Consider the following 57,671-nt stretch of genomic DNA (forward strand, 5'->3'; position numbering starts at 1 on the left):
TATTTGGAATGGCTACAGAACCTGTTGTAGTGGATACATTAGATGCTAGTGCCTTAACAGCCGATTATTATGCAGATAAGGATGTAGCCATTCATGTGTTATTGGATGGTAAGGCGCCATTTAGAACTATCAAAGATGCATATTTATATAATGGCACTGATGTGGTGCACGTATCTGGAACTGATGAGGCGGGACTTTCACAAGTACTAGTCACATTGCAACAGGCTAAACATGTCATAACCACACAGGCTAAGGAATTATTAGAGGTGTTTGGTCAATCTGCACCAGCAGATATCGCTATCCTCGGTGATGATGAGGCGCCTCGCGTATACGATGTGTCCTTGATGGCCTATTTGCTAGATCCTACGCGCACAAATTATGGGTATGTGTATCTCTGTGAACGTTTTGAAGTACCTATGATTAGTCCAGCCGGTAATGAACAAGAATACATTTCCATGGCTCAAGCATTATACGCTATGTACCCTAATACATTGGCTGCTATAGAGGAAAACCAATTAGGATCCTTGTATCAAACAATTGAATTACCATTGATTCATACATTATTGGTGATGGAGAAACATGGTATTTACATTGATACTGAAAAATTGCAATATACCACAATTCGATTCAAAGCGGAACTCGCTGAAGTACAAGCTGATATCTATGAATTAGCAGGTGAAACATTTAATATTAATTCTCCAAAACAATTGGGCGTCATTTTATTCGAAAAAATGAATTTACCGGTTATCAAGAAAACGAAAACTGGTTACTCTACGGATGCAGAAGTACTAGATATGCTCCGCAATGAAAGCCCTATTATAGAGAAAATTTTGTCCTACCGCACGATTGCTAAGCTGGTATCTACGTATTTAGAAGGTTTGGCGGTTTTAATTAATCCCACAACAAAACGCATTCATACCACATTTAACCAAATGGTAACCGCCACAGGACGTTTGAGCAGTTCGGAACCGAATTTACAAAATATTCCTGTTCGCACTGAAAAAGGTCGTGAAATTCGCGCACTATTCTATCCAGGCGAAGGTTTCGACTCTTTGGTAAGTGCCGATTACTCTCAAATCGAATTGCGTATTTTAGCACATCTATCCGGTGACGAGGCGTTGGTGAAAGCCTTCCAAGAAGGTCAAGATATTCATAGATTTACCGCTGCTGAGGTGCTAGGTAAAGCGCAAGACGACGTAACGAGTGAAGAACGTTCTCATGCAAAAGCTATTAACTTCGGTATCATCTACGGTATCAGTGACTTTGGATTGTCTCGCGATTTAGGCATTACGAGAGCAGATGCAAAAAATTACATTAATCTCTATTTTAGCCGTTATCCAAAGGTAAAAGCCTACATGGATGCCATGGTACAAGAGGCGCATGAAACTGGTAAGGTTCGCACTATGTTTGGACGTATTCGTGAGCTGCCAGATATTAACAGTCGTAACTTTAATCGTCGTTCCTTTGCTGAACGCACGGCTATGAATACGCCAATTCAAGGTTCTGCCGCGGATATCATCAAGCTTGCCATGAATAAAGTAGAACAAAAATTAGAAGCAGATAAATTTACATCTCGTTTATTGCTACAGGTGCATGATGAACTTGTTATCGAAGCCGTAGCGAGTGAAGAAACACAAATTATGGAACTTTTGAAAACAACGATGGAAGAAGTTGTTTCATTGCAAGTACCATTGATTGTAGATGTACATAGTGCAGAAAATTGGGCCTTAGTAAAATAAAGGATTTTTATGTTTAAATTAGGTATTACTGGCGGTATAGCGTCTGGTAAAAGTACAGCTGTAGCTTGGCTGAAACAACAACATATACCTTGTATCGATGCTGATATGGTAGCTCGTGAGGTAGTAGAACCGAATACACCAGGCTTGCAGGCTATTGTGAAGCATTTCGGTGACACTGTGTTACATACAGATGGTACATTACATCGTGAAACCTTGGGGCAAATAGTCTTTCACAATGACAATGAGCGCCTAAAACTCAATGAAATCCTCACGGGTTATATTAGGGCGCGAATTATGGAACTAACGTGTCAGTATGAACAGAATGGCGAGGCATTAGTCATGTATGATATTCCTCTCATGATTGAAGGCTCTTGGCATACTATGATGGATGCTTTATGGGTTATTTATGTGACGAAAGATACACAGATTAATCGTTTAATGCATCGTAATAACTATTCTAGAGAGGATGCATTAGCTCGCATTCACAGCCAAATCTCATTAGATGAGAAACGTGCATATGCTACCGTGGTCATTGATAATAATGGAACCGAGCAAGAGTTGTACAATCAATTGCAGAGTGCATATACTAGATTGAAGGTAAACCTTTAATTCATATTGCTCTATGCACAACATGGATTACATGTTTAACGTATAGTAGTAATTCGATTATATACATATACTATCTAAATTGGAGCAATCGTTTATGAAAACCACAACCCTCACAGCGTGGGCGATGATTATATTGGGGACCTATTATTTTATTTATGGGGAACCATATATAGCAAAACATTACGCGTATCCCTTTGAGCATCGCGCTACTATAGAAGCAGTGGCTAATACCAATAAAATACCAGCTTCTCTTGTAGCTGGTGTTATCCTAGCGGAGAGTAAATACAAAGAATCTGCTGAATCAGATCGAGGTGCATTAGGTTTAATGCAATTGATGCCTGAAACGGCGCATTGGATTGCGGAACAAATGAATCAGCCTAAAATGACTGATACAGATATTAAGGCTCCAGCTACTAATATTCAGTTAGGTACTTGGTACTTAGGTTATTTAATGGAGGAATTCAATCATAATGAAGTTCTCGCATTAGCCGCTTATAATGCTGGCCGAGGCCATGTGGAGTCATGGATGGAAGAGTATCAATGGGATAAAAATTTTAATGACATTGATGCAATTCCATTCCCAGAAACTCGATTGTATGTTCGTAATGTGTTGAAATATCAAGAAAGATACGAAGAATTATATGGACAAGATTATTGAAGCTTGTAAGGATTTAGATTATAGCTGGATGCCGGAAAGGATTGGCAATTTTAACCTGCACATTGATAAAACCTTACAAAATAAAGACAAAGAATATTTGCTATTTCATTATGAAAATGATTTGGGGTGGCGATGGGAGGCTCTTTACGATAAAGAAGTAGAGGATTATACCGTTCATATAAATATGCCACTTTTTGAATTTGTAGATATTAGTTTCATCGCTGTAGAGGCAGACAAGTTTTGGGAAGGTCTACAAGCACGCTGTGTTCAAGAATTAACAAAGATGCTCATTGATCCTCAGCAAAATTTCTCTCATGCTTATAAGGTAAAAGGTCTTACTGAGTGGAATTATGCTGAGGCATTACCACCAGTAATTGGTAACTTTACATTAGACATTGACCCTCATAATGGTATACGCATGATTAATGGGTCATACATCATTGCAGAATACCGTAAAAAAGGTGAAAGAACGGGATTAATTGTATTCTTTAATGTACTGCGTGATGAATTCTTTGCTGAACTACGACATAAAAATCACCCAGAGATAGATCATTATTTAGATGCAAAAACAATCCCAGAATTGGAAGCGGTATTGCTAAAACATGTGCCACATATTTTGGAAGACTTAGAAACACGCATTTAATTTGTATATTCTCATATAGTATGCTATACTATATATGACTTTTATATAAATCTTTACGGAGAGTGGGCTTTTGTCCACTCTTTCATTTATGATATAGGGAACGTGTAAGACATCAAGGAGGCGATGGCTATGAAAAGAGAGGCTGTAGAGGAGTTTGTATCCTCTGTTGTTGAAGGTATTATAGCCGGAACAGAAATGGAACTGGTTGATGTAGAATATGTACGTGAACGCGATTGGTATTTACGTGTATATTTGGATAAACCAGGTGGGATTGATTTGGATGATTGCCAACTAGTAAGTGAGCAATTAAGTTCAAAGCTAGATGAAAAAGATCCTATTTCGGACAATTATTTGTTAGAAGTATCTTCTCCAGGTTTGGATAGAGCTCTAAAAAAAGATAAGGACTTTATCCGTTACAATGGCCGTGACGTAGATATTCAATGTTTCAAACCAGTACATGGTAGTAAACAATATACAGGAGCATTACAAGGTTTCACGGATGACACTGTTGATATTTTGATCAATGATGAAGTTGTAACTTTTGAACGTTCCACAATTGCACAAATTAGATTACATCTTGATTTTTAAGCAACGTTAATGGAGGAATACTAAGTGAGTCAAGAATTAATTCAAGCGGTTATGGTCTTAACCAAAACTAAAGGTTTTGCCCCTGAGGTCATTTTTGAATCTTTAGAAGCTGCTTTATTACAAGCCTATCGCAAAGAGCCTAGCTCTAATCCAGATGCTTATGTTGAGCTAAATCGTGAAACTGGTGAATATAAAGTAATGGCTAAAAAGGAAGTCGTTGAGGCTGTAGAAACACCAGAAACACAAATTAGTTTAGAGGATGCTCGTCAACAATCTCCTCGTTTTGAAATTGGCGATGTAGTAGAAATGAATGTAACACCAGCGAACTTTGGTCGCAGTGCTGCGCATACAGCGAAACAAATGTTGATTCAACGTTTGAAAGAAGCGGAACGCAGTGTAGTTTTTGAAGAGTACTTCAGCCGTGAAGGCGATATTATTACTGGTATCATCGAACGTGTAGAAGGTAAGAATGTATATATCAATCTTGGTAAAACAGAAGCAATTTTACCTCCTACAGAACAGATTGCTACAGAGACATATCGTGAAGGGGATCGCATTAAATGTTATATCGTAGAAGTTAAGAAAACTACGAAAGGTCCTCAAATTATGATTTCTCGTACACATCCTGGTTTGTTGAAACGTTTGTTTGAACTAGAAGTACCTGAAATATTTGAAGGCGTTGTAGAATTAAAATCTGTAGCTCGTGAGCCAGGTATGCGTTCTAAAATTGCTGTATACTCTCGTGATGAAAACATTGATCCAGTAGGCGCTTGTGTAGGCCAAAAAGGTCAACGTGTTCAACATATTGTGGACGAATTGCATGATGAAAAAATTGACATTGTGAAATGGGATGAAGATCCTGCTATTTACATTGCCAACTCTCTTAGTCCAGCAAAAGTCGTTTCCGTTGATGTAAACGAAGAAGAAAAAGCCTCTCGTGTGGTAGTTCCTGATTATCAACTTTCACTAGCCATCGGTAAAGCCGGTCAAAATGCCCGCCTTGCTGCTAAATTGACAAACTGGAAGATTGATATTAAATCTGAAACACAAGCACAAGAAGAACCATTTGAACCATATGCAAGTGGTGCAGGTGAAGCATAATGAAGCAAAAATCTCAACCTATGCGCACTTGTGTAGGCTGTGGTGAGGCAAAGAGCAAACGCGAGTTAATTCGTGTTGCTATGAGCCCAGAAGGTGAGATTAGTATCGACCGTACCGGCAAAGCGCCTGGACGCGGTGCGTATATGTGTCCCTCCTTGGATTGCTTTGAAAAAGCCTACAAGGCAAAGAAACTTGAACGATCGTTAAAACATCAAGTGTCTAAAGACATTTATGAAGCATTACGAACGGATTTGACAAATGAATCATAAAATAATTAATCTCTTAGGTCTTGCTCAACGAGCTGGCAAACTTACATCTGGTGATTTTATCGTTGAAAAATCAATTAAAAAGCGTGATGCCAAGCTGGTATTTCTCGCAATAGATACTGCTAGCAATAATGAAAAGAAATATAAGGAACTCACTACAGCGTGTGGCGTGCCTGTAATTCAAGTCTTAACTAAAAAGCAATTAGGACAAGCCATCGGTAAAGAAATGCGTGTCGTTGTAGCCGTAGAAGATGATGGTTTCGCAAGAGCTATGCAAAGAGAACTTACCATAGAAGACTAAGATAAGGGGGAATGTAGATGTCCAAAAAACGCGTACACGAAGTAGCCAAAGAATTTGGCGTAGATAATAAGCAAGTCATCACCATCTTGCAACAACATAATATTCCAGTAAAAACTCCACTAAACAGTGTAGATGATAATGCCTATGCTATTGTAAAACAAGCATTGTCTAGAAAAGGTGAAACACAAAAAGCAGTTCCACAACAAAGCGGAGCATCAAAAACAGAGGCGGTTCATAAAGAGGCTCCTAAAGCTCAACATACTGAAAAACAACATGGCTCTAATGGCCATAAACAAGAGCAACATAAACAAGGTGGCAAACCACAAGAACAAAAACAACATGGCAAACAATATAACCAAAAATCTGGTTTCCGTCATGTTCAAATCAATGAGCCTACCAATAAAAATAATAATGCTCATGGTAACAACCAAGGTAAGCCTCAAAACCGTCCGAACCAACAAACCCAACAAGGCAATAATCGCCCTAATAATGGACAACAACGTCAAAACGATACTCGTAATAACGACAATCGCAACAATGACAATCGTTCTAATAACAATCGTAATAACGATAATCGTCCAAACAACAACCGAAATGCGGACAATCGTCAAAATGATACGCGTAACAATAACCAATCTGCACGTAGCGAACAACCAAATCGCAACGATGAGCGTCGCAACAAGAAAAACAAAAAAGGTAGCCAAAACCGTCCTCAATCCTTGTTGTCTACATCAATGCAGAAAAAGAAAAATCGCGTAAAACAACGTAATGAACAATACATCCAACATAAAGAGGAAGAAAAGCGTAAAGCAGAATCTGCTATTGCTACTGTTATTGAATTAAGCGGTCCTCTTAGTGTTAAGGACTTGGCTGAAAAAATGGGCCGTGAGGTGTCTGAAATCATCAAAAAATTGATGCTATTAGGCGTTATGGCTACTATTAACCAAGAAGTTGATGTTGATACAGCTACAGTTGTAGCTGAAGATTTTGGTGTAGAAGTAGTAGAAGTAGAACCTGATGAAGATCCTACAGAAATTCAAGAAATTGAAGATGCTCCAGAAACATTGAAACCTCGTCCACCAGTTGTTACCATCATGGGTCACGTTGACCATGGTAAAACATCTCTCTTGGACGTTATCCGTCAAACTAATGTAACGGCATCTGAAGCCGGTGGTATTACTCAACATATCGGTGCGTACCAAGTTCGTTACAATGATAATAAAATTACATTCCTAGATACTCCAGGCCATGAAGCGTTTACCGCTATGCGTTTACGTGGTGCGAAATCTACTGATATTGCAGTTCTCGTAGTTGCCGCTGATGATGGTGTAATGCCTCAAACGATTGAAGCCATCAACCATGCTAAATCCGCTGGTGTACCAATCATCGTTGCCATCAACAAAATGGATAAACCTGGTGCTAACCCTGACCATGTAAAACAACAACTGTCTGAACATGGTATCATGCCAGAAGAATGGGGTGGCGATACAATCATGGTTCCTGTATCTGCTAAACAACGTATGGGCATTGACGATTTGCTCGAAAATATCTTGTTAGTGGCAGAAGTTATGGAATTAAAAGCTAACCCTAATCGTCGTGCCCAAGGTATCGTTATCGAGGCACAATTGGATAAAGGTCGTGGTGCTGTATGTACAGTATTGGTACAAAAAGGTTCCCTTCGTGTAGGTGATACTATTTTGGCTGGTACATGCTACGGTAAAGTGCGTGCTATGACAAATGAACGTGGCGAAAAAGTAAAAGTAGCTCGTCCTTCCATGCCAGTAGAAATCTTAGGTTTCTCTGAGGTCCCTCAAGCGGGTGAAATTATCGATAGTGTAGAAGATAATGAAGCACGTACAATCGCTGAAAAACGTATTGCAAAACAACGGGTTCAAGAATTACAATCTTCCCATAAAATTACATTGGATGATATCTTTAACCAAATTCAACAAGGCGAGTTGAAAGATTTAAACATCATTATCAAAGCTGACGTTCAAGGCTCTGTAGAAGCATTACGTCAATCCTTGGAATCCATCAAAAATGATGAAGTTCGCATCGTTATCGTTCATGCTGCGGTTGGTGCTATTAACGAATCCGATATCATGTTGGCCTCTGCCTCCAATGCTATCGTAATGGGCTTTAACGTTCGTCCAGATGCGAATGTACGCCGCGTAGCAGAACAAGAAAAAGTCGACTTACGTACGTACCGTGTTATCTATGATGCTATTAATGATGTGGAATCTGCGATGCGTGGTATGCTTTCACCAGAATTCAAAGAAGTCGTGGTGGGCCGTGCCGAAGTTCGTCAAGTCATTTCTACACCAAAAGCGATTGTTGCTGGTTCCTATGTAACAGAAGGTCGTATTACTAACGACTCTGAAGTACGTTTGATCCGCGATGGTATTGTAGTATTTGAAGGTAAAGTAGATTCCTTACGTCGTTTCAAAGATGAAGTAAAAGAAGTTAAAACTAGCTTTGAATGTGGTATTTCCCTTGAAGGTTATCGCGATGTCAAAGAAGGTGACGTTATTGAAGCCTTCTTGATGGAAGAAATCAAACCTCAATTATAGGAGGCCCTTATGAGCGATGTACGAGTAAGAAAATTACAAGAATTTATTAAACAAGAAGTAAGTAATATGTTGATGCGTGGATTGAAAGATCCCCGCATCGGCTTTACTACAGTTACCGATGTACAAGTGACTGGTGATTTGCGTCAAGCTACTATTTATGTTAGCTTGTTTGGCAGTGACAAAGAAAAAGAGGATACCCTCATTGCTCTTTGTCATGCAGCGGGTCATATCCGTACCGAACTCGGTAAATTATTACATTTGCGTCATACCCCAGAGATTACCTTTGATAAAGATACATCTCTTGATTATAGTATGCACATTGAATCCTTATTGAATGAAATCAAGAAGGACGAACACTAATTTATAAAAAAGAAAGTTGGATAGACCATGAGTAAGATTAGTATTAATCAGTTACATATGGCTCTGTCAGAAGCTAATTCAATTTTATTGACGGTACATGTTCATCCCGATGGTGATGCTATCGGTTCTATGCTCGCTTTTTACGAAGCCCTTTTGGCGCAAGGTAAAAAGGTGACCATGGTAGTGGATGATTCCATACCTGAAAAATTTTCTTTTTTATCTTATGTAGACTGCATTAAAACGGTAGAGCAATGTCAGGACCTTGATCCTATTGATATGTTGCTCGTATTAGATGCTAGTACATATGAACGAATTGGCCAAGTAGGTGCACTCTGTAGTGCACCTATTTTTAATATTGACCATCATATTTCAAATACAGAATTTGCTGATGGCCTATATTTAAAAACTGATTTTGCTGCTACTGGTGAAATCATTGCTGATTTGTGTAAAAAATGGAATTGGCCTATGACAGAGTCTATGGCAAACGCTTTATATATGGCGATTGCTACAGATTGTGGATTCTTTAAATTTAGTAATACCACAGCAAATACATTAGAAATGGCAGCTCTTTGTGTAGCTGCTGGGGCAAGACCTAATCAGATTTCTGAAACTATTGAGGCGGTGTCTGCCGAACGTTTGACATTGACAAAACAAGTGATGCAAACCATCGAATTTTATAAGGATAGCTCTGTAGCGACTATTGAATTAAATCGTGACGCTATGGATATCCTAGGGGATGATACGGATGGATTTGTAGATATTATTCGCAATGTAGATACTGTGGATATTGCTATTTTGTTGAAAGCACAAAATGACAGCATAACACGTGTGAGCCTTCGTTCTAAACGAACTGATGTGAATGCTATTGCATCACAATTTGGTGGTGGCGGTCATGTGCGTGCCTCTGGCTGCACTATTAATTTACCTCTACCGGAAGCGAAAATGGCTTTAATTAAGGTACTTCCATAATGGACGGTGTATTAAATTTTTTGAAACCTCCAGGGATTACGAGTCATGACGCGGTTGCCATTTGTAGACGCATTTTGAAAGAAAAACGCATTGGTCATAGTGGGACATTAGATCCTATGGCTTATGGCGTATTGCCTATATTTTTAGGTAAAGCAACGCGACTCATCGAATATACTGAAGGTTTTGATAAAACCTATGTGGCGGAAGGATGTTTTGGTTCTTTCACAGATACTGAGGATAGCAGTGGACAATTGGTATTGCCTGATATGAATATAGGGTTGGCTAATGGCGTTATTTTAAATCAATCGAGTTCAGACGTGTCTAGTTTGGTTCATATTTCTACTATGGATGAACTTGCTACTGTATTTGAAACCTTTCTAGGAGAACAGACTCAACGACCATCAAAATATTCTGCTATCAAAATCAATGGCATTCGTGCTTATGAGTATGCCCGCAAGGGGATTGATGTAGAATTACCAACTCGACAAATGCACATTAAATCTACAGAACTCTTGGCCTATGCATTTCCGTATTTTACAGTTCGTATTACTTGCTCATCCGGTACGTATATACGATCTCTTTTACGTGATTTCTTTGTAAAGGTTGGCATACCAGGAACGATGACACAACTCTGTCGAAGCCAAGTAGGTCAATTTTTAATTAATGAAGCGTATATGGCAGAAGAATTAATGGTACATGGGGAGAATTTAGTACAACCTGTGGATACAGCACTTTCTTTTCTTTCAAAAGTAGAGGTAAATGATGTACAATTAATAGAGATGAAGCAAGGTAAGGAATTAGCAATTACTGATGCATTTTCTCATACAGTGGTTCATCAATTGTATAGAGCCTATGGTCCTCAAGGATTTATAGGAATCATGAGGCGAACTCCACAATCGATGAAAGTGGAGAAAAATATTTTTATTTAATCCTAAAGGATAATTATGAAGCTGTTATATTCATTTGATGAATTACATCAAATTCAGGAAAAAAAGGTGTATGCCTTGGGTACATTCGATGGCATTCATAAAGGTCATCAAAGTGTTATTAAGGAAGCTGTTCAAGAGGCAAAGGCTTCGAATGCGGTAACTATTATTATTACATTTGAGCGTCATCCTTTATCTATATTAAATCCTGAACGTTTACCTAAAACATTATTAGCTCCAACGATGATGGATGAAATTCTTGATGAGATGAATGTAGATTATATTTTAAGATTCCCTATGACTCAGGATTTTTTGAATATAGAGGCCTCTGTATTTTTGGATAATCTATGTAAGGAACAAGATATACAGGCTATCGTAGTGGGAGAAAATTTTACTTTTGGAGTCCAAGGTAAAGGAACATCAATATTTATTAAAGAATCCTTATCTAATACGAATATTCAAGTGATTATCAAACCATTAATGACTTGTGATGGACATGAAAAAGCTGTATCTAGTACTATGATTCGCCAGGCTGTTAAAGAAGGTCGTATGGAAGATGCGACTAATATGCTTGGTAGACCATTCCAATTTGTAGGAACGGTTATTAAAGGGGATCAACGGGGAAGAATATTAGGATTTCCTACATTGAACTTTAGGTTACCTAATGAAATGGCTATCCCACCAGATGGTGTATTTGTGAATCGTGTTCGCATTGATGGTAAGTGGTATGGTGGGGTTGGAAATATAGGAGATAATCCTACATTTAAAAATCAATATCATCGTTGTGAAGTTCATGTATTTGATTTTAACCAAGATGTATATGGCAAAGAGGTACTCGTACAATTTATCTCTTATTTACGAGGGGAAGTTAAGTTTGATAATTTAGATGCCTTAATTGCTCAAATGAAACTCGATGAAGCTAAGGCGTTGTCTATATTGAAAACTATTGATTAAAGAGGAACTATCTATGGATATCCAAGAAGCACGTAAGAAAATTGATACGATTGATGCATTGTTAGCTGAAAATTATAAAAAACGTCTTGAAATTGTTGCAGATATTGCAAAATATAAAGATGAACATCAAATGCCATTAATTGATGAAGTCCGTGATACAGATATTATTGCCACACATACAAATGATTGCTCTGATGAAAAATTACGTCCTTATATTGAAGCTTATATGTCTGCTGTTGTTTCTATGAGCAATGAATATTTACGTGAACATATGCATCAGCATATATTTCTTATCGGTATGCCAGGGGCAGGTAAAACAACAGTTGGCAAAGCATTATCAAAAGAATTAAATCGTGATTTCTATGATTTGGATTTAACGATTCAAGAAAAAACAGGTAAGTCTATTCAAAATATCATTATCTATGATGGAGAAGAAAAATTCCGTCAACATGAATATGATGCGATTCGTGAATTAATTCGTAATAAACCAAGTGTCATTGCTACTGGTGGTGGTACGGTTCTTTCTGAAAAAACAGTACAAATCATGCGTAACAATGGTATCATTGTATTTGTAAATCGAGATGTGACACAAATTTTAGATGATTTAGACTTAGAGATTCGTCCACTCTTGAAAGAAAGTATTGAATATATTTTCAGACTTTATGAAGAACGTTATCCGCTTTATGAATCTGTGAGCCATATTAAAATTGGTAACGAAAGTAATATTTCTGACACCGTGCAGGCAATTATTGAAGCATTACCAAATACGGAGAAATAATGGAAACCTTACGAGGCCTAGTTTACAGGAGAATTTATTCGAATACACAAAACACGTACTGCGTTTTCGTAGTGCGTGATTATAATGACGAGTATATTACTTGTACAGGTCGTTTTGAGGCACCAAAGGATGGAGAGGACCTTGAATTAAAGGGACGTTATGTGGAGCATGAGAAATATGGTTTTCAATTTGATGCCTCTAGCATTGAGAAATTGAAACCTGATAATCTTGGTTCTGCTAGACTCTATTTATTGAACTTAGGTATTAAAGGACTGGGCGAAAAATCTGTAGAAAAAATTATAGATTACTTCGGTACGGAATTACTTGATGTTCTTCGTGAAGCTCGTCCAGAGTCTATCAAGGATGTACCAGGTCTTCGTAAATCAGTGAAGGAGGAATTGTTCAATACACTCCTAGGGGAAGGGATATTATCCGACTTAAATCATTTCTTTGAAAGCCATAATATCAGTGCTAAATGGAGTCATATTGTGTATACCTATTATGGATCCTCCGCAGTGCTTGTATTGCAGGATAATCCATACACATTGCTTCGCATTGCACCGGATATGACATTTGCTACGGCAGATACACTGGCGAATCAACTTGGTATTCCTGGTGATGATGAACGTAGGTTAGAGGCTGCTTTAAATTGGATTTTGCGTGGTCTTGACGATCAAGGGCACACCTGTCTACCTGTGGATGAACTTATTGGTAAGGCAGTGGATGTATTAAAAGGCTATGCTGATGAATTTGCAGATTATGTAGAAATGGTCATTGGTCAGGGTATATTGTATAGTACGTATTTCGATGATATCTTATACATTTATCCACCAGAGCTCTATGTGGCGGAATGTGAAAGTGTTAATTATACTAAACGATTTCTTGAGGCGTCATCTCCCGTATCTCTTGATATAGAAAACTTTATTAGTAATTTTGAAAGCAAACATGAGATTACATTTGGAGAGGAACAAAAGGAAGCCATCGATTTAGCGTTTTTTGAACAATTCTCTGTTATTACCGGTGGCCCTGGTACAGGTAAAACGACCATCATTAAAGCCTTAGTAGAAGGATTTCAGTTAGGTGGTTTTAGTCGAATTATTCTCTGTGCACCAACAGGTCGTGCCGCAAAACGACTGACAGAGGCTACAGAATATGAGGCTACCACAATCCATCGACTATTAATGCCAGTACAAGGCAGTGATTCTTATGATTTTATAAAAAATGAGGATGATTCATTAGAGGCGGATGTAGTTATTATCGATGAAGCATCCATGCTCAATGTGCGTTTATATTACTCTTTGTTGGCAGCCATTCCTCGGGAGGCCCATGTCATTATCGTCGGTGACGTGGATCAGTTGCCACCAATTGGTGCCGGTTTTGTTCTGAAGGATTTGTTACTTTCATCTGTAGTACCGTATAAACGATTAAAAAAAATCTATCGTCAAGATTCGGGAAATAGCATCGTTGAAAGTGCGTATCTCATCAATAAAGGGGAGATGCCTGAATTGGAATCTACTGGTGAATTTACATTCGTACCAGTTAATAGTTTAGTTGGTATGATGAATGCCATTACTAGCATTTACGGACGGGAAAAGGAATTTGTCGATGATGAGTTAGATATACAAATCATTTCGCCTATGCGAAAAGGCAAGGCTGGGAGTATAAGCATTTCTCAATATGTACAACAATCTGTAAATCCTGCCCATAGTTCTAAGGCTGAAATTCGTGCCAATGGTTTAACCTATCGTGTAGGCGATAAGGTGATTCAAATCTTGAACAATTATGAATTAGAAGTTTTTAATGGTGAGATTGGTGTTATTTACGGGATTTCAAAAACAGATGTACTCATTCGATTTATCCATAAGGATGTACGATTATCTATAGATGAAATCCATATGATTATGCCCGCCTATGCTATTACGGTTCATAAGAGTCAAGGCAGTGAGTATGGTACCGTTATTATCCCGTTTATCCCTATGTATAGCAATATGTTGCAGCGTAATTTATTGTATACGGCGGTGACACGGGCGAAAAAGAAGGCCATCATTATAGGAACGAAAGCTGCTATTGAACGTGCCGTACATACAGTAAATATTGAAGATCGATATACATTGTTTACAGAACGATTACGCGGTGAATGTGACGGATAATATAGTATTAGTTATGATACTCATATACTATGGTAGAAAGTGCTATAATAAAATATAAGTATGTGAACTAATTAAATATGAACGTGTTGAATTTTATTTCATATAGGAGTAGACAGATGATAGGGAGATTACTATTAGATTTTCTATTTCCACCTACATGTCCGAATTGTGGCGCACCAGTGAATGAACAAGGCGAATGGTGTCCAGAGTGCTTTGATTCGGTACTGGCGATACGCCAAGTACCGAGTGAATTATTACAATCCCTAAATGAGGCTTGGATATTGGCTCATTACACAGGGGGCGTTAAGACAATGATATATGATGTAAAATTCAACGCAAAAAAGGAACAGTCCAAAGGGGCTGTTCCTTTTTTACGTTGCTTTGATTTTTACATGAATGAACATGAACTCAACTTGAGGCCACATCTCGTAGTACCTATACCAACAAGTAAGGGTAAATTGAAGACAAGAGGTTATAATCAGGTGGATCTATTATTTAAAGAGTGGGTGTATGAAAAAAATAAAGGTGTAGTTAATCATGAACTACATAATGGAAAGAGAGTTGTTAAAAAGATGAGAGACACTATAGTGAGAGATAATAATATTCATGCATATTGGCGGTGGTGTGACTGTTTACACAAGCTTGATACAGGTAAAGATATGTGGAGTCTCACTGGTAATGAACGACGAAAAAATGTATCAGATGCTTTTATGATGAAAGCTATATATCGTAATGTAGCTTTTTGGACAAATTGTGATGTATTGTTAATCGATGATATTTATACTACAGGGGCTACACTTGAGGCAGCAGCACATATTATACAGTCCTATCATCCACACACAATAAAAGCCCTTACTTTGGCAAGTGGGGCTTATTGATAGTTTGGATAGCTTTTGATATATTGTAACTGGCAGTTTAAGGATTTCGTGGTTAGCCCAATACATCGATAAAAGCTTTTACCACATCTGGATCAAAGAGGGTGCCAGAGGCACTAAATAATTCTTCTTTGGCTTTGGATTTTGTTTTTGCCCAAAACTCAGTAGATGGATTCACCGTAGAATCATAGTAATCAGCTACAGCAATAATTCGTGCACCTAATGGAATATTAGCGCCACGAAGGTGTTTAGGATAACCAGAGCCATCCCACTTTTCATGATGATAGCGAATATATGGGAGAATCTGTTGGCAACAAGAATAGTTTTCAATCATATTGGCACCACTAGCGGCATGTTGCTTGTATTTAGACATTTCTTGTTTATTTAAATACGGTGATTTCTGAATTAATGAGTTAGGAATCATTAACAGACCCAAATCATGTAATAAAGCTGCGTGGCGTATTTGTTCTATTTCATTGTAAGGTAAACCCATTTTAGCAGCAATGCTGACTGCATAATTAGAAACTTGTAGAGAATGCTGATACAAATGTTGACTTTTCACTTGTATCATTTGCAAGAGCTGCGCACTAATGGCATCCAAGCTATCCTTTTCTAATTCATACAACCCTGATGGCTGCATTAATGATAACATAAACATAATAAACCCCTTTAACTAAGTCCGTTCTTCTCTAACAGTATTCGTATTATACAATAAAAATAACCGTTTGTGTAGTCATGATAGTGGAGAACGAATAACGTTATTCTAAAAATGCATAGTTAAATTTGTTGACATTTAAAGAACCGCTTAAGAATAGTAGCTGTAAATTTTACAATTATAGACTTTGAATTTTTCAACCCATAATATTTTAAATTTCTATGCTTTTTTTCTATAGTAGTAAAATTGGTACTTGCATTTTTTTTTTGAAATTCTATCTCAATAAAATCGAAAATATGTTCTGTGTAGACAGTTTCTATATAATTCTTATATAATTCTTAATATACGGGTCTGTGGTTGCAAGTCGAAGCCAGTCGCAGGCAAAACGATCCACATAAGCAGTCCAAGGGACTGTGAGCATGGTGCGGCTTAGATGTAAGTCCTGCCGGAAAAACCGAGAGAAGTAGTAGTGGGGAGTCTAAGACTCATGAGCGAACCTTCCAGCAGGCGAGTGTGGGGGCAAAGACCAGGTCAGCCGTATAACAGGCATATGAGGCTTTTCTCATATGCCTTTTTTGATACGTGTTTTATATATTTACTTGAAAGTAGTAGTATTTTATTATATCTATTAGTCGATGGGGCTTGTTATAGTAGCAGTATTCTTTATAAATCATAAAAGGTTTTATTTATGTATAAAAATAATTTTTATGCATAAATGTTGACATAAATATACAAGTTCGTATATAATACGTTCTATAGTAATTGAAATACACATATATGTGCCGAGTTGGTATATATGCTGTAGATAGTTGTTGAGAAAAATGAAAAGGTATGTAAGATGATTAGTAAAAAAGTAAAAAAATTAATGCTCACAGGTTTGGCAGTGGTAATGACTGCAGCATTTGTTGCTGGTTGTGGTAATGATAGTAAACCAGCGGCTCAAAAGAAATTAGTTGTTGGTACTAATGCGACATTTGTACCATTTGAATTTAAAAATGATAAAACATCTGATTATGATGGCTTTGATATTGAATTAATTCGTGCTATCGGTAAAAAGATGAATCGTGATGTAGAACTTAAAAATGTTTCTTTTGATGCATTGATTCCTGCATTAACTACTAAAGATATTGATGTAGCTGCATCTGGTATGACAATTACAAAAGCAAGAAGTGAGAAAGTGTTATTTTCTTCCCCTTATTATGAAAATGCATTAGCTATAATTTATAAAGATGGTACAACAATCAATAGTCTGGAAGATCTTAAAGGTTTGACATTAGCGGCTCAATTAGGTACTACTGGTGCTGATTTAGCTCATAAAACAGAAGGTGGAACAGTTAAAGAGTTTGATCACAGTAATGAAGCCTTATTAGAACTTAAAAATGGTGGTGTCCAAGCCGCTGTAATCGATTTACCTATAGCTCAATATTATAGTACTGTTCATAAAGATGAAAATGTAAAAGTATTTACATATCCAAATACTAAAGAATACTTAGGTCTTGCGATTGGTAAAGATAATAAAGAACTACAAACTGAAATCAATAAAGCTATTGCTGATTTAAAAGCAAGTGGTGAATTCAATACGTTGTATAAAAAATGGTTCAATACAGATGCCCCTGCTGATATGCCAGTAGTGCTAGAATTTAAATAATATAGTAAAATAGGACCTGAGAATAGGTTATAAGAATCTGTTCATATGATAAATATCAACTAATTAGAAATATTCTTTGAGAGTTTTAAAAGGAGAATTATTGTGAAATTAAAGAAATCATTAGCCCTTGTACTGGGTGCAACATTAATGATTGGTGTATTTGCAGGTTGTGGCAGCGAACAAGCACCTAAAAAAGATACTATAAAATTTGCAGCAGAAACTACATATCCACCATTCGAATTTGCTGATGGTGATAAATACCAAGGCTTTGATGTAGATTTAGCGAATGCTATTGGCAAAGAAACAGGTAAAAAAGTTGAATTTGTGAGCATGGGCTTTGATGCGTTAATTCCAGCATTACAGTCTGGCCAAATTGATGCTATCGCATCTGGTATGGTTATCACAAAAGAACGTTTGGAAAAAATTGATTTTTCGGATCCATACTACCCAGTTAATTTGATTATGGTGGTAAAAAAGGACAATAATACTGTTAATGGTGAAGCTGATATTGCCGGTAAAACTGTAGCAGCTCAAATTGGTACAACTGGTGCATTTTTGGCTAAAGAAAAACCTGGTACAACAGTAAAAGAATTCGATACAATTCCTAATATGCTACAAGATTTAGAAAATGGTAATGTTGAAATCGTAATGCTCGATGAACCAATCGCTAAATACTTTATTCAAGTAGGTAATATGGCAAATCTAAAGATTGTTCCTGTAGGTTTACAATCTCATCAATTGGGTATTGGCGTAGCTAAAAATAATCCAGAATTGACTAAAGAGATTAATGCAGCCCTTAAGAAAATGAAAGACAATGGGGAATACAAAAAATTAGAAGATAAATGGTTTGGTAATATCAAATAATTTGTAACACTAGCATATAAAATAACAGAGATGATATCATCTCTGTTATTTTGACGTTAGTATATACGTATTATAGACGTGTGTTAAAAAATCGGTGTGGCCAATACTATTTTATGTATGTAGATGGAGATCATTATGAACTGTGAAAATTTATATGCGGCCCGTATGAGTCGCGTAAAATTATCTGAAATTGCTGAGATGGCAAAGGACAGCCAAGGTTGTTTGTCCTTAGCTGAAGGTGTACCTGCTGCTGATATGTTTCCTATTGAGGAAATGATTGCTTGCTCAAAACAAATTTTAGAGGAACGTGGTAAAAATTTATTACAATATGGTAATTATGGTGGTGTACTTGGTTTGCGTACACGTATTGCTCATATCGTGAAATTGAGATATGAAATGAATGTGTCAGAAGATAATATTTTGGTTACTACTGGGTCCACACAATGTATGGATTTATTAGGCCGTGTATTTATCGATGAAGGTGATATTGTATTAGTGGAAACACCTTCTTATATTGATGGGATGAATACATTTGCCTTTTATGGTGGTCATATTCAAAATATACCATCTGACGATGATGGCATGGACCTTGTTGCTCTAGAGCAATATCTAGCTAGCCATGATAAGGTGAAAGCTATCTATGTCATACCAGACTTTCAAAATCCTACGGGACGATATTGGAGTGTGGAAAAACGTAAGGCCTTTATGAATCTTGTGAATCAATATGATTTGATGGTGTTGGAAGACAATCCATACGGTGAAATCAACTATTCAGATGAAAATCGTCCATCACTGGCATCTATGGATACAAAAGGGCAAGTTGTGTACATGGGGAGTTTTTCAAAAACATTTAGTCCAGGATTGCGTGTGGGGTATGTTATTGGTCATAAAACAATTGTAGATCAATTAGAATTAACAAAGGAATCTGTGGACCTACATAGTACGGCGTTAAATCATGCTATCATTGAGCAATATATGGTTAACTATTCCTATGATGATCACGTTAGTTATATGTGTAATGTATATAAAAAACGTTTAGATACATTGTGTGATACATTGGCGAGAGAATTGCCAGAATTTAGATTTATAAAACCTTTAGGTGGATTTTTCTTGTGGGTGACCATTCCTGACAATATTCATTGTTATGATTTATTCCATGCGTGCATTAAAGAGAAAGTAAGTTTTGTACCAGGTTTGCCATTCTATAGTACCAAGGATAATACGAATCATATACGTTTGAATTTCACAGGTATTTCAGAGGATAATATTGTTGAAGCTGTTACTAGAATGAAACGAGCTTATGAATCTTTACTCTAAATCTGTGAAATATTTTGCATAACATGGAAAAAATGAGTATAATAGATTGTTAGTATAGTATGTTCAGCTTTCAAAATTAGGAGAATCGATATGGGTTTTAATTGGAGTCTAATTTTAGATAACCTGCCTCTATTATTACAAGGGGCTCTAGTTACAGTTAAAATTACTACCATGAGTGTAGGCTGTGGCTTCTTTATTGGTATGTTAGTAGCGTTAGCTAACTTATCAAATTTAAAAATTGTTCGTTTATTAGCTAGATGCTATGTAGACATTATCCGTGGTACCCCATTATTGGTACAAATTTTCTTGATTTACTTTGCATTGCCAATGATTATCGGAAGCCGTATTGATCCATTTGTTGCTGCGGTAACTGCATGCAGTATTAACTCTGGTGCTTATGTATCTGAAATTTTCCGCGCTGGTATTCAATCCATTGATAAAGGTCAAATGGAGGCAGGCCGTTCCCTTGGTCTATCTTGGGCACAAACTATGCGTTATATTATTATGCCACAAGCGTTCAAGGCAATTATTCCACCATTGGGTAATGAATTTATCGCCATGTTGAAAGATTCCTCTCTAGTATCTGTTATTGGCTTTGAAGAGCTAACACGTCGTGGTCAATTAATAATTGCTAAAACATATGCATCCTTTGAAATTTGGGGCACTGTAGCTGTTATTTATTTAATTATGACTGTTAGTATTTCGCAATTGGTAGCCTACTTAGAAAGGAGATATAATATCAAATGATTAAGCTAGAAAATGTTCGTAAAAGATTCGGCAAAAATGAAGTGTTAAAAGGTATTGATCTCCACATCGAAAAAGGTGAGGTTGTGGTTATCATTGGTCCATCTGGCTCTGGCAAAAGTACAGTTCTTCGTTGTATGAACTATTTAGAAGAGCCTACAAGTGGTACTGTTATTGTAGATAATATGGACTTGTCTGATAAGGATAAGTTAAATACAGTGCGTACAGAAGTGGGCATGGTATTCCAACGTTTTAATTTATTCCCACATATGACTGTGCTAGAGAATTTAACGTTGGCACAGGAAAAAGTTCGTAAAACAGCCAAAGCGGAAGCGCAAGAGCGAGGCCGTAAATTGTTGGACCGTGTAGGATTGGCTGAAAAGGCAGAGGCTTATCCTCAATCACTATCCGGTGGTCAACAACAACGTGTTGCGATTGCGCGTGCATTGGCAATGACACCAAAGGTGATGCTTTTTGATGAACCTACATCTGCCCTTGATCCTGAAATGGTTCATGAAGTACTGGATGTAATGAAGAGCCTAGCACAAGATGGTATGACAATGGTTGTTGTAACTCATGAAATGGGCTTTGCTAAAGAAGTAGGAACTCGTGTACTATTCATTGATGAAGGTCAGATTCTAGAAGAAGGTACACCAACAGAAGTATTTGATCATCCTAAAAATGAACGTTTACAGTTATTCTTGTCTAAAATTCTTTAATTTACATACCTTGTAAGAGAATTTCCTCCTTTGTAGTATATATGAACTTATATTATACTATGTCAATTTAGCATACGTATGTTGTTTGTATGCTGAAATTGACATGATGTATTTACTATTAAGATTTGACTTAAATGAGATTAATCCATACGTATCTTAGTTAAAAAATTAAAGTTAATTTTATATAAATTAAAATGACTAAATTTCCATAGATAAAATTATTATATAACGAATTATTCAGTCTGAAATATCAGTCTCTGCCTATAAAGAGACTAAAATATATTAGTTGTAAAGCAAAATTTAAACCATAAAATTTAACGAACTGTGTAACTATGCATAGGATTTAGAAAATAATAAATATTTAAACGCAACTATTTTTATAGATATAGATGGAAAACTTTCTGAGTTTTGAGGGTGACATATTTTGATAATGCTGAAATAAATAGGTGTAGCATTGTAGATTGAAATCGTGAAATCTTTATGCATGAGTTTAACTCTATAAATTTTATAGGTAGATTAGATTGATATTTTATACACACTGTGTTATGATGAGCAAGTAAGACGAGTAAGATCAGTTACACAATAAAGAATTAGGAGGAAGTTTCATGTTAGGTAAAGTAAAATGGTTTAGTGCTGAAAAAGGTTACGGATTTATCGAAAGAGAAGATGGCGGCGATGTATTCGTTCATTTCTCTGCTATCCAAGACGAAGGATTTAAATCCTTGGCAGAAGGCCAAAGTGTTCAATTCGACATCGTTGATGGCAACCGTGGTCCACAAGCAGCTAACGTTGTAAAAGCGTAAGCTCTAGACATAACTGAATAATCAAGCCTGGTATAGTCTACTGGGCTTTTTTATATATTGATACTGCTTTTTTAAAAGCAGTTTTTTGTTTTTTTGATCGGATGTATTGTTTTACTTAATGACTACCACACTTAGTGATATATAGATCCATCTTTTAAATAGGAAAAAATTTTTTCTAAAAAAGAGGATTATTACCCCCTTATGTTGAATATATATAATAAGACATGAAGAATACGATGAAATCTAATCACAGATTTTACAAGTTCTTGATGTGTTATTTGAGAAAGGGTGTTGAATTATGAAAGTAGCAATCAGAGGAAAAAACATTGAAGTAACTGTGGCTCTTCGTGAGTATGTAGAAAAAAGACTTGGAAAATTGACTCGTTATTTTGATGAAGAGTTAGATGCACAAGCAGTACTTTCTGTGGTAAAAGATAAAAGCACTATAGAACTTACTTGTTTCGTTGATGGTATCGTATTGCGTGGGGTAGAAACAAATCCTGATATGTATGCGGCTATTGATTTAGTTGTAGATAAAATCATTCGTCAAATTCACAAACATAAAACTCGTTTGGCTAAACGTTTCAAAAAACAAGGTGCATTCCATCCTGAAGTTGAAGTACCTGAAAAGCCTATTGAAGAAGATACATTAGAAGTGGTAAGACGGAAACGCTTCTCTGTACGTCCTATGGATGTGGAAGAAGCTATTTTACAAATGAATCTTGTAGGTCATGACTTCTTTATGTTCTTCAATTCGGAAACTGAAACATATAATGTTGTATATCGTCGTCATAATGGGTCCTATGGTTTGATTGAACCAGAAGTATAGTAGGCAATAGTAGAAATAATATTATGATATAGTGATTAGTGAGAATTCTTTCGTAAGAGAGGATTCTCACTTTTTTGCAGTTTTTTGCAGTTGTAAGTATAAATTTTTAGGGTAAGTCTTTAGTTTTGTAATCATTTTTTTTACAATACTGTGATATTTTTGTGTAACCTATTTTCATGAGCTAGAGATGAAGTTCTAAAACGTCAAAAATACGCATATTTTTTGACTATTTTGCACATTTTTGCTACAATTAATTGAATATAATAATGTGAAATGTCCTTTTGAGGGAGTTGATTTTTTTGTTCGGCTTTGTCCAACGTCTTCTCGGAAATAATAGCGCTCGAGAAATTAAAAAAATGCGCACAATTATTGATCATATTAATAGCATTGAATCTGATTACATTAAATTAAGTGATACAAACCTAGTTGCTAAAACAGATGAGTTTAAACGTCGTTTAGCGAAAGGTGAAACTTTGGATGACATCCTACCAGAAGCGTTTGCTGTAGTTCGCGAAGCGTCTAAACGTGTTCTTGGTATGCGCCATTTTGATGTACAAATAATTGGTGGTATTACTTTGCACCGTGGTAATATTGCAGAAATGCGTACTGGTGAAGGTAAAACATTGGTAGGTACACTACCAGTGTATTTAAACGCGTTAACAGGTAAAGGTGTTCATGTTGTTACTGTTAATGATTATTTGGCTACACGCGATAGCGAGTGGATGGGGAAATTATACAAATTTTTAGGTTTATCTGTGGGGCTAATCGTAGCCAATCTTGATTACAACCAACGTAAAATGGCGTATAGTTGTGATATTACATATGGTACAAATAATGAATTTGGTTTTGACTATTTGCGTGATAACATGGTTTCAGAGGTCGCTCATATGGTGCAACGGCCATTGAATTATGCTATTGTCGATGAAGTAGACTCTATCTTGATTGACGAAGCGCGTACGCCATTAATCATTTCCGGCCCTGGTGAACGTTCTACAGATAATTATTATAAATTAGCTAAAATTGTACCTCATTTGAATGCTGAAGAAGACTACGTAATTGATGAAAAACAAAAAACGATTGCTCCTACAGATTCTGGTATAGCTAAAGTAGAAAAAATGTTAGGTGTCGAAAATTTGTATGATGCTGAAAATATTGAATTGAATCATTTGTTAGGTGCTTCTTTACGTGCTCATACGATGATGCATCGTGATACAGACTATGTAGTTAAAGATGGCGAAGTTGTTATCGTTGATGAATTTACAGGTCGTTTAATGTTTGGACGTCGTTATTCTGATGGATTACATCAAGCTATTGAAGCTAAAGAAGGATTAAAAGTAGAACGTGAAAGTCAAACATTAGCGTCTATTACATTCCAAAACTACTTCCGTATGTACGAAAAATTGGCGGGGATGACTGGTACAGCTAAAACGGAAGAAAAAGAATTTAATGATATTTATGGCCTAGAGGTATACGAAATTCCTCCAAATAAGCCATTGGCTCGTGTAGATATGCCTGATTTGATTTTTAAAACTAAGGCTGCTAAATATCGTGCAGTTGTAAGAGATGCTGTAGAACGTCATAAAAAAGGACAACCTTTATTGATTGGTACTACATCTATTACTCAATCTGAAGAGCTTAGTGATATGCTTAAGCGCAGTGGTGTTCCTCATAGCGTATTAAATGCGAAACATCATGAACAAGAAGCTGAAATAGTAGCACAAGCTGGTCAAATGGGAATGGTAACGATTGCCACTAATATGGCTGGTCGTGGTACAGATATTCAATTAGGTGAAGGTGTACCTGAAATTGGGGGCTTAGCGATTCTTGGTACAGAACGTCATGAGAGCCGTCGTATTGATAACCAGTTGCGCGGTCGTGCTGGTCGTCAAGGTGACCCAGGTTCATCTCAATTCTTCCTTTCCTTGGAAGATGATTTGATGCGTATTTTTGGTGCCGATAATATTTCTGGTATTATGGACAAATTAGGTATGGAAGAAGATGAACCAATCGAACATTCCTTGATTACTCGATCCATTGAAAAAGCGCAGAAAAAAGTTGAAGATCATAACTACAATATTCGTAAATATATTTTGGAATATGATGATGTTATGAATCAACAACGTGAAGTTTTATATGAACAACGTCGTCGCATTTTAGGTAATGAATCCTTACGCGAAACTATTGAAACTATGATCGATAAGATCGTAGTAGAATCTATGGATACTTATGCCGATGAAAAATTATATCCTGAAGAATGGGATTATGAAGGCTTATATACTCATTTGAGTCAATATTTCTTGACGAAAGAAATTTTGTCTCCTGAAGATATGGAAGAATACAGCCGTCAAGATTTGGAAGAAAAATTATTGGATTTGGCGCATTCTGAATATAAAGAACGAGAAAACTTATTGGGTGACGTATTAATGACCCAATTAGAAAAAGCTATCATGCTACGCGTTGTGGATAGAAAATGGATGGAACATTTGGATAATATGGATATGTTGCGTGAAGGTATTGGTCTTCGTGCATACGGACAAAAAAATCCATTGGTAGAATATAAATTTGAAGCCTATGAAATGTTCCAGAATATGATTGAGTCGATTCAAGAAGAAACAATCATGGCCTTGTACCGCATTCGTGCAGAATTCGTAGAGTCAGTTGAAGAACCAGTTGATCATTTAGAAGGTGCACAAACCCACCATGATGATGTGTTGGAGCCACAAAACATAGATTAAAGACTTATGGGAATGGTTCGTTGCTCTGAACATCATAGCAACGGCCATTTTCTTGTTTACATAACTTTTACATATATATTTTTGAGGATATATAATAGCCTTTTTAGGCGGGGTTTATTAATAGCATATAAAGGTGGTGACATAAATTGTTAGATGATTTAAAACCAATTATTGATAATCTGGAAGAACGAATTTATGGAATGAGGGATTCACTTTAACATCGCTCAGAAGGAAGATACAATCTTTACATTAGATGTTAAAATGAGTGATCCTACTTTTTGGGATGACCCAGATAAAGCTCGTGAAATTTCACAAGAAGCAACACAATTAAAAAATGCAGTTGATGGTTATAAACAGCTAGTTCAAGATGTGGAAGATGCTCGATTAATGTTAGATATGGCTATCGAAGAAGATGACGCTTCCATGGAAAAAGAAATATCCGATTATGTACAACAAATTGAAGAATCTGTAGAAAAACAAGAGATACTCTTGTTGTTGAGTGGCGAATATGATCAAAATAATGCGATTTTAACTTTTCATGCTGGTGCTGGTGGTACCGAGGCACAGGATTGGTGTTCTATGCTCATCCGTATGTATTTGCGTTGGGCTGAAAAATCAGGTTATGGCGTAGAATTGATGGATGAACAACCAGGTGATGAAGCTGGTATTAAGAGTGCCACATTCTTAATTAAAGGTGAAAATGCTTTTGGTTATATGAAATCTGAAAAAGGTGTTCATCGTCTTGTCCGGATTTCTCCATTCGATGCAGCTGCTCGTCGTCATACATCATTTGCGGCGGTAGATGTCATGCCTGAAATTGATGATAATGTAGAAATTAACATTGATATGAAGGATGTTCAAGTTGATACATATCGTGCTAGTGGTGCTGGTGGTCAGCATATTAACAAAACTGATTCAGCTGTTCGTATGACACATAGACCAACTGGTATTGTGGTACAATGTCAATCTCAACGTTCTCAAATACAGAATAGAGAACAATGTTTGCGTTTGTTACGTGCAAAATTATTTGAATTAGAATTAGAGAAGCAAGCAGAATTAAAAGAGCAAATTGGGGGTACCTACCAGGCGATTGAGTGGGGTAGTCAAATTCGATCCTACGTATTTCATCCATATAACCTTGTGAAAGATCATCGTACGGGTGTTGAAACCGGCAATGTACAAGCTGTAATGGATGGTAATATTGATCAATTTATGGAAGGCTTTTTGAAAAAAGAAGCAAACCTATCTATTTAGGAGATAATTATGAAAAAGTTTTTGGGATTTCTGTTAGTCCTCGTTATCATTGTTGCTATAGCCGGGCAATATCTATTGCCTAAATACATTGGTATGAGAATTGAGGATCAGTTAGATGAATCCTTACATCCTAGTGATCAAACTGTTGTAGTAGAGTCTATGCCTGCAGTTAAATTATTATATGGTGATGTGGATGCTATTCGGGGTAATTTGGAAAATGTAAAACTAGGAGCTCTTAGTTTTACAGGCTTTCACTATGAGCTAGATAATATTACTGTAAATCCAGTAACATTGATTATGAATCAAAAGCTCGATGTATTGAGTGTTCAGAAATCCACTATGGAAGGCATTGTTACAAAAGATGATTTAACACAATATATGGAAGCTCAAGTTAAAGGTCTGGAGAATACAATCGTTTCCATGAAGGATGAGAAAATCACTGTTACTGGAACGATTAATGTAGGTGGATTCCTCAAAGGTAAGGCTGAAATTACAGGAATGCTTGATTTAAATAAAAATGTGTTATATTTTGAACCTCAACGATTTACACTAAATGGAACTACTATTAGTGGATTGAATTCCTCTCTGCTTGAACCTATCGCTATTTATGATTTCAATGAATTCCCTATATCTGTGAAAGCAGATAGTATCTCTGTGAAAGATGAGGCTATTCGTATTAAGGTAACACCCATTATTGAGTAGAAAGGATGTATCGTGATTCAACGGATGACACCTAAAAAAAATAATTCCATAATTTTAATCCTTTGTATGGCAATAGGCTTGTTAACGGCATTATTTCTCGTATATCAACGAGACCGTATAGAAGAGGCTCAAAACCATATTGAAAATATTGTCGATTATGATGCTGTATTACGAGCATCCGCCTTTGAAAAACGTTCTACCCATGATGCTTTTAAAGCATTAAAAGCGTCTGGTGTTACAGCATTTGCTATTTATGATCGAACATTAGAAAAAGCTAATGATGCTGGTGAGATTCAATTGCTCAATGCACAAGACTTGAGTACTAATGTTCAACTCTATGGTGCTAACTATAAGGCAGGTGCTTTATACGTAGCTAGTGTACCCGGTAAAGAAGGATATTTTAAAGAAATTCGTGAAGACTTAGTACATCGCCTTGGTGCTGATAAAGTAGGTCTAGTGAATTCCTCTAGAGGTTTATTACTAGAATTAACTGGTGCTCCTTATGAGGCGTTGTCTACGATGAAATTGAGTATTTCTCGTTTACAAGCACAAGAAGTATCTAATCGTGGATTTAACGTTATCGTTCGCCCTACAAACTTTAAAAATGTAACACCAGAAGATACACGCTATGTATTTAGTCGTATTAATGATATCCCAAATGTAACGGGCATCGTATTTACGGGTAAAGAAATATTAGGGGCGCCTAAATATTTAGATGAAACATTAAAAGAATTAAACTCCCGTAATATTCCTTTGATTGGTATAGAAGCTGTTAACCAACTACAATATGATCCTCAAGCAGGATTTAATGAATTAGCCGCTATGAAGGAATATAGTGTAGGTCGTTTATATACCATCGCCAAAGATGAGTTAAAGAAAATTACTCCAGAGGAAGCGTCTCAACGCTACTATATCAGTGATATTGAGCGTAATATTCGCTTTAATTTATTCCCATTGTATGAAGACGGTCAAAATAATACTACATCTCTTCAAACAACAATTAATTACATTGCGGAATCTCGCGATAAATTAGCAGAAAAAGGTTTTGAATTTGGTCGTGGTGATGTATATCCTGCGTACAATCCGAATCCATTACTCGTCGTAGTGACTATGGTTGGCTCTATTGCCTTGTTTGTATTTGTTTTACAAATGCTCGTGGCTATGAGAACACATAAACAACTTGTATTGTTCTTTGCACTATCCTTAGCATCTATCGTTGTATATATCATTACAAGCGGTACTATGATTACTTTATTGTGGGCGTTATCGGCGGCCGTAATGGCACCAGTAGGGGCTATGATCATGGTTATGGATCATTGGAAGAGTATTGCATCAGATACTCCAGTAGGACCGTGGAGAGCTACAGGATATGCGTTGATGTACTTAGTTGGTGCAGCTCTGTTTGCGGCTGTGGGCGCTATGTTTATTGCCTCTATGCTAGGTAATACTCGATTCTTTATGGAATTTGCCATCTTTAGAGGTGTTAAATTAACATTTGTATTGCCAATTGTATTAGTAGCAATTGCGTATTTACAACGGTTTCCATTGTGGAAAGGTCGTATGTTAAATAGCAAAGAAGAAGCTATTAACTTTGTAAAAGAATTTCTTACGATGGATGTGCGTTTCTATGTATTCTTAGTGGTTGGTGCATTAGCAACCGTAGGCTATGTATTTGTGGGGCGTAGCGGTCATACTGCTGGCGTACCTGTACCAGCGGCAGAACTTATGCTTCGCCGTTTCTTGGAGAATACATTATATGCTCGTCCTCGTGAAAAAGAATTTATCATTGGTCATCCAGCATTTATGCTAGCAACCTTTGCATTCTTACGTAAATGGCCATTGGTGATTCACTTTATATTAACTATTGCTAGTGTCATTGGTATTGCTTCTATGGTAGAGACATTCTGTCATTTACGCACACCAGTGATGATGTCTATTATGCGTGGTGTAGATGGTTTGTGGATTGGTGCTATTCTTGGTGTCGTTGCTATCTTAGCAGCCCGCTTCTTAATCTATGTGGCACAATGGTACCAACAACGGGAGGTTAATCATGAGTAACATCGTGATTTCTGGGTATTATGGCTTTGGTAATGCCGGTGATGAGGCCATGCTTAATGCTATTGTTGATTCCATTCGCGATATTGAACCGACCGCTAATATTACTGTTATCTCTGGTAATCCTAGTGAGACCAGTAAAAAACATAATCTCCAAGCAGTAGGAACATTTGCGATGTTCCCTATTATGTCTGCGCTGATGAAAGCTGATTTACTCATCAGTGGGGGTGGTAGTTTATTACAAGATGCTACAAGTATTCGTAATACTTATTACTATCTCAGTATCATGAGTATGGCTAAGATGCTTGGAAAAAAGGTAATGCTCTATGCACAGGGTATTGGACCTTTGTACAATCACTCTACACGACGTGCGGTAGCGAAAGTATTAAAACATGTGGACTACATCACTGTGCGCGATGAAATATCTAAGGAAGAGTTACTTTCACTAGGCATTACCAATGTACCCATTCAAGTGACGGCAGATGCTGTATTGGCCATGCATGATCCTGATTTATCTATCGGGGAAAACATTTTATCCCAATATGCCATGGATTTAACGAAAAAACGCATCGGTATAGCCGTTCGTAGTTGGAAATCCGATACGGCCTATCGCAGTGAATTAGCTAAGGCTTTGACGAAGCTGAAAGAACGTGACAAGGTAGAGGCCATATTCATTCCTATGTCTCATCCTGAGGATACGGAGGAGGCGAAGGCTATATGTGCTTTGATGCCTCAAAGTGGCGTGGTATTAGAAGGGCCTTTTAATACCACCGAACTACTAGCACTGTCTGGTAGCATTGATGTGATGATTGGTATCCGTTTACATGCCCTTGTATTTAGTTCCCTTTTGAAAAAACCGGTCATAGGCATATCATATGACCCAAAAATTATCAGTTTTTTACAAATGATTGGCCAACAGGCTATAGGAACTATGGCAGAATTAAATGGAGAGGTATTGTATGAACGCATTCATGAATTACTGCAAGATACATCCTCCTATACAGTATCATTTAATCGTATTTCTGAATTAGAACAAATTTCTAAGACAAATGCATTCATTGCATTGTCATTGCTGGAAAAGTAATGTAAGAATTCTGTTATTACAGAAACATGTTGTTTCAGAAATCTGTTATTACATCTTTCTGTAAATGCAGAATGTGCCAAATTTAAGGATTTTCCCAATTTTATGGATTTACTCCAGAAAGAGAGGTCTCTATGACTACATTGACTCAAGAACAAAAACAATTAGTTCAAGAGAAAGCAAAACAAATTCGTGCTAGCATTGTGAAAGCTGTTACTGCGGCTAACTCTGGCCATCCAGGTGGCTCCTTGTCCATCGCTGATGTAATGTCCTTATTGTATTTCGTAGAAATGAATGTAAATCCTGAAAATCCATCTGATCCTAATCGAGATCGCTTTGTATTATCCAAAGGTCATGCGGCACCAGCATTGTATGCTACATTAGCGGAAAAAGGTTATTTCAGTAAAGATGAATTATTGAATTTACGTAAAATTGACCATATGTTACAAGGTCATCCAGATATGAAACATACACCTGGTGTTGATATGTCTACAGGTTCTCTGGGCCAAGGTATCAGCGCTGCCTGTGGTATGGCATTGGCTGGTAAAATTGATAATGCTGATTACCGAGTATATACAATTCTTGGTGATGGTGAATTAGAAGAAGGCCAAGTATGGGAAGCAGCCATGTTCGCTGGTCACTATAAATTGAACAATTTGACAGCCTTTGTAGATTTCAATGGTTTACAAATTGATGGTGATATTACAAAAGTATTGTCCCCATTGCCAATTCCTGAAAAATTCCAAGCTTTCACATGGAATGTGATTGAAGTGAATGGTCACGATATTGATGAATTGCACAACGCCATCGAAGCTGCTAAAGCAGTCACTGATGCACCAACATGTATCGTTATGCATACTGTAAAAGGTAAAGGCGTAGCGGATATGGAAGGCCAAGCAGGTTGGCATGGTAAAGCACCAAGTGCAGAACAAGGCGAACAATTTGTGAAAGAAATTTTGGAGGGTTAATCATGGGTAAAGCAACTCGAGAAGCATACGGTAACGCATTAGCAAAAGTAGGTCAACAAGATACTCAAATTATCGTATTAGATGCGGATTTATCTAAATCCACAAAAACAGATACATTTAAAGGCGCATGCCCTGAACGTTTCTTTAACGTTGGTATTGCTGAACAAAACTTGATTTCCGTAGGTGCAGGTTTAGCTGCGACGGGCAAGAAACCTTTCGTTTCGTCCTTTGCTATGTTTGCGTCTGGTCGTGCATTCGAACAAATTCGCAATGCCGTATGTTATCCAAAACTCAATGTAAAAGTATGTGCTACACATGCTGGTATTACTGTTGGTGAAGATGGTGCAACTCATCAAGCATTAGAAGATATTTCTTGCATGCGTACATTACCTAATATGACCGTTATCGTACCAGCTGATGAAAAAGAAACTGAATCCGTTATTGAATGGGCAGCACAATACAATGGTCCTGCGTATATTCGTTTAGGTCGTGCTGGAGTTGATGACGTGACACAAGATGGTTATGCATTTAAACCAGGTGTAGCAAATGTATTAAGCGAGGGTACAGATGTGACATTGATCGCTTGTGGTGCCTTGGTAGGTCCAGCTGTAGAAGCTGCTAAATTATTGGCGACTGACGGTATTTCCGCTGGTGTTATTAATATGGCATCCATTAAACCTATTGATGTAGATGCTATTGTGAAAGCAGCAAAAACGACAGGTGCTATTGTAACAGCTGAAGAACACAATATCATTGGTGGTCTTGGTGCAGCTGTAGCAGAAGTTGTAGTAGCTAATGCACCAGTACCGGTTGAATTTGTTGGGGTAAAAGATACATTTGGTGAATCTGGTACTCCAAAAGAACTGATGGTTAAATATGGTTTAACTGCCCAAGATATTGTAGCCGCCGCTAAAAAAGCAGTTGCTCGTAAATAGAAAAGGAAGTTTGTATGATTGAATTTAAAAACGTTAGTAAGGTTTATGAAAATGGCTCTATTGCACTAGATGACGTATCTTTATTTATCGATAAAGGTGAGTTTGTTGTGGTTGTTGGCCATAGTGGAGCCGGTAAATCTACGTTGTTTAAGTTGTTAACTCATGAAGTTGTGCCTGATTCAGGTTCCGTTCTAGTTAATGATGTAGATGTGACTCGTATTAAGACGAGTAAAATTCCTATGTTACGCCGTAAATTAGGTGTTGTATTTCAAGACTTTCGTTTATTACCTAATAAAACGGTATTTGAAAATATCGCCTTTGCATTGGAAGTAATTGAGGAAAAACCATCCGTAATTAAGGAAAAAGTAGAACATGTATTAGAACTCGTTGGTCTAGAGGATAAAGCTAATGACTTGCCAGAGGATTTGTCTGGTGGGGAACAACAACGTGTGGCAGTAGCTCGTGCTATCGTAAACCGTCCATTAGTACTCATTGCCGATGAGCCAACGGGTAATTTGGATCCCAATACAAGTAAAGATATTGTTGATTTGTTTAAACACATTAACAACTTTGGTACTACTGTGGTTATGGTTACTCATAATATGGACCTTGTAACGTATTTAAATAAACGTGTCATTCAATTAGAAGGTGGCCGTGTAAAAAGTGATAATTTGAGAGGTGCAGAATTTAATGAAGATTAGAACGTTTAGATACTTTTTTAAAGAAGCATTGAAATCTATGCGCCGCAATGGACTCATGACATTGGCCTCCATTTCAACAGTTGCATTGTCTTTGTTTATGCTTGGTGTATTTCTATGTGGTGTTGTGAACTTGAACAACATGGCAGAAAGTTTAGAAAATCAAGTAGAGTTAAGTGTTTACTTGAAGGATGATTTAACTACTGATCAAATTATGGCGGTAGGTAAAAAAGTTAAAGAGATTCCAAATGTTAAACGTATAGAGTTTATCAATAAAGAGCAAGCTATGACCGATTTTAAGGAACGTTTAGGTGACCAACAACAATTGGTAAGTTCTCTTAATGGTGTAAATCCATTACCAAATTCTTATGTGTTAACATTTGAAAACCCAGAAGATGTAAAGTCTACTGCTCGTTTGGTGACAACATTCCCAGGTGTAGAAAGCTCTCATTATGGTCAAGATGTTATTGAAGAGTTATTCAAAATCACTCAAATTATTCGTATTGGCGGCATCGTATTAATTGGTTTTTTAGCAGCTGCTACATTGTTTATCATTTCTAATACGATTCGTTTGACAGTATTTGCTCGTCGTAAAGAAATTGCCATTATGAAATACGTAGGTGCAACGAATAGCTTTATTCGTTGGCCATTTATGATTGAAGGTATGTTGTTAGGTTTTGTAGGTGCGATTATTGCTACTTTGTGTGTAGGAGAATTTTATCATTTTATTACTTTAGAAGTAGAGCAATCTTTAGCGTTCTTCCCATTAGTTAAAATGTTCCCATTCTTTTATACATTAGTCGGTGTGTTATTGGGTGGTGGCATCTTGGTAGGTGCTATCGGCAGTACAATCTCTCTTAAACAGTATATGAAAGTGTAGTAGATAGTGATGATACAGAATAAACAACTAGTTCGTTTGGTAGCTAGTATTGTCTGTGGTTCTATTATCTTGGGTACTCCATTATTCATATATGCGGAGGATGAAGATTTAACGAACCAATTGAATACTGTACAGCAACAAATGAATGAGCAATCTTCAAAGGCTACGGATGCAGAGGCAGTTATCGTCAGTGTATTTGAACAATTACGCCAAATCGATGCAGAGTTACAACAAGCTACAAATGAATTACAAGCTATTCAGCAGCAACGCATTGCTTTAGATAATGATATTGCTCAAAATGAAAAATTATTAGCAGAAGCACTTAAACGTTTAGAAGAACGTGAAAAAGTATTTTATAAACGTGTTCGTGATATTTATATCAATGGTCGTTTGAGCTATATTGATGTAGTAGTAGGGGCAAAGGATTTCAATGATTTTGCGAACCGCATGGAAATCTTAAAACGCATCGTAGATGCTGATGTTAATCTTATAAAAGAGATTATGCATGAGCGAGAAGAAATCGAAGCACGTAAAGCAAAATTAGAAGAAGATCGTGCTAAAGTAGTAGAACTTGAAAAAGCTGCACAAGCTAAACAAGTTGAAATTGAACAAAAACGTGCAGAACGAGCAGTAGTTCTTGAAAAAGCTCAAAGTGATAAAGCTACAGCGATGGCAGCTATCCAAGAGTTACAAGCTGCATCTGCTCAAATTTCAGATATGTTAAAACAACGTCAAGCAGAACGTGCTGCCGCAGCAGCGGCAGAGGCGGCTGCTGCGGCAGCAGCTGGTCAAGCACCACCGCCATCCTCGTATACACAGGGTACGGGGGTATTGGGATGGCCAGCTAATGGTGAAATTACATCGCCTTATGGCTATCGTACACATCCTATCTTTGGCACTACTATTTATCATAGTGGTATTGATATTGGCGTTGATTATGGTACACCAGTTCATTCTGCTGATAGTGGAACAGTTGTTTATGCTGGTTGGATGAGTGGTTACGGTAATACTGTCGTTGTAGACCATGGTAATGGTATTTCTACATTGTATGGTCATAATGAAGATGTTGCAGTATCTGAAGGTCAAAGTGTTGGTAAAGGCTCTGTTATTGCTTATGCTGGTAGTACCGGCAATAGTACTGGTCCTCATGTTCACTTTGAAGTTCGTGTGAATGGTGATCCAACAGATCCAATGGGATATTTATAATATGAACAAACAAATTCTATGGAGTGTTAGTAAATCCATTTTGAAAATACTAGGTTCAGGCATCCTTGTGATGTGGCTAGTATTTTGGTATCTTTCAGGTACATTTTGGGGATTTCCTCGTTATATGTTTACCTATTATGTGTCTAGCCAAGTATTCATGACACCTGTAGCAAAGCAAACCTTGTTTGAAGGTTCGCTAAAAGGTATGGTGTCATCTCTTGGTGAACCACATAGTCAATATTTAGATGCAGAAGACTATACGAGTATTATGGAGCAAACATCAGCTACTTATAGTGGGGTTGGTATGGTACTTGGTATGGGAACGGATGGTCTTGAAGCCGTTAGCGCTATTGAAGATCAACCAGCTGCAAGAGCAGGTATTGAAAGTGGTGACCGTATCATTAAGATTAATGATGTTGATACGAGTACATTGACCATTGAAGAAGCCTCTAAACGAGTTCGTGGGGAAGCTGGTACGGATGTAACACTTGTAATAAAACGGGGCAATGAAGAAAAAACTTTCACCATTACTCGTGAAAAGATTACATTACCAACTGTAAAATCAAAAATGTTAACACCAGATGTGGGATATATTCGCATTAGCCAATTTGCAGAGAATACGGGTAATGATTTTGGCCTACAATACCAAGACCTAAAAAAACAAGGCATGAAGAAGTTAATTATCGACCTTCGTGATAATCCTGGTGGATTATTAACGACAGCACAAGAAATTTCTGATTTTATATTGCCGAAAGGTACATTAGTTACGGTACAAGATCGTTCTGGTAAAGTGGCTGAATATGATTCGGCAGGAATAGAAAATCCTATTCCATTAGTGATACTCATCAACAAAGGTTCAGCTAGCGCCTCTGAAATTATTGCAGGTGCTGTACAAGATCGTAAGGCTGGTACTATTGTGGGTACTAATAGTTATGGTAAAGGTACTGTACAAACGATTTTACCTGATTTTGGTAATGAAGCTATTAAGATTACTATAGCTAAATATCATACGCCGAATGATCGTGTTATTGACGGCATTGGTATTAAACCAGATGTAGAAATTGCTCTACCAGATGGTACAAGAACAAAAGGCACATTAGAGGACGTACAAGTCCAAAAGGCCTTTGATATTCTGAATCAAGAATAACAGATAATTTAAATCAAGAATAAAAGATAAGTTAAACCGATAGTGAAAGACGTCCCTTGGTAATAACCATAGGCCCTCTTTGATTATCAGAAAAGGACGGATATATGTTTATAGATCGCGCTCGAGTTTTCGTATCAGCCGGTGATGGTGGCGATGGAATGAGTAGTTTCCGCCGTGAAAAATATGTTCCTAATGGGGGACCTAGCGGTGGTGATGGCGGTAAAGGGGCCGACGTCATTTTAAAAGCAGATAAAAATATCAACACCTTAGTTGATTTCAGATACAAACGTCAATTTAAAGCACCAGCAGGCGAAAATGGCCAAAGTGGTAATAAATATGGCCGTGGTGCTGAACCAATGATTATTCCAGTTCCATTGGGAACCGTTGTAAAAGAAGAAGCAACTGGGAAAGTATTTTGTGATTTAACGCAGGATGGTCAAACTTTCACCATTGCTAAAGGTGGCCGTGGTGGTCGTGGTAATGCCCATTTCCACAGCAGTGCTAACCGGGCCCCTACATTTGCTGAAAAAGGCGAACCCGGTGAAGAACATTGGTTACAATTAGAGTTAAAAGTATTGGCTGACGTTGGTTTGTTGGGTTACCCAAGTGTAGGTAAATCTAGTATTCTTCGTAAAGTGTCTGCTGCACAACCAGAAGTAGCAGCCTACCATTTTACAACATTAACACCCGTGTTGGGCGTAGTATCCCTACCAGGTGAACGTAGCTTTGTCATGGCGGATATTCCTGGATTGATTGAAGGCGCTAGTGAAGGTGTTGGCTTGGGTCATAATTTCTTGCGTCATGTGGAACGTACGAATATTCTTATCCATGTACTAGATGTATCTGGTATGGAGGGGCGCGACCCTAAAGAAGATTTTGATGCTATTAATGAAGAGTTAAAAAAATACTCTGAAAAATTAAGCCGTAAAATGCAAGTGGTAGCATTAAATAAAATAGATTTGGTTCAAGATGAAGAAACGATTCCAAATGTACGCAAATATTTTGAAGATAAAGGTTACGAAGTATATTGCATTAATGCCCTCAGTGGTGAAGGTCTTCCAGAATTAATGGAACGGGCTTACTACTGGGTTGAAAATTATGAACCAGATCCAGAGTCTACTGATGATACTGTTATGTATGAAGCAAAACCAGATGTAGAATTTGTTATCACTCGTGGTGATGATGCAGCATTCTACATTAAGGGCGATCGTATTGAGCGTTTAGTAGCGATGACAAATTTGGATGACGATCAATCCTTACGTCGTTTCCAACAAATTTGGCGTTACATGGAATTAGATAAAAAATTACGAGAAAAAGGATGTAAAGATGGCGATGAAGTGGTAATCGGTGATCAAACATTTACATTCCAAGATTAGGAGATAGAATGACAGGAAAACAAAAACGATATTTACGCTCTTTGGCAGCTACGATGGATCCAGTTGTACAAATTGGTAAAAATGGTTTAGAAAATAGTGTTATCGATAGTGCACGGGCAGCATTGATGGCACGGGAATTGATTAAAGTTAAAATGCTGAACAATAGTCCAGAAGACAAAGATGTATTTCAAACATTAGCAAATATGCTAGGAGCAGAACTCGTTCAAGTCATTGGTTTTAATGGCGTATTGTATAAAGCTAAAAAAGAACCGAAAATTATTTTACCAAAATAATTTTATCTATTGTATGAATGGTAGGTACTAATCCATAGCATACTAATTAACTGGTATTTCCACGTGAGGAATGCGATATGAGAGCAGAGATTCAACAGGCAAAACGAATTGTCATAAAAGTAGGAAGTAGTACATTGTGCTATGAAAAAGGTCATTTGAATTTAGAACGCATCGAAAAAATTGTTCGTCAAATCTCTGATTTGGCAAACCAAGGCAAGGAGATGATTCTTGTCTCCTCTGGTGCTGTAGGGGCTGGTCTGGCTCCGTTAGGATTTAAAGAGCGCCCTCGTGATATTGTGCTTAGACAAGCCTCTGCAGCGGTTGGACAAGGTGTATTGTTACATATGTATGAGCGGATGTTCCGTGAATATGGCCACACTGTAGGTCAAATATTGCTAACCCGTGCAGATAGTACGTCTCGTCATAGTTATTTGAATTTACGTAATACCTTAAATGCGTTATTGCGCTTAGGTGTTATTCCTATCATCAATGAAAATGATGTCGTAGCTATCGAGGAGTTTAAAATTGGTGATAATGATACATTATCTGCTAATGTGGCGGGTATTATTGAAGCTGACTTATTGTTGATTTTGTCTGATATTGATGGCTTGTATACGTCCAATCCGTCTACCAATCCAGAGGCTACTTTAATTGATGAAGTGCTTCAAATTACTGATGAAACCTATGCTATTGCTGGTGGTGCTGGCTCATCCATTGGTACTGGTGGCATGTATACGAAAATCAAAGCTGCTCATATTGCTACTAACTCTGGTGTTCATATGGTTATAGCTTCTGGTGAAAAAGATGATTCTATACGCCTTGTTGCTAAAGGTGGAGTGGTAGGAACTCACTTTAAACCACTGGAAAACGCTCATAATCAAAAGAAACATTGGGTGGCATTTGGCAAACGTTTACAAGGGGAAATTCATGTGGACGATGGTTGTGCTAAGGCCATTTTGGATAAAGGCTCTAGTATTTTACCAGCTGGTGTTATTTCTGTAGTTGGAGAATTTGAACCAGGTGAAACCTGTAGCATTCTTCATGGCAACAAGGAGATTGCACGTGGTATGGTGAATTATAGTTCCCATGATATTGACCTAATCAAAGGTCATAAAACTGCGGAAATTGCCAACTTATTAGGTATTGATGCAGCGAGTATTAATGCTACCTATGATGAGGTTATTCATCGTGATAATCTTGTTATTTTACGATAATTGAGGTGTATCTATGAATCAATATGCTGACATATTTCAACATATGGGTGAAAGAGCAAAACTTGCCTCTCAAGAACTCATCCAATTAACAGAAGAGCAAAAAAATAAAATCTTATTGGCTATTGCCGCTCGATTAGAAGAACACACAGAAGAAATTCTAGCAGTTAACGAGTTAGATATGAAAGATGCAGTGATCAATCAAATTCCTACGATTATGTTAGATCGCTTGAAATTGACAACAGAACGCATTCAACAAATTGCAGAAGGCGTTCGTCAAGTTGTTGATTTAGAGGATCCTGTAGGTTGCGTCCTTGATGTGATCGAGCGCCCTAATGGTTTACACATTGAAAAACGATGTGTACCATTAGGTGTCATTGCTATAATTTTCGAAGCTCGTCCAAATGTAACTGTAGATGCATCGGTACTTTGTTTCAAAACAGGTAATGCAACCATACTTCGTGGTGGTAAAGAAGCATTCCGTACAAACCAATGTGTGGTGAAGGTCATTCGTGATGCTATTGCTGAGAATGGTGTTAATCCTGATGCTATTCAACTCGTTGAGGTGTTAGATCGTGAGGCGGTAGGGACTTTATTATCCCTACGAGACTATATCGATGTAGTCATTCCTCGTGGCGGTGCTGGATTAATTCAACGTGTTGTCCAAGATAGTGCTATCCCGGTTATTGAAACTGGTAGTGGTATATGCCATACCTTTGTAGATGAAACAGCAGACCTGTCAATGGCTCTTGAGATTTCGATTAATGCGAAGGTACAACGTCCTTCAGTATGTAATTCCATGGAAACATTGTTAGTACATCAAGCGGTAGCAGACCAATTTTTACCAATGTTAGAGCAAGCTATGCAGGCGCGAAATGTACGTATTCATGGAGATGAAACGATTCAACACCGCGTGGCGCAAGTGATTCCTTTAATAGAGGATTCTTATGCTACAGAATATAATGATTTAGATTTAAATGTACGTATTGTAGATTCTTTGGAAACTGCTATTCAACACATTAATCAATATTCCACACATCATTCTGAATGTATCGTCACTAGCGATGATCAAGCGGCTGCAGAATTCTTAAATCGTATCGATGCGGCTACAGTCTATTGGAATGCATCTACACGATTTACAGATGGTTTTGAATTTGGCTTTGGTGCTGAAATTGGTATTAGTACACAGAAGTTACATGCTCGTGGACCTATGGGGCTACCAGCGTTAACATCCATTAAATATGTTGTAACTGGTACTGGCCAAGTTCGAGGATAATACATTGGTTCGATTGCGACAAATGGTACGCGGGTATTATCAATACGTACAAACTCCTAAAGGACGTTATGAATGGATATCTTATGGACAAGCCATATTGTTATTTTTATGTATCGTGGGCCTTTGTATGGCCGTGATGCACTATATCATAGATTAACTTTGGTGTAAGTAGAGGCTATCTTGTTCTTAGAGCTATAACTTGATTCAAACAGGGAATATACGGTGATAGGCTATATAAGCCTAGTAGTATTTCTGAGATTGTGTGGTGATTCTCTTGGAAACGACAACTAAAAAAAGACGAATTGGCATTATTGGTGGTACATTTAATCCTATTCATTTAGGGCATTTAATGATCGCAGAGGTTGCTTATGAGGAATTTGAATTAGAGCAGGTTATCTTTGTGCCTACTCATATTTCACCACATAAATTTCATGATGTTATTAGTGCTTATCATAGATATGCTATGACGGCTGCCGCGGTGGAGGATAATCCTCATTTCACTATTTCTGATGTGGAAATTAAACGAGATGGTTATTCTTATACAATTGATACCATACGATATTTTCAAGAGCAGATGGGACCTGATGTAGAGTTTTATTTCATTGCTGGCACAGATACGATTGAATTACTACCATCGTGGCATTATATTGATGAATTATTACAATTATGTCATTTTATTGGTGCCATGCGACCAGATGCAAAAGAAATGGTGGACTCAGTACTAGAATTTTTTGGTGAGAAAGCAATTGGTCGTATTCACCTCCTACAGGTACCGGAGATGAAATTATCTGCTACGTATTTACGGGAACGGTTGCGTGCTGGTAAAACAGTACGTTATATGTTGCCAAAATGTGTAGTAGACTATATTACCAATAATAATATTTATACAGATGTAGATAGTACTAGCGTTCTACATACTGAACATACTAATTAAATACGAAATGAAGAGGACGTACAGTGACAATTGAAGAAATGAAGGCTCAGTTGAGCCAGCATTTATCAAAAAAACGATTTATTCATACATTAGGCGTTGTTGACGCAGCTGTGGAACTAGCTGAACAATATGGCGCTGATATAGAAAAAGCTAAATTAGCTGCGTTATTACATGATTCTGCCAAAGAATACAAGCTAAAAGACATGCAAGCCGTAGTCGAATCAAAAGGTTTGGCTGTTGATTCAATGATGCGTAATAGCGGCGCTTTACTTCATGGTTTAGCAGGTATGATTGTAGCTGAACAAGACTATGGTGTTATAGATCCAGAAGTATTAGAAGCCATCCGTGTTCATACAACGGGAAAACCCCATATGTCTAAGCTGGATAAAATTGTATTCCTAGCGGATTACATTGAGGTAAACCGTGATTTCCCTGGTGTTGAAGCTTTACGAGACCTTGCAAAAGAAAATTTGAATCAAGCTGTGTTATTAGGCTATGATAATACAATCCAGTTTTTACTTGATTCAAAGGCTACGATTTATACATTGACCATAGAAGGTCGTAATGCATTAATTGAAGAAATACAAGCAAATAGTAGGGAGAAATAGTATGGCGCAAGATGAAAATAAATCCGCCTTGCGAAAACGACGAAAGAAGCGCACAAAACAATCTGGTGTTAAATGGGGCCGTTTGATTTTTGTCATTCTTTTGTTAATCGCTGTTGTAGGTGGTCTTGTTTATGGGGTATCACAAGCCGTTTCGTATGTACAAACTAGTTTAAGTTCCTCAAGCACATCAGCGGATACTAGTGCTACGATGAGTGATGAAAATCAACCAAGAACTACAGTACCCACTGTGTCTGTAGAACAGCAAGCGGTAGATAAACCAATTTATGTTCTTGTTGTTGGCAAGGATACTAATAATCCGGCCCAATCCGATTCATTGTTCCTCATGGCCATTAATGAAGAACAGAAAACCATGGACATCATTGGTATTCCTAGCAATAGTAAAATTGAAAGCCGAAACCAAAAATCGGTAGATATGTTAAATACTATGTATAGCCAAGGTGGTATCGAATTAACGAAGGCAGTGGTAGAGGATATATTCCGTATCTCTATTCCATACTACATTGTAGTGGATGAAGCAGCTTTCAAAAAAACAAATGATGTGTATGGTAATCGCGATATGTATGTGGAACAGAATATGTCCCATGTAGACAGTGCTACTGGGAAGGAAGATATCAGTCTTCGTCGGGGATTCCAAACATTAAATAGTGAAAACGCTCTAGGATATTTACGATATTCCGATGATAATAATGACACATTTACACGTGTACAACGACAAGAACGTTTCTTGAAACTCTTATTGGATCAATCTTTGAGTTCTTTCACAGTGACAAATTCCTATCATATTTGGCGTGTATGGGATGAATATGAAAGTAATATTTCTACCTATGATGCTATCAGCTTGATGATGAAAATCGGCCGTATGGCACAGGAAAATATTCATTTCTACATTTTGCCTGGTGAAAAAGAATCCATTGATGGAAAAATATACTGGAATATTAATCCAACGGAATCTCAACGATTAGTGGGCATTATGATGGGGGATTTACCAGCCGATGATGCGAATGGTAACCTCACTAAAACACCAACGGTAAGTGAATCAACTACAAGTACCGTAAAATCGGAAGATAGTAAATCTGAAGAAAGAACAACCTCCACAAGTACACCTAAAGAACCTGGTGAGACTGAATCGGATACAACGAGTAATACACCATCAAAATCTAATAGTACAAAAGAATAATTAAGGAGATATAATGAAAAAAAAGGAAGATATTAAAAACACAGCATTAGCATTGGCACAAGCAGCATTCGAGAAAAAAGCTCATGATATTACGATTTTAGACCTAGAAGGCATTTCTATGTTAGGTGACTATTTCCTAATCGTCAGCGGTAATAATGTAAAGCAATCACAAAGTATTGCTGATGAAATCGAAGATGTGGCAGCTAAAGAAGGCGTAACAGTACTTCACCGCGAAGGCTACCGTGAAGGCGAATGGATTTTGCTTGATTTTGGCGATATCATTTGTCATATTTTTGGCGGCGATGAACCACGTGAATTCTATGGTCTTGAACAATTATGGAATGATGCAGTTCAAGTAGAATTTGAGGGAGTATAATATGGCTAGCGAATTAATGGAGAATACCATTGCCACTCTAAAGGTGTTGCGTAAAAGTGAACAAGGCGCCTTTTTAGATGGTCAAACTGGTAATACCTCTGATGATATTTTGCTTCATAATGATCAACAAACTGACAAGGTCGCTATTGGTGATGAAGTAGAGGTATTCCTCTACAAAGACCCCAAAGGTCGTTTAACTGCTAGTATGCGCTTACCGGCTATGAAAATTGGTCAAATTGGATATACAGAAGTCATTAATACAACGAATTTCGGTTGTTTTGTTGAGGTCGGTACTGAACGTGGTATCTTTATGCCTCATGCGGAAATGCGTGGCCGTCCACAAGTGGGCGAAAAGGTTTGGGTTCGTTTGTATACGGATAAATCACGTCGTTTAGCGGTATCTATGGACGTAGATGACGAAATGCGTCGTGCTTCAAAACCTGCTGTAGAGGCAACGATTGGCCAAATGGTACAAGGCGCAGTTTATAACCTCACCGGTGATGGTGCGTTCTTGATTACCCCTGAACGTTGGATTGCCTTTATGCACCGTAGTGAAATGACACATACTGTGAAAGTCGGTGAAATGGTATCCGCACGTATTACGTTTAAACGTGATGATGGACGTGTCAACGTATCTATGCGTCCAATTAAGGAAAAGGCATTGCTATCTGATGGCGATGTTATTATGAATTATTTGGAAGAGAGAAATGGTAAGATTCCATTCAGCGATAGTTCCTCTGCCATGCTCATTAAGGATAAATTTAATATCTCTAAAGCTGCTTTTAAAAGAGCCTTGGGTCATTTAATGAAGGAACGGAAAATTGTTCAAGAAGATGGTTGGACACTGCTCACAGATGACGGTCGTAAATTTTTAGACACCAAGCGTGCAGAAGCTGAAAAATTAGCTTTAGAGCAGACAGAAACTAATTTACAACGGGAGCAAAATTCTGCTGATAAAACTGGTGCTGATCAAAGTAATATTAAATCTGGAGAGGACACCGATAATAAGGATTAAATTATGAAAATCATAGTCGTAGGTGCAGGGAAAGTTGGATATTCCCTTGCTCAAAGATTAGTACAAGATGAACATGATGTATTTATTGTTGATAAATTTGCAGAACGAATTGACAATTTAAAAAGTAGTCTCGATGTAAATCTAGTACATGGCAATGGTAGTGATTTAAAATTACTTCAAGAAATTGGTGTGGAAGATGTAGGGATGTTTATTTCTGTTACTGACTCGGATGAGGTTAATATTTTGTCTTGTTCAGTAGCAAAAATATTAGGTATTCCTAAAACTATTGCTCGTGTTCGGGATAATACTATGGTTGAAAATATGGATGAACACCTACGAGATCGTTTAGGTGTTGATTTATTTATCAATCCAGAAATGGTCACGGCTCAAGAATTGCTGCAAATACTTGAAACACCAGGTGCTATTGATGTAGAGGAATTTGGCCAAGGTACTGTACGATTGATGGAATTTAAGGTACATGATGAAATTTCAATTTTACATCAACCACTTAAAGAAATCAGATTTCCAGAAGGCGTATTACTAGTGGGTATTTTGCGGGCTGGGGAAATGATTATTCCTCATGGTGACAGCTATCTAGAATTCAATGATAATGTATTCTTCCTAGGATTAAAAGAAAGTGTAGAAGAGGTGGAACGAACTTGGTTCCATAATAATTATACATACAATAAACGCGCTACTGTTGTAGGGGCCGGTCTAATTGGTAGAAACTTATCTATATTATTAGAGCAAGCTGGCTTTTCTGTAAAAGTCATTGAAAAAGATTATGAGCGTTGTGAGTTATTGGCATCACAGCTAGATAAAGCCCTGGTTATTAATGGGGATGCAACGAATTTAGAACTCCTTGAGGCCGAAGAAGTCGGTGATAGTGATGTTATTATTTGCCTTACGGATGATGATAAGCTTAACTTGCTAGTAGCTCTTGTTGGTAAACATATGGGGATTCCTAAAACAGTTGTTCGTGTAGGTCGACCTGAATATATTATGCTTATGGAACAAGTGGGAATTGATGTCGTTTTTTCCCCAAGATTATTGACATCTGGTGAAATTCTCCGTTTTGTTCGCCGTGGTGAGGGGCTCGTAAGTATTTCTACTTTTGAAGGTGGTAAAGCAGAATCCATTGAATTAGAAATTACTGGATCTTCCCCTATTGTAGGAAAACAATTGAAGGATATCCGCCTTCCAGGAAAAGCTCTTGTAGGGGTCATTTTGCGCAATGGCGAGCCTATTGTACCGACTGGGATTACTGAGGTTTTAGAAAGCGACCATATCATTATGTTTACATTGCCAGATAATGTAAATAAATTACTTAAATATTTGCAGTAATACTGCTGTAGGAGCCATATGCGTATCCAAATTGTTATGAGACTCGTAGGGCAACTATTATTTATCTTTAGTGCCTTTACTCTAATTCCATTTGTATATGGATTAATCAATCAAAATTTATATTTTTCATTTCTCTATACGAGTTTACTAGCCCTAGTATTAGCTGGATGGTTATATAGAAATGGAATCAAGAGCCAAAACTTTAGTTTAAGGGATGGCTTTCTTGTGGTGTCTATGATTTGGATTTTGACATCAATACTGGGCTCTTTACCATTTATTTTCTCTGGTATTTTAACGAATCCTTTAAGTGCTTTATTTGAATCTACATCGGGTATTACTGCTACAGGTGCATCTATTATTGCCGACGTTGACACTATTCCAAAAGCCTTTATTTTATGGCGTGGTGTATTGCACTGGATTGGAGGGATGGGGATTATCGTTTTGATTCTATCTTTCCTTAAAAACTTAGGGGCCGATGCGGCTCATTTCTTTAATGCCGAAGCCTCTGTGCCAAAGCCTGGTGTGGTAATGCCTAGAATCAGATCTATGGCATCAAAATTATGGCGATTATACTTGGTGTTTACTGTGGCTTGTTTTTTGATGTTGTGGGCTGGTGGAATTGAACCTTTTATTGCATTAAATTATGCATTTTCAATTATTGCTACCGGTGGACTTGCGCCAACTACAGCAGGTGGATTTGATTATAGTGCTAGTAATTATATTACAGGAGTATTCGTATTCTTTATGATTCTGGCGGGGGGCAATTTTTCAGTTTATTATAACGCACTTCATAAAGGCATTAAATCCATATTTTTGGATTTTGAGACACGCATGTATTTACTTGTTTTAGCTATTGGTGTGATATCAGTATTTCTATTTTTATGGTATTTCTCCCCTACTAAAAGCCTAGTTACATTGTTTAGAGAAGCTACATTTATGTTAGTGTCTTTACAAACAGGTAGCGGTTTTGCTATAGCAGATTATAATTTATGGCCTGCAGCATCTCAAATTATTTTATTTGTGTATAGTTTCTTTGGAGGCTGTAGTGGTTCTACTACAGGGGGCCTTAAAATTATTCGAATTATCATATTAATGAAGAGTAGTATTATGCATTTGCGCAAGTCTATTCACCCTGATATGGTTCAACTAGTGCGTGTAAATGGTAAGCCTATGCCTGATAAATGGATTCAAATGACACAACAATTTTTCTTTTTGTTTGTGGCTATTTATATACTATCTGTAATTGGTATGGCTTGTACTGGTATGGAAACCAGTGATGCACTTCAAATTGTAACGGCCTTTCTCGCTAATGTAGGGATTGCCTTTGGTAATTTTGGTCCCACAAGTTCTTTTGCAGATCTCCATGATTTTGCAAAATTAGTGGCTATATTTGATATGCTATTAGGACGTTTAGAGTTATTTACTATACTTGTTATGTTTCATCCTCAATTTTGGGAAGGCTATTTTATAAAATCATCTAAACCAAAACAGTATCAAGTGATATGGAATCAAGGTCGTAAACGAAGGTGATAGAGTTGACTATTTTAAAGCGCCCCTTAGGACTATATAAGGCGAACTGTTATATATTAATTAAAGATAATCAATCTATCATTATCGATCCAGGCTTTCACAGTCAACATATTATCGAAATGGTGAAAGATACGACACCGTTGGCAGTGCTGTTAACACATGGTCATTGTGATCATGTAACAGCACTCGATGATGTTTGCCAATATTTTAATATACCAGCCTATTTACATCCTAATGATCAAGAATTATTACAGTTGATTAGACGTCGTCCAAGTGTATACAAAAAAAAAATGTATACTGAGTGTGAAGATTTAATAGAAGGACAACTACAAGTGGGGCCCTTTGATTTACAAGTTCATCATACACCAGGGCACAGCACGGGATCGGTATGTATTCAGTGGGAAAATCATTTATTTACAGGAGATACTGTTTTTAAGCAAATGGTAGGAACAATAGATACCTATACAGGGAATGCAGCGGAAATGAAAGCGAGTATAGAAAGAATCATAACCTTTTCTGATGCATTATACATTCATCCTGGGCATCAAGAAGATACGACGATTAAAGATGAACGCCCTTATTTGTTAGAATATATAGCTTCACATCAAATGTGAGAGTAGGGGGTCTAAATTTTGTAAAATTTATCTATTTATACGCTTGACAATATGTGTGAAAAACTATATACTAACAAAGTACTCTAAATACGGCCCCGTGGTGTAGCGGTTAACATGTCGCCCTGTCACGGCGAAGATCGTCAGTTCAAATCTGATCGGGGTCGCCATTTATGTATGCCTCGGTAGCTCAGTCGGTAGAGCAACGGACTGAAAATCCGTGTGTCGACAGTTCGATTCTGTCCTGAGGCACCATGTACATGCGGGAATAGCTCAGCGGTAGAGCACCGCCTTGCCAAGGCGGGGGTCGCGAGTTCGAATCTCGTTTCCCGCTCCATTATTCCACTATGGCGGCATAGCCAAGCGGTAAGGCAGAGGTCTGCAAAACCTTTATTCCCCAGTTCGATTCTGGGTGCCGCCTCCATAATTACATACTAACGTTACCCATGCCGGGGTGGCGGAACAGGCAGACGCAACGGACTTAAAATCCGTCGGTTAGAAATAACCGTACCGGTTCGATTCCGGTCCTCGGCACCATTTAGACTAACTTCGGTTAGTCTATTTTTTTATATCTAATAGAGGTTATATATACTTAGATTAGCTTTATACTAGCCCGTTAAATGATGAAATTATGGGATATGTATTTGTAAGTATAGAGCAAGTATATGTACTATCGTAGATTATTTAATAAGGATATACCTATGAGCGATCAAGAAAAGAATTATATATTAGTTAGTGCTTGTTTATTAGGTGACAATTGTAAATATAATGGTGGAAATAATTATGTAGAGCATATTGAGCGTCTTAAAGAGCGCTATACAATTATTCCATGTTGCCCTGAGGTATTAGGTGGATTGACAACGCCTAGGGCTCCTGCAGAACGAATACAGGAATATGTAAGATGTGCATCGGGAGAAGATGTGACAAAAGAATTTCACCGAGGTGCACTTATGGCGTTAGCATTAGTAGAAAAATATCATTGTAGATATGCTGTACTAAAATCTAGAAGCCCTAGCTGTGGTAAAGGTCAAATTTATGATGGCACATTCTCCAAACGATTAGTTGATGGTAATGGTGTTACTACAGAATTATTACTTAAACATGGTATTCAAGTTTATACAGAACATGATATAGAAAATAATATATTATAAGAGCTAGCTATTTGCTTTATAGTTTGGGGTATGGGTGAAAGATATGGGCTGAAAGCTTATCTTATAAATGAATGTTAATAAGTAATAGGTAGAAATAGAAAACCCTGAAGTAATGAAAAACTCATTATCTCGGGGTTTTGGCATGTATTTAATTGAGTTTTACTTCATATACAATGGATCATTTGCAAGCGGTTGTTCGCCTAGTAGTGTAGTTAAATTATGAAGATTAAAGCGATACTTTGGATTCGAGAAATCTCGGGTCGCATCATAATGATTACTAGGGGCTTGCATGATACCAGTAAGCGTATCATACAATAAATCATTTGTGAAATATTGGTTTCTATTTTCGGCTAAGGTTCTTGCTGTTGTGGGGAAAGCTTGGCGATAGTCAGGAGACAGATACATCCAGAATGGAATACGAGCCATCGTGAAATCGAATGTATCTGGATTATGAGATTTATCTAAGCTTTCACCATGATCTGAGAAGTATACCATCGCTTGAAGGTGTAAATTATCTTTGGCGTAGGTATAAATGTTTTGTAAGAGCCAATCTGTGTAGAGTTGACTATTAGCATAGGCTTCCATACCATCGGGGGAAGGTCCTTTTTTCCATTTGCTAAATTCATGTGGATATCGGTCATTATAGTAAATATGACTGCCCATAATATGAATGACGATAAAGTTATTTTTAGTAGGATCCACTTCTTTCAAAAGAGGAAGTAGATATTCATCATAACGATCAGAGAAGCTATAGGACTCATGAGCCCATTTGGTTTTGTCTGATGTTTTAGCCATTAAAGAAATGGCTGTATCGTATTCACCAAACACACCTTGGTTACTAAACCATGTTGTGTTATAGCCTGCTTTTTTAGCGATGTCCATAATGTTTGCAGAATCTAAAAATGGACGATCGTCATATTGGTTACGTTCTGACAGGGCGCGTTCTAATGTTGGTACAGTTTGTACATATGAGGAATAGGCATGATTAAAGAAGTAAAAATTATCTCTATCTTGTGATACTTGACTTTGCCATGGTGTATCATCATAGGCAAAATCAGGATTATAGACCTTCATATAATCACGAGAGGCAGATTCGCCAATGACTAGGATGATGGTACCGGGTGTTTCCTTTGCTGCTGTATTTGGGGAATCTAAATTAAATGAATCATATACCTTATGATGGTGGTCGTTGTATTGTTGCATTTGTTTTACATAGTCAACAGCAGCGTACCAGTTAGCCATAATACAAGTAACAGGAAATAAGAAGAATGGTACATAAATTAGAAAGGCCACTAGTGCGGACACAAGCACGCCAAGACGAAGTGGACGTGTAGAGTTGAGTTCTACTACACGACTCATACCACAATGACACCAGTAGAGGAAATAGGTCCAAACTATGAGTCCTATACCGACGGCGATAAGTCCAGGATATCCAGCTGTACTTTTTAGAAAACCGAAGGCTTCCTCAGGATTTGTCATATACAAAGCTAATAAGCTGGCAGGTGTCAAACAATGCCAAGTGGCAATATAATAGCCAATTTGAATAAATGGAATTAAGCTCAGTAACATACTGATGATGGAAAAAATAAAACTAATACTTTTGGTCCATTTTTGAGGGAAGGTTGCGAGAAAATGAAGTCCAGAACAGCCCATGAATATGAGTAAGCCAAATAAAAAATCATTAGCGAATTCATAAAAATAGAGTGGTTTAATATAGGACCAATGGAATAGTAGTGGGAATGTGAGCATCCATAAGATACCTACAAGTCCATGACCAATGAATGGTCTGTGGAAAACGGTGGAGCCCATAAAATATTGGAATAAGAATAAACCAACACTGGTAGGAACCGCTAAAATTGTAATGTCTTCAACATCGAGCCCTAATGTAATAGGTGTATAGATGAGGGTAAGAACAATATACGTTATGATACCGATAATGCCATATCTAAATATGGGGTTATGGTATATCTGTTTGAGTCCGTTAAGCATGGTATAAGCCTTTCGCGACATAGTATAAATTTGTAATGAAAAATAAATAAAATTGCTTATTATAAGATATCAGAACTAAGTAAAAAATACAATACATTGAGGAGGACACATTACGTGAAATAGACTAGAGTTTTCTAGTAAAGTAGCTTATAATTAAATGGTTATAGAGGTTAATATATTCTGCTACTAAAAAAGGAACTATATGGAGGACTATAGCTATAAATTTTCAGTCTTTGAAGGACCGTTAGATTTATTATTACATTTAATAGAAAACCACAAAATTGAAATTTATGATATTCCTATTGTAGAAATAACAAGCCAATATATGGAGTATTTAGACAGTTGGAATCATTTTGACATTCATTATAGTAGTGAATTTCTTGTAATGGCCTCCACATTGTTGCAAATTAAATCGCGTATGTTATTGCCAAAGGCCTCACCAGTTACAGAGGATGAGGAAGATCCTCGTGATGAATTAGTAGCTAAACTTGTTGAATTTAAGAAAATCAAAGAGTTTACAGAACTAATTTATGAAAAGACTTCCTTAGATACAACATTATTTTCCAGACCAGAGGAAACTAGCGTTCTTGGTTTAGATCGATATTATGAGCTTGATATTTCTCATTTATACCAAGTATTCGCTAACACATTTAAACGTGTATTAGAAGAACAAGAAACACCGATAACACAGGTTAAGGTAGAGAAAGATCCGTATAGTCTTGAGGATATGATGATTCATTTATTTAGCCGTGCTCGGCGTGGTGAGAGCATGTTCTTTAGTCAACTATTAATGGAAATTGGCGACAAGAGTGGAATGGTAACTGTTTTTATGGCTGTATTAGAATTATTGAAACAACAAACTTTATTTATAACAGATATAGATGATGATATTATCTTGTCAGCACAAGTAGATGAACCATTACAGGAGGAGCTTGATGAATATTGATATTGCACATATAGAGGCAGTACTCTTTGCAGCAGCTAAACCATTAACCTACGATGTGTTAGCTGACATTTTTGAAAGCCCTAAAGACGATATTATATTAGCAGTAAAAGAATTAGAATCGTATTTGGTTCATCAGAATCGAGGCATTCGCATTCGTATCTCTGGTATGGGTGTGGAGCTCGTTAGTGCACCAGAAGCCAGTGAATATATCGGGCAGATTCGTCGAAAAGAAGATAAATTATCTAATGCAGCGATGGAAACATTAGCTGTTATAGCCTTTAAACAGCCTGTTACAAAGGCTGAGGTGGAAGAAATACGTGGCGTAAATAGCGATAAGGTATTAAAGCAACTATTATCGAGGGGGCTTGTTAGTGAATTGGGGCACAAGGATAGTATTGGCCGTCCTATTTTATATGGTACAACAGATGAGTTTTTGCGCAGTGTAGGCGTGAATTCACTAGCTGATTTACATGAAGAAGTGACACATCAAGATGATCGTGTTGAAGGTACTAGTGATATGACTATGGTGACGGCAGTAGATACAGTGGATGAAACAGAAGCTTTGACTACTAATTCTCAGGATGTGCATTAAATCTAGAATAAAGAAAGATAAGGTAAAGAATGGAACGACTACAAAAATTTATTGCCAGCTGTGGCGTAGCTTCGCGCAGAAAAGCGGAGGAGCTCATTGCAGAGGGTAAAGTTCAAGTGAATGGAAAAAAAGTCACAGAATTGGGGTATAAAATCAATCCTAATAGAGACCGTGTAAAAGTAAATGGTCAATTATTAGAAACGGAAAAAACAGTATATTATTTGTTGAATAAGCCTAAAGGCGTTATTACCACTGTAACGGATCCACAAGGTCGTAAGACGGTCATGGATTTCATGAAGGATAAAGAACATCGAATTTATCCAATTGGTCGTTTAGATCAAAATACAGAAGGATTGTTATTACTCACTAATGATGGTGAGTTAGCACAAAATTTAACACATCCATCTAAAGGTGTTGAGAAAATCTATGAAGTACGCGTAAAAGGACGTGTCCGTGATGAACATTTGGAGACTATCGCAACTGGCGTATCTTTAGAGGATGGTGTGACTGCATCAGCTACAATTTATGACCTAGGTTTTGATGATCACAATGGAATTACTGAAATTGAAATTACTATCCACGAAGGTAAAAATCGTCAAGTACGGCGCATGTTTGAACATTTTGGATATAAAATTCATAATCTAAAACGCATTGCTTATGCAGGTTTAACATTGGGCGGTGTTAAACGAGGCGCCTTCCGTGAATTAACCAATATCGAAGTGCGTCAATTAAAGGCAGTGGGTGCAGTCGATCCGACGGTGAAAACACAGCAATCTAATACACGCAAACTTTTTGATAAAGTAAAAGATGATAGAAAATCGGGCACTACGAAACGATTTAATAATAATGGTTATTCTAAATCTAGAAGAACTGATTCTAGAAAATCTGATGAGTTTGGATCTTCAGACCGTCCAAGATGCGCTGGCGGTGCTAGAAAATCTGAGGGCTTTAAATCATCTGAACGGCCAAAACGTTTTAGTGATTCTCACAAATCTGATGCCTTTAAGTCCTTTGATAAGTCAAAGAGAAATAACAGGGTGAAATAATGAAGCATGTTGTAGTTATCGGCGGTGGTGCGGCCGGTTTAATGGCGGCTGTTATTGCTGCTCGTGAAGGCGCACAAGTTACACTGCTTGAAAAAATGAATATGGTAGGCAAGAAAATGGGCATTACCGGCAAAGGCCGTTGTAATATTACCAACAATGCTGATATGAGCGAGTTCATTAAAAATACACCGGGTAATGGTAAATTCTTGTATGGAGCCTATGAACGCTTTACGAATGTGGATCTTCTCGATTTACTTCATGAATGGGGCCTACCAACCAAGGTTGAACGTGGTGGTCGTGTGTTCCCTGAATCTGACTCGGCCCTAGATGTACGTAATACCTTTATGAAAGTTCTTAAAAAATACGGTGCTACCGTTCATCTCAATGAGCCCGTAGAACGTATTTTGGTTCATGATGGTGCAGTGAAAGCTGTAGAAACCGACAAGCATACTTATGAGTGTGATGCTATTATTATTGCTACGGGAGGTAAATCCTATCCCTTGACAGGCTCTACTGGTGATGGATACAAATTTGCTAAACAAATTGGCCATTCCGTTACTGAAATCCGTCCATCCTTGGTACCTATCGTGACTGAAGAAGCTTGGGTAAAAGAAATCATGGGCCTTAGCCTACGTAATGTAGAGGTGTCTGTGGTTTCTAAAAATAAGGTACATGCCAAACAATTTGGGGAAATGATGTTTACTCATTTCGGCGTGACGGGACCAATTATTTTGTCCTTGAGCCATACCGTTGGTAAACTCCTTAAGAAGGCAAAAGCACCTGTGCAAATTGAAATTAATTTAAAACCGGCCTTAACGGCAGAGGTATTAGATAAACGTTTGCAAATAGATTTTGAATTATATTCTAAGAAACAATTAGCAAACGGAATGAAGGATTTACTTCCTCAAAACCTTATTCCTATGGTGATTTGTTTGGCGGAACTCGATCCAGCTAAGCCAATTAACCAAATTACAAAGGAAGAACGTTTGCAATTGTTATATGTATTACAACATATGACTCTAAATGTGAAAGGTTTACGTCCCGTTGAGGAGGCCATTGTTACATCTGGTGGGTTATCCTTAAAGGAATTTAATCCTAAAACGATGGAATCTAAACTGGTAAGTGGCCTATATGGTGCCGGTGAAGTGCTCGATTTCGATGCTTTCACAGGGGGATATAATCTACAAGCTGCATTTTCCACTGGCTATGTGGCAGCCATGCATATTACACATCCAGATATGTTTGAATAATACGTGAGAGGACCGCTATGAGTGAACATAAAAAAATAGCCATCGCTGTTGATGGTCCTGCCGGCGCAGGTAAAAGTAGTATTTCAAAGGTAGTAGCCAATACATTGGGGTATTTATATATTGATACTGGCGCTATGTATCGTGCAGTAACCTGGGCGGTATTAGACCAAGATTTAAATCCTGATGACCAAGGACAAGTAGAATCTATTTTGCCTAGTTTGGAATTAACTATGGAGCCTAGTGATGCATCATGTAAGGTGTTTATTAAAGGACGAGATGTAACTGGTTTAATTCGTCAACAAGCGATTAATGATAATGTATCTAAAATTGCGTCCTACAAGGCTGTGCGCGAGTATTTGGTGGAACGACAACAAGCCATGGCCCAGGTGGGGGGCGTTATTTTGGATGGCCGTGATATTGGGTCAGTGGTGTTACCAGATGCAGAATTAAAAATCTATTTAACAGCTTCTGTAGAAGCCCGTGCTAAACGTCGTTGGTTAGAAGTCAAAGGAACTGATAATGAACAACCGTTGGTGGAAATTCAAGAGAGTGTCCAAAATCGAGATGAAATGGATAAAAATAGAAAAGAATCTCCTTTGGTTTGTGTAGAGGATGCAATCGTAGTAGATTCTAGTAATTTAACATTTGAAGAAACAGTAGCACATATACTAACACTAGTGCAGGAGACCATCGAACATGAATAAGTTTTCTACATTTTTGTGGCGTACTGCATTTTGGCTCGTTTATAAAGTAGGTTATAATGCTAAGTTTTATGGACGAGATAATTTTCCTGAAACGGGCCCAGTTATTGTAGTACCAAATCATTTGAGTAATAATGATCCACCTATTGTCGGTTATGCATTACCTCGGCATGTACATTTTATGGCGAAACAAGAATTATTCGTTAATCCAATTTCGAAGTTTATTTGTACATGGTTAGGAGCATTTCCTTTAAATCGGGGTGCTATAGATAAGGTAGCTATACGTCATGCTTTGGGTTTATTAAAAGATAATAAAGTATTAGGTATTTTTGCTGAAGGATCTCGTCAAAAGCCTGGTAAATTAGGTAAATTTCATGATGGTGCAGCCTCATTGGCATTACGTACTGGTATTGGTATAACACCAGTAGCAGTTATTGGCACACATGAAATTAAGAGAAATCAAGTAGCTGTTATCATTGGGAAAACAATTCCAGTGAAAAAAGCTAAGCCAACAGTGGAGGCTATTAAAGAAGTAAATGATACAGTTAAATCTGCTATACAACATATGATTGATAACTATCATGCAGGAACTGTGGAGGAAACATTGTGGAAATAAAATTAGCGGAAAATCATGGTTTTTGTTATGGTGTAAAACGGGCAGTAGAAATTGCCACAGAAGCATCTAATGAGCCAGGTAGAAGTTATACATTAGGACCCATTATTCATAATCCTCAAGTTGTGGATAAATTGAAAAATCGAGGGGTCAGTCCTATTGAAGAAGTTAGCGATATTTCAGAGGGGACGATGATTATTCGCTCTCATGGTGTAGGACCGGAAATCTATAAAGAAGCCGAAGAAAAGGGGTTACATGTATTAGATGCTACATGTCCTCACGTTAAAAAGGCACAGATGGATGCAAAATCTGTTATTGAAGATGGAATGACATTGGTCATTTTAGGTGAAAAAAATCACCCTGAGGTCAAAAGTATAAATTTATGGGCCAAAAATAAAGGGATAATCATTGAAGATGAAAAAAACGCTGAAAATCTACAAGTTGTTGAAAAAATGGGGGTTGTTGTACAAACTACCTTTTCACAATTTAAATTTAACAGTATAATAGGGGTATTAGAAAAAAAATCTAAGAATCTTAAGGTCTTCAAAACGATATGCAATGCTACGCAGGAACGACAAAATTCTGCAGTAGATCTTGCCCGTGAAGTAGATCTTATGATTGTGGTAGGCGGTAAGAATAGCGGCAATACAAACCGATTGGCAGAGGTTTGTCGTGACGTTGGATGTACAACTTATCACATCGAAACTTCTGCTGAAATACAACTGGCGTGGTTTGAAAACGTTCAGACAGTAGGAGTAACAGCCGGAGCATCGACTCCCGACTGGATTATTAAGGAGGTCATTGAGACAATGAAAGAATTTGAAGAATTATTAGCAGCAGCAGGTCAAGAAGATTTTAAGAAAGGTAATGTCGTTAACGGTACA

General features: G+C 37.4%; 55 protein-coding genes, 5 tRNA genes and 1 pseudogene (2 of these 61 cut by a window edge). 59 read left to right on the top strand and 2 right to left on the bottom strand.

All coding sequences use genetic code 11. The features are described from left to right. The 16 genes from polA to RVY80_RS05970 all read left to right on the top strand — a co-directional run. Nucleotides 1–1,739, top strand: partial view of a DNA polymerase I gene (gene polA, locus RVY80_RS05895; protein WP_317329929.1) — the 3' portion only. It extends 898 nt beyond the left edge of the window; the window shows 1,739 of its 2,637 coding nt (coding positions 899–2,637); its start codon lies beyond the left edge, outside the window; the stop codon is at nt 1,737–1,739. 9 nt (nt 1,740–1,748) lie between these two features. Then, on the top strand, nt 1,749–2,348 hold the full coding sequence (gene coaE / locus RVY80_RS05900) for a dephospho-CoA kinase (protein WP_295187853.1): 600 nt from the start codon (nt 1,749–1,751) through the stop codon (nt 2,346–2,348). 94 nt (nt 2,349–2,442) lie between these two features. Then, nucleotides 2,443–3,006 carry a lytic transglycosylase domain-containing protein gene (locus tag RVY80_RS05905; protein ID WP_317329930.1) on the top strand — a complete coding sequence of 188 codons (564 nt, stop codon included), beginning with the start codon at nt 2,443–2,445 and terminating at the stop codon, nt 3,004–3,006. Then, a complete protein-coding gene (locus RVY80_RS05910) occupies nt 2,990–3,649 on the top strand; it encodes a hypothetical protein (RefSeq protein WP_317329931.1) in 660 nt (219 codons plus the stop codon). Before RVY80_RS05905 ends, RVY80_RS05910 begins: the two co-directional genes overlap by 17 nt. A gap of 129 nt (nt 3,650–3,778) precedes the next feature. Then, nucleotides 3,779–4,237 (top strand): ribosome maturation factor RimP, encoded by a 459-nt coding sequence (locus RVY80_RS05915; RefSeq protein ID WP_317329932.1) that lies wholly within the window; start codon nt 3,779–3,781, stop codon nt 4,235–4,237. A gap of 24 nt (nt 4,238–4,261) precedes the next feature. Next, nucleotides 4,262–5,338 (top strand): transcription termination factor NusA, encoded by a 1,077-nt coding sequence (nusA, locus tag RVY80_RS05920; protein ID WP_317329934.1) that lies wholly within the window; start codon nt 4,262–4,264, stop codon nt 5,336–5,338. Further along, nucleotides 5,338–5,607, top strand: a complete 270-nt coding sequence (rnpM, locus tag RVY80_RS05925) for an RNase P modulator RnpM (protein ID WP_295187868.1) — start codon at nt 5,338–5,340, stop codon at nt 5,605–5,607. Before nusA ends, rnpM begins: the two co-directional genes overlap by 1 nt. Then, nucleotides 5,597–5,905 (top strand): L7Ae/L30e/S12e/Gadd45 family ribosomal protein, encoded by a 309-nt coding sequence (locus RVY80_RS05930; RefSeq protein WP_317329936.1) that lies wholly within the window; start codon nt 5,597–5,599, stop codon nt 5,903–5,905. The genes rnpM and RVY80_RS05930 overlap by 11 nt, the downstream gene beginning before the upstream one ends. A 17-nt stretch (nt 5,906–5,922) precedes the next feature. Continuing rightward, the gene (gene infB, locus RVY80_RS05935) at nt 5,923–8,475 is read left to right on the top strand and encodes a translation initiation factor IF-2 (RefSeq protein ID WP_317329937.1); all 2,553 of its coding nucleotides are present in this window, start codon (nt 5,923–5,925) and stop codon (nt 8,473–8,475) included. A 9-nt stretch (nt 8,476–8,484) separates the two neighbouring features. Beyond that, nucleotides 8,485–8,835, top strand: a complete 351-nt coding sequence (rbfA, locus tag RVY80_RS05940; RefSeq protein WP_317329938.1) for a 30S ribosome-binding factor RbfA — start codon at nt 8,485–8,487, stop codon at nt 8,833–8,835. A 27-nt stretch (nt 8,836–8,862) separates the two neighbouring features. Further along, a complete protein-coding gene (locus RVY80_RS05945; protein ID WP_317329939.1) occupies nt 8,863–9,804 on the top strand; it encodes a DHH family phosphoesterase in 942 nt (313 codons plus the stop codon). Next, on the top strand, nt 9,804–10,733 hold the full coding sequence (truB, locus tag RVY80_RS05950) for a tRNA pseudouridine(55) synthase TruB (RefSeq protein WP_317329940.1): 930 nt from the start codon (nt 9,804–9,806) through the stop codon (nt 10,731–10,733). Before RVY80_RS05945 ends, truB begins: the two co-directional genes overlap by 1 nt. A gap of 15 nt (nt 10,734–10,748) precedes the next feature. Beyond that, complete coding sequence (gene ribF / locus RVY80_RS05955) at nt 10,749–11,684, top strand: riboflavin biosynthesis protein RibF (RefSeq protein ID WP_317329941.1); 936 nt, start codon at nt 10,749–10,751, stop codon at nt 11,682–11,684. 13 nt (nt 11,685–11,697) lie between these two features. Continuing rightward, complete coding sequence (locus RVY80_RS05960) at nt 11,698–12,462, top strand: shikimate kinase (RefSeq protein WP_295187884.1); 765 nt, start codon at nt 11,698–11,700, stop codon at nt 12,460–12,462. Continuing rightward, nucleotides 12,462–14,612, top strand: coding sequence for an SF1B family DNA helicase RecD2 (gene recD2 / locus RVY80_RS05965; protein ID WP_295193911.1), 2,151 nt, complete (start codon nt 12,462–12,464; stop codon nt 14,610–14,612). The genes RVY80_RS05960 and recD2 overlap by 1 nt, the downstream gene beginning before the upstream one ends. Nucleotides 14,613–14,728: 116 nt before the next feature. After that, a complete protein-coding gene (locus RVY80_RS05970; protein ID WP_295187890.1) occupies nt 14,729–15,490 on the top strand; it encodes a ComF family protein in 762 nt (253 codons plus the stop codon). Nucleotides 15,491–15,542: 52 nt separating this feature from the next. On the opposite strand, the gene RVY80_RS05975 is transcribed toward RVY80_RS05970, so the two are convergent. Continuing rightward, nucleotides 15,543–16,145 carry an HD-GYP domain-containing protein gene (locus RVY80_RS05975; protein ID WP_295187892.1) on the bottom strand — a complete coding sequence of 201 codons (603 nt, stop codon included), beginning with the start codon at nt 16,143–16,145 and terminating at the stop codon, nt 15,543–15,545. Nucleotides 16,146–16,980: 835 nt separating this feature from the next. On the opposite strand from RVY80_RS05975, the gene RVY80_RS05980 reads away from it, so the two are divergent. From RVY80_RS05980 to RVY80_RS06155, 36 genes are all read left to right on the top strand, one after another. Continuing rightward, nucleotides 16,981–17,790 carry a basic amino acid ABC transporter substrate-binding protein gene (locus RVY80_RS05980; RefSeq protein ID WP_317329943.1) on the top strand — a complete coding sequence of 270 codons (810 nt, stop codon included), beginning with the start codon at nt 16,981–16,983 and terminating at the stop codon, nt 17,788–17,790. A 102-nt stretch (nt 17,791–17,892) separates the two neighbouring features. After that, nucleotides 17,893–18,654, top strand: a complete 762-nt coding sequence (locus RVY80_RS05985; RefSeq protein ID WP_295187898.1) for a basic amino acid ABC transporter substrate-binding protein — start codon at nt 17,893–17,895, stop codon at nt 18,652–18,654. Between the two features lie 135 nt (nt 18,655–18,789). Beyond that, entirely contained in the window at nt 18,790–19,971 is a 1,182-nt protein-coding gene (locus tag RVY80_RS05990; protein ID WP_317329944.1) for an aminotransferase-like domain-containing protein, read from the top strand. Between the two features lie 90 nt (nt 19,972–20,061). Continuing rightward, nucleotides 20,062–20,718, top strand: coding sequence for an amino acid ABC transporter permease (locus RVY80_RS05995; protein WP_295187903.1), 657 nt, complete (start codon nt 20,062–20,064; stop codon nt 20,716–20,718). Further along, nucleotides 20,715–21,434 (top strand): amino acid ABC transporter ATP-binding protein, encoded by a 720-nt coding sequence (locus tag RVY80_RS06000; RefSeq protein ID WP_295187906.1) that lies wholly within the window; start codon nt 20,715–20,717, stop codon nt 21,432–21,434. Before RVY80_RS05995 ends, RVY80_RS06000 begins: the two co-directional genes overlap by 4 nt. 605 nt (nt 21,435–22,039) lie before the next feature. Further along, nucleotides 22,040–22,237: a cold shock domain-containing protein gene (locus tag RVY80_RS06005; protein WP_295187909.1), complete on the top strand. Its 198-nt coding sequence runs from the start codon at nt 22,040–22,042 to the stop codon at nt 22,235–22,237. A gap of 298 nt (nt 22,238–22,535) precedes the next feature. Further along, entirely contained in the window at nt 22,536–23,066 is a 531-nt protein-coding gene (gene hpf / locus RVY80_RS06010) for a ribosome hibernation-promoting factor, HPF/YfiA family (RefSeq protein WP_317329945.1), read from the top strand. A gap of 299 nt (nt 23,067–23,365) precedes the next feature. After that, nucleotides 23,366–25,801: a preprotein translocase subunit SecA gene (gene secA, locus RVY80_RS06015; protein ID WP_317329946.1), complete on the top strand. Its 2,436-nt coding sequence runs from the start codon at nt 23,366–23,368 to the stop codon at nt 25,799–25,801. A 146-nt stretch (nt 25,802–25,947) separates the two neighbouring features. Then, nucleotides 25,948–27,055 (top strand): peptide chain release factor 2 gene (gene prfB, locus RVY80_RS06020; protein WP_295187917.1). Its coding sequence is split into 2 segments (ribosomal slippage): nt 25,948–26,004 and nt 26,006–27,055, totalling 1,107 coding nucleotides; the frame shifts between segments, so codons are not numbered across the junction. 9 nt (nt 27,056–27,064) lie between these two features. Then, complete coding sequence (locus RVY80_RS06025) at nt 27,065–27,757, top strand: LmeA family phospholipid-binding protein (protein ID WP_295187921.1); 693 nt, start codon at nt 27,065–27,067, stop codon at nt 27,755–27,757. A 66-nt stretch (nt 27,758–27,823) separates the two neighbouring features. Continuing rightward, on the top strand, nt 27,824–29,815 hold the full coding sequence (locus RVY80_RS06030) for a DUF5693 family protein (RefSeq protein WP_317329947.1): 1,992 nt from the start codon (nt 27,824–27,826) through the stop codon (nt 29,813–29,815). Beyond that, nucleotides 29,808–30,896, top strand: a complete 1,089-nt coding sequence (gene csaB / locus RVY80_RS06035; RefSeq protein ID WP_295187927.1) for a polysaccharide pyruvyl transferase CsaB — start codon at nt 29,808–29,810, stop codon at nt 30,894–30,896. The genes RVY80_RS06030 and csaB overlap by 8 nt, the downstream gene beginning before the upstream one ends. Nucleotides 30,897–31,027: 131 nt before the next feature. Beyond that, nucleotides 31,028–31,861, top strand: a complete 834-nt coding sequence (locus RVY80_RS06040) for a transketolase (protein ID WP_295187928.1) — start codon at nt 31,028–31,030, stop codon at nt 31,859–31,861. A gap of 2 nt (nt 31,862–31,863) precedes the next feature. After that, on the top strand, nt 31,864–32,796 hold the full coding sequence (locus RVY80_RS06045; protein ID WP_317329949.1) for a transketolase family protein: 933 nt from the start codon (nt 31,864–31,866) through the stop codon (nt 32,794–32,796). Between the two features lie 14 nt (nt 32,797–32,810). After that, nucleotides 32,811–33,497, top strand: coding sequence for a cell division ATP-binding protein FtsE (gene ftsE, locus RVY80_RS06050; protein WP_295193113.1), 687 nt, complete (start codon nt 32,811–32,813; stop codon nt 33,495–33,497). Next, nucleotides 33,487–34,374: a permease-like cell division protein FtsX gene (gene ftsX, locus RVY80_RS06055; protein ID WP_317329951.1), complete on the top strand. Its 888-nt coding sequence runs from the start codon at nt 33,487–33,489 to the stop codon at nt 34,372–34,374. Before ftsE ends, ftsX begins: the two co-directional genes overlap by 11 nt. Nucleotides 34,375–34,383: 9 nt before the next feature. Next, nucleotides 34,384–35,580, top strand: a complete 1,197-nt coding sequence (locus RVY80_RS06060) for a murein hydrolase activator EnvC family protein (RefSeq protein ID WP_317329952.1) — start codon at nt 34,384–34,386, stop codon at nt 35,578–35,580. 1 nt (nt 35,581) lies between these two features. Then, the gene (locus RVY80_RS06065; RefSeq protein WP_295187940.1) at nt 35,582–36,727 is read left to right on the top strand and encodes a S41 family peptidase; all 1,146 of its coding nucleotides are present in this window, start codon (nt 35,582–35,584) and stop codon (nt 36,725–36,727) included. Between the two features lie 104 nt (nt 36,728–36,831). Beyond that, entirely contained in the window at nt 36,832–38,103 is a 1,272-nt protein-coding gene (obgE, locus tag RVY80_RS06070) for a GTPase ObgE (protein ID WP_295187942.1), read from the top strand. An 8-nt stretch (nt 38,104–38,111) separates the two neighbouring features. Then, nucleotides 38,112–38,396 (top strand): ribosome assembly RNA-binding protein YhbY, encoded by a 285-nt coding sequence (gene yhbY / locus RVY80_RS06075; protein ID WP_295187943.1) that lies wholly within the window; start codon nt 38,112–38,114, stop codon nt 38,394–38,396. 77 nt (nt 38,397–38,473) lie between these two features. Beyond that, on the top strand, nt 38,474–39,610 hold the full coding sequence (gene proB / locus RVY80_RS06080; protein ID WP_317329954.1) for a glutamate 5-kinase: 1,137 nt from the start codon (nt 38,474–38,476) through the stop codon (nt 39,608–39,610). Nucleotides 39,611–39,623: 13 nt separating this feature from the next. After that, the gene (locus RVY80_RS06085) at nt 39,624–40,883 is read left to right on the top strand and encodes a glutamate-5-semialdehyde dehydrogenase (RefSeq protein ID WP_317329955.1); all 1,260 of its coding nucleotides are present in this window, start codon (nt 39,624–39,626) and stop codon (nt 40,881–40,883) included. 274 nt (nt 40,884–41,157) lie between these two features. Further along, the gene (gene nadD, locus RVY80_RS06090) at nt 41,158–41,817 is read left to right on the top strand and encodes a nicotinate-nucleotide adenylyltransferase (protein ID WP_295187949.1); all 660 of its coding nucleotides are present in this window, start codon (nt 41,158–41,160) and stop codon (nt 41,815–41,817) included. A gap of 23 nt (nt 41,818–41,840) precedes the next feature. Next, the gene (gene yqeK, locus RVY80_RS06095) at nt 41,841–42,425 is read left to right on the top strand and encodes a bis(5'-nucleosyl)-tetraphosphatase (symmetrical) YqeK (protein WP_295187951.1); all 585 of its coding nucleotides are present in this window, start codon (nt 41,841–41,843) and stop codon (nt 42,423–42,425) included. A gap of 1 nt (nt 42,426) precedes the next feature. Beyond that, on the top strand, nt 42,427–43,623 hold the full coding sequence (locus RVY80_RS06100) for an LCP family protein (protein ID WP_317329956.1): 1,197 nt from the start codon (nt 42,427–42,429) through the stop codon (nt 43,621–43,623). A 13-nt stretch (nt 43,624–43,636) separates the two neighbouring features. Beyond that, the gene (gene rsfS, locus RVY80_RS06105) at nt 43,637–43,999 is read left to right on the top strand and encodes a ribosome silencing factor (protein ID WP_295187954.1); all 363 of its coding nucleotides are present in this window, start codon (nt 43,637–43,639) and stop codon (nt 43,997–43,999) included. A gap of 1 nt (nt 44,000) precedes the next feature. Further along, on the top strand, nt 44,001–45,014 hold the full coding sequence (locus tag RVY80_RS06110) for a CvfB family protein (RefSeq protein WP_295187956.1): 1,014 nt from the start codon (nt 44,001–44,003) through the stop codon (nt 45,012–45,014). Between the two features lie 3 nt (nt 45,015–45,017). Then, complete coding sequence (gene trkA, locus RVY80_RS06115; RefSeq protein ID WP_317329958.1) at nt 45,018–46,358, top strand: Trk system potassium transporter TrkA; 1,341 nt, start codon at nt 45,018–45,020, stop codon at nt 46,356–46,358. 18 nt (nt 46,359–46,376) lie between these two features. Continuing rightward, the gene (locus RVY80_RS06120) at nt 46,377–47,888 is read left to right on the top strand and encodes a TrkH family potassium uptake protein (RefSeq protein ID WP_317329959.1); all 1,512 of its coding nucleotides are present in this window, start codon (nt 46,377–46,379) and stop codon (nt 47,886–47,888) included. Between the two features lie 5 nt (nt 47,889–47,893). Further along, the gene (locus RVY80_RS06125; protein ID WP_317329960.1) at nt 47,894–48,502 is read left to right on the top strand and encodes an MBL fold metallo-hydrolase; all 609 of its coding nucleotides are present in this window, start codon (nt 47,894–47,896) and stop codon (nt 48,500–48,502) included. Nucleotides 48,503–48,593: 91 nt separating this feature from the next. After that, nucleotides 48,594–48,669: transfer RNA gene (locus RVY80_RS06130), tRNA-Asp, on the top strand. 9 nt (nt 48,670–48,678) lie between these two features. Then, nucleotides 48,679–48,754 (top strand) — tRNA-Phe (locus RVY80_RS06135). Nucleotides 48,755–48,761: 7 nt separating this feature from the next. Beyond that, nucleotides 48,762–48,836: transfer RNA gene (locus RVY80_RS06140), tRNA-Gly, on the top strand. Nucleotides 48,837–48,848: 12 nt separating this feature from the next. Further along, nucleotides 48,849–48,923: transfer RNA gene (locus tag RVY80_RS06145), tRNA-Cys, on the top strand. A 24-nt stretch (nt 48,924–48,947) separates the two neighbouring features. Next, nucleotides 48,948–49,036 (top strand) — tRNA-Leu (locus RVY80_RS06150). A gap of 164 nt (nt 49,037–49,200) precedes the next feature. Beyond that, nucleotides 49,201–49,650: a 2-thiouracil desulfurase family protein gene (locus RVY80_RS06155; RefSeq protein ID WP_295187962.1), complete on the top strand. Its 450-nt coding sequence runs from the start codon at nt 49,201–49,203 to the stop codon at nt 49,648–49,650. A gap of 159 nt (nt 49,651–49,809) precedes the next feature. Here RVY80_RS06155 and RVY80_RS06160 read toward each other — a convergent pair whose 3' ends face one another. Then, nucleotides 49,810–51,639 (bottom strand): phosphoethanolamine transferase, encoded by a 1,830-nt coding sequence (locus tag RVY80_RS06160; RefSeq protein ID WP_317329961.1) that lies wholly within the window; start codon nt 51,637–51,639, stop codon nt 49,810–49,812. A 202-nt stretch (nt 51,640–51,841) separates the two neighbouring features. Here RVY80_RS06160 and RVY80_RS06165 point away from each other — a divergent pair, with 202 nt between their 5' ends. The 7 genes and pseudogenes from RVY80_RS06165 to RVY80_RS06195 all read left to right on the top strand — a co-directional run. Further along, nucleotides 51,842–52,585 (top strand): segregation and condensation protein A, encoded by a 744-nt coding sequence (locus RVY80_RS06165; protein ID WP_317329962.1) that lies wholly within the window; start codon nt 51,842–51,844, stop codon nt 52,583–52,585. Continuing rightward, nucleotides 52,575–53,177 carry an SMC-Scp complex subunit ScpB gene (gene scpB, locus RVY80_RS06170; RefSeq protein ID WP_295187966.1) on the top strand — a complete coding sequence of 201 codons (603 nt, stop codon included), beginning with the start codon at nt 52,575–52,577 and terminating at the stop codon, nt 53,175–53,177. Before RVY80_RS06165 ends, scpB begins: the two co-directional genes overlap by 11 nt. A 29-nt stretch (nt 53,178–53,206) precedes the next feature. After that, nucleotides 53,207–53,920, top strand: a pseudogene (locus RVY80_RS06175) (pseudouridine synthase); the annotation flags it as partial. 302 nt (nt 53,921–54,222) lie between these two features. Continuing rightward, nucleotides 54,223–55,473 (top strand): BaiN/RdsA family NAD(P)/FAD-dependent oxidoreductase, encoded by a 1,251-nt coding sequence (locus RVY80_RS06180; protein ID WP_317329963.1) that lies wholly within the window; start codon nt 54,223–54,225, stop codon nt 55,471–55,473. Between the two features lie 17 nt (nt 55,474–55,490). Continuing rightward, nucleotides 55,491–56,177 carry a (d)CMP kinase gene (gene cmk, locus RVY80_RS06185; RefSeq protein WP_317329965.1) on the top strand — a complete coding sequence of 229 codons (687 nt, stop codon included), beginning with the start codon at nt 55,491–55,493 and terminating at the stop codon, nt 56,175–56,177. Beyond that, on the top strand, nt 56,170–56,790 hold the full coding sequence (locus RVY80_RS06190; RefSeq protein ID WP_295187972.1) for a lysophospholipid acyltransferase family protein: 621 nt from the start codon (nt 56,170–56,172) through the stop codon (nt 56,788–56,790). Before cmk ends, RVY80_RS06190 begins: the two co-directional genes overlap by 8 nt. Further along, nucleotides 56,781–57,671 carry the 5' end (the start) of a bifunctional 4-hydroxy-3-methylbut-2-enyl diphosphate reductase/30S ribosomal protein S1 gene (locus RVY80_RS06195; protein ID WP_295187974.1) on the top strand. Its footprint extends 1,011 nt past the window's final position, so 891 of the gene's 1,902 nt are visible here — the first part of the coding sequence; it begins with the start codon at nt 56,781–56,783; the stop codon falls past the right edge of the window. The genes RVY80_RS06190 and RVY80_RS06195 overlap by 10 nt, the downstream gene beginning before the upstream one ends.

Source organism: Veillonella absiana (assembly GCF_032970865.1).
GTDB classification, from domain to species: domain Bacteria; phylum Bacillota; class Negativicutes; order Veillonellales; family Veillonellaceae; genus Veillonella; species Veillonella absiana.

Excerpts from the sequence above, each read along its gene's own strand:
- RVY80_RS05990 (WP_317329944.1), top strand. The coding sequence starts at position 18,790 with ATGAACTGTGAAAATTTATATGCGGCCCGTATGAGTCGCGTAAAATTA.
- RVY80_RS06085 (WP_317329955.1), top strand. The coding sequence starts at position 39,624 with ATGAATCAATATGCTGACATATTTCAACATATGGGTGAAAGAGCAAAA.
- RVY80_RS06025 (WP_295187921.1), top strand. The coding sequence starts at position 27,065 with ATGAAAAAGTTTTTGGGATTTCTGTTAGTCCTCGTTATCATTGTTGCT.
- truB (WP_317329940.1), top strand. The coding sequence starts at position 9,804 with ATGGACGGTGTATTAAATTTTTTGAAACCTCCAGGGATTACGAGTCAT.
- RVY80_RS05995 (WP_295187903.1), top strand. The coding sequence starts at position 20,062 with ATGGGTTTTAATTGGAGTCTAATTTTAGATAACCTGCCTCTATTATTA.
- RVY80_RS05980 (WP_317329943.1), top strand. The coding sequence starts at position 16,981 with ATGATTAGTAAAAAAGTAAAAAAATTAATGCTCACAGGTTTGGCAGTG.
- RVY80_RS06120 (WP_317329959.1), top strand. The coding sequence starts at position 46,377 with ATGCGTATCCAAATTGTTATGAGACTCGTAGGGCAACTATTATTTATC.
- RVY80_RS05970 (WP_295187890.1), top strand. The coding sequence starts at position 14,729 with ATGATAGGGAGATTACTATTAGATTTTCTATTTCCACCTACATGTCCG.
- trkA (WP_317329958.1), top strand. The coding sequence starts at position 45,018 with ATGAAAATCATAGTCGTAGGTGCAGGGAAAGTTGGATATTCCCTTGCT.
- RVY80_RS05910 (WP_317329931.1), top strand. The coding sequence starts at position 2,990 with ATGGACAAGATTATTGAAGCTTGTAAGGATTTAGATTATAGCTGGATG.
- rbfA (WP_317329938.1), top strand. The coding sequence starts at position 8,485 with ATGAGCGATGTACGAGTAAGAAAATTACAAGAATTTATTAAACAAGAA.
- RVY80_RS05905 (WP_317329930.1), top strand. The coding sequence starts at position 2,443 with ATGAAAACCACAACCCTCACAGCGTGGGCGATGATTATATTGGGGACC.
- coaE (WP_295187853.1), top strand. The coding sequence starts at position 1,749 with ATGTTTAAATTAGGTATTACTGGCGGTATAGCGTCTGGTAAAAGTACA.
- RVY80_RS06100 (WP_317329956.1), top strand. The coding sequence starts at position 42,427 with ATGGCGCAAGATGAAAATAAATCCGCCTTGCGAAAACGACGAAAGAAG.
- hpf (WP_317329945.1), top strand. The coding sequence starts at position 22,536 with ATGAAAGTAGCAATCAGAGGAAAAAACATTGAAGTAACTGTGGCTCTT.
- scpB (WP_295187966.1), top strand. The coding sequence starts at position 52,575 with ATGAATATTGATATTGCACATATAGAGGCAGTACTCTTTGCAGCAGCT.
- RVY80_RS06160 (WP_317329961.1), bottom strand. The coding sequence starts at position 51,639 with ATGCTTAACGGACTCAAACAGATATACCATAACCCCATATTTAGATAT.
- RVY80_RS05930 (WP_317329936.1), top strand. The coding sequence starts at position 5,597 with ATGAATCATAAAATAATTAATCTCTTAGGTCTTGCTCAACGAGCTGGC.
- RVY80_RS06000 (WP_295187906.1), top strand. The coding sequence starts at position 20,715 with ATGATTAAGCTAGAAAATGTTCGTAAAAGATTCGGCAAAAATGAAGTG.
- ftsE (WP_295193113.1), top strand. The coding sequence starts at position 32,811 with ATGATTGAATTTAAAAACGTTAGTAAGGTTTATGAAAATGGCTCTATT.
- cmk (WP_317329965.1), top strand. The coding sequence starts at position 55,491 with ATGAGTGAACATAAAAAAATAGCCATCGCTGTTGATGGTCCTGCCGGC.
- recD2 (WP_295193911.1), top strand. The coding sequence starts at position 12,462 with ATGGAAACCTTACGAGGCCTAGTTTACAGGAGAATTTATTCGAATACA.
- RVY80_RS06165 (WP_317329962.1), top strand. The coding sequence starts at position 51,842 with ATGGAGGACTATAGCTATAAATTTTCAGTCTTTGAAGGACCGTTAGAT.
- RVY80_RS06190 (WP_295187972.1), top strand. The coding sequence starts at position 56,170 with ATGAATAAGTTTTCTACATTTTTGTGGCGTACTGCATTTTGGCTCGTT.
- csaB (WP_295187927.1), top strand. The coding sequence starts at position 29,808 with ATGAGTAACATCGTGATTTCTGGGTATTATGGCTTTGGTAATGCCGGT.
- RVY80_RS05945 (WP_317329939.1), top strand. The coding sequence starts at position 8,863 with ATGAGTAAGATTAGTATTAATCAGTTACATATGGCTCTGTCAGAAGCT.
- rnpM (WP_295187868.1), top strand. The coding sequence starts at position 5,338 with ATGAAGCAAAAATCTCAACCTATGCGCACTTGTGTAGGCTGTGGTGAG.
- ribF (WP_317329941.1), top strand. The coding sequence starts at position 10,749 with ATGAAGCTGTTATATTCATTTGATGAATTACATCAAATTCAGGAAAAA.
- proB (WP_317329954.1), top strand. The coding sequence starts at position 38,474 with ATGAGAGCAGAGATTCAACAGGCAAAACGAATTGTCATAAAAGTAGGA.
- RVY80_RS06045 (WP_317329949.1), top strand. The coding sequence starts at position 31,864 with ATGGGTAAAGCAACTCGAGAAGCATACGGTAACGCATTAGCAAAAGTA.
- RVY80_RS05915 (WP_317329932.1), top strand. The coding sequence starts at position 3,779 with ATGAAAAGAGAGGCTGTAGAGGAGTTTGTATCCTCTGTTGTTGAAGGT.
- RVY80_RS06060 (WP_317329952.1), top strand. The coding sequence starts at position 34,384 with ATGATACAGAATAAACAACTAGTTCGTTTGGTAGCTAGTATTGTCTGT.
- RVY80_RS06155 (WP_295187962.1), top strand. The coding sequence starts at position 49,201 with ATGAGCGATCAAGAAAAGAATTATATATTAGTTAGTGCTTGTTTATTA.
- RVY80_RS06040 (WP_295187928.1), top strand. The coding sequence starts at position 31,028 with ATGACTACATTGACTCAAGAACAAAAACAATTAGTTCAAGAGAAAGCA.
- RVY80_RS06180 (WP_317329963.1), top strand. The coding sequence starts at position 54,223 with ATGAAGCATGTTGTAGTTATCGGCGGTGGTGCGGCCGGTTTAATGGCG.
- RVY80_RS06030 (WP_317329947.1), top strand. The coding sequence starts at position 27,824 with ATGGCAATAGGCTTGTTAACGGCATTATTTCTCGTATATCAACGAGAC.
- yhbY (WP_295187943.1), top strand. The coding sequence starts at position 38,112 with ATGACAGGAAAACAAAAACGATATTTACGCTCTTTGGCAGCTACGATG.
- RVY80_RS05960 (WP_295187884.1), top strand. The coding sequence starts at position 11,698 with ATGGATATCCAAGAAGCACGTAAGAAAATTGATACGATTGATGCATTG.
- RVY80_RS06005 (WP_295187909.1), top strand. The coding sequence starts at position 22,040 with ATGTTAGGTAAAGTAAAATGGTTTAGTGCTGAAAAAGGTTACGGATTT.
- RVY80_RS06065 (WP_295187940.1), top strand. The coding sequence starts at position 35,582 with ATGAACAAACAAATTCTATGGAGTGTTAGTAAATCCATTTTGAAAATA.
- rsfS (WP_295187954.1), top strand. The coding sequence starts at position 43,637 with ATGAAAAAAAAGGAAGATATTAAAAACACAGCATTAGCATTGGCACAA.
- obgE (WP_295187942.1), top strand. The coding sequence starts at position 36,832 with ATGTTTATAGATCGCGCTCGAGTTTTCGTATCAGCCGGTGATGGTGGC.
- RVY80_RS06110 (WP_295187956.1), top strand. The coding sequence starts at position 44,001 with ATGGCTAGCGAATTAATGGAGAATACCATTGCCACTCTAAAGGTGTTG.
- infB (WP_317329937.1), top strand. The coding sequence starts at position 5,923 with ATGTCCAAAAAACGCGTACACGAAGTAGCCAAAGAATTTGGCGTAGAT.
- RVY80_RS05975 (WP_295187892.1), bottom strand. The coding sequence starts at position 16,145 with ATGTTTATGTTATCATTAATGCAGCCATCAGGGTTGTATGAATTAGAA.
- ftsX (WP_317329951.1), top strand. The coding sequence starts at position 33,487 with ATGAAGATTAGAACGTTTAGATACTTTTTTAAAGAAGCATTGAAATCT.